The organism is Legionella antarctica (assembly GCF_011764505.1).
In the GTDB taxonomy this organism is placed as follows: domain Bacteria; phylum Pseudomonadota; class Gammaproteobacteria; order Legionellales; family Legionellaceae; genus Legionella; species Legionella antarctica.
Genome location: NZ_AP022839.1, coordinates 2,141,423 through 2,199,093 on the forward strand (window position 1 = coordinate 2,141,423; position 57,671 = coordinate 2,199,093).

Genomic DNA, 57,671 nt, shown 5'->3' on the forward strand with positions numbered 1-57,671 from the left:
GCTACCTGCATTAACTAAATTTACCTTAAGAAGGATAAAGCTTCCTGAAGGCCTGCTAAATTCTACCGCAATTCCCACGACTCCAATGATTTTGCTAATAAAAGAGCCTGATATTAATAATTAGGTAGTCTGCTAGCCATATCGTTAAATTGCTGATATATATATAAGTCTATTGAACAATGGAACTTCTCATTTTAAGGGATTGGACCAATGTATATCTTAGCTCACTGTCTCTTTCCATTAATTGCATTAATATTCTTAATTGTTGGAATTAAAAGAAGTATTATTTATTATGTAATTTCCTCCTTATGGTTAAGTCTTATCGCCGTGGTTATTCATTATCAATCTTCGGGCGGTCAACTTCTTGGAAGTTATTTTAATATTATTAATGCAACAATCTACACCGCTAATTTAATTATTTTATTTATTTCACTAATCCAGATTATTTCACATTTAAGCAGCAATAATCCTGTTTTCAAATATGTCAGCAGTTTAATCAAATCTTTTATAGTAATAGGTAGCTTATTAGTTATTTCAAATCTCTGGGTTAATGCATACTTCGTAGATAATCGAATGCCTGGAACTCCAGTCATTCAGGTGGCTCTACCCAAGAATGTAGCCTATTGTAGTTATAGATATCTATTTTATAAGGTTGCCCCCGATGGTTCTGTTTTATATCTATGTCCTAATCATTACGGCTTAATCCCCTCAATTGGACATTTATCCATTAGCCCTGATTTTATTGCAACACAACTGCCTATTCCAAATAATAAGCAAAAATTGTTACTACAACATAAAGGTTAATGATGCAAGGTAGTTGTATTATTTAACAAATTGTCCTGAAGATTTTAATTTGATATGATGTATATAAGTTACCAGATCATCTTTCATATGAGCCGATTCATTTCTTTATTTATAGTTTTTTTTTGGCTTGATGGTTATAGCATGGCCCCGAAAGTCAACTGGGATAAAGCAATTGATCGTGCGATACAGCGTTATGGCTTACGTGCAGAACCACAACTAATTTCTTTTTTTTCAAAAGCAGGAGTAAGTTACCCTCCCCGTGAAATTGCACTGCTGGCTTTTAAGTCAGAACGAAAGGTAGAGCTTTGGGCAAAAAACTCAAATCATTCCTGGAGACACATCCATAATTATCCATTAACAGGCTTTAGTGGCCGATTAGGTCCTAAGTTAAGAGTTAATGATAAGCAAATCCCTGAGGGTGTATACAAACTCATTAATTTCAATCCATTTAGTAGCATGCATTTATCAATGATGATTAATTATCCCAATAATTTTGACAGAGAAAAAGGTTATATGGATGGAAGAAGAGACTTAGGAAATAATATTTTTATTCATGGAAATAATTTATCTGTTGGATGTCTTGCTGTTGGGGATTTTGCGATAGATCAACTTTTTATATTAGCCAGACGTGTGGGACTGAATAATATTCAAGTTATTATAGCTCCGAATGATATGCGTGATAAAAAACCCGCTACTTCTTCATTTGCCCAACCCAGATGGCTTCCTGAACTATATAAACACATCACTGAATCACTTAAGCCATTTAGCAAATCCAAGTATACTGTTTGATTCTAAATATCGTAATTTTATTTAATTTGAGTATATACTCTTAGATAAAATGATAATTTATGGATGATATGGTTACCTCAAGAAAGCAATCATGGTCTCATGTAGTGATATGGGTCCGCATGTCTGGAACAAAATTAAGGAAAAATAAGAGCTATTCATCCATCATTTATAGTTAAAAATTCACTCAAATTAACCTATTTAAACCTACTCAATACCGTATGAATAGTGATTGCTACTACGAATTGTCTTAGGTCATTTTACCACAACTCTATCAGAATGACTTATCCACAAGTCCACAGGTCAGGAGAGCTTCACTTTCTCGTATAGGCCTGTGGGCCTTGTGGGTAAGTCATGACGCTCTCATTTAGGGTTTATGGTCTTTTCCGGCCATAATACACCTCTGCGGGCGTTAAATAATTAAAGGACTGGTGAAGCCTTCGGTTATTATAATACTCAAAATACTCCGTTAAGGCCAGCTCAACCTCTTCAATTGTATCAAAATCATACCGGTAGATTTTTTCTTGCTTAACACTACGCCACAATCGCTCGATAAATATATTATCTAAATAACGTCCTCGCCCATCCATGCTGATAGAAATGTGGTGAGATTTTAGCGTATTTATCCAATCTTTTGAGGTAAATTGAGAACCCTGATCCGTGTTAAAGATCTCACAACGCGAATGCAGCAAAGCGTTTCTAAGCGCCTCAATACAAAATTCAGCCTCCATAGTAGGTGAAATAGCCCATCCAATCACATAACGACTATACCAGTCCATAATAGCTACTAAATACACATGCTTTCCTTTCATGCGGATGTAGGTGATATCTGCGGCCCAAACCTGATTTGGTTTGGTGATATCCACCTCTTTTAATAAATAAGGGAACACCTCATGCTCCTTATTGGGAACGCTTGTATTTGGCTTTGGGTAAACAGTCGATAACCCCATCATTTCCATCAACTTTTTTACTCGACGTTTACCAACAGGATAGCCTACTTCTTTTGACAGCCATCTTGCCCGCTTAATTTTACCTTCACATGGATACTGCAGATAGTGCTCATCAAGTAGCGCCATAAGCGCTTCATCTTCGACAGAAATGGGCTTGGCACTATAATAATAACTTGAAACAGGCAAGTCTAATAGCAAGCATTGTTCACGAATGGTGAGCTCGGCAAGAGGATCAATCATGACGCGCTTTTCATCCAGACTAAAGTTCATGCTTTTTTTTTAGCCAAGATAGCTGCGCTTGAAGTCGACCAATTTCTTGATATAATGCCTCAACAAGCTGCTCTTGGGACTTGGCTTCTTTTTCATTAGCCCCAGAGAATAAATCGTTAATGGCTTTGATGGCCGATTGCTTCCAAGTTTTTACCTGCGTTGCGTGAACACCGTATTCACTGGTAATTTGCGCTTGTGTGAGTTTCCCCTCAATCGCAGCTAGCGTTATTTTTGCCTTCTTGGCCGCCGTATAATAAGCTCGCTTTTTAGACATTTTATTCTCCTCTTTGTATTAAGAAGAATAGCTCTTAAAAAACCTTTTTTTGTGTCCAGAAAACCGCGCCTATATTATAGACTTAAGTGAAACGGCTGAAAATGATTCTCTTTTAGCATGCTTGGTATTATTAACACGATATTATCAGAATCCTTTTTCACCTCAATCTCTTATAGCTCGATTACCTTTAGTTAATAACAGACTAACAATAGAACTGTTCGCTAGATCAGCAGCCAGGGCCTCTATAGATGCTGAGGTCAAAAAAATAAAATTGGATCAAATTGACGATTCCCAGATTCCTGCCGTTTTGATTAAAAAAGATGGAAATGCTGTTTTATTAATTTTAGATAATGAGAGGAACAGAGTTATTCTTGATCCAAAACAACCTGATACTTTATCAGATATTAAGCAGATTGCCTCTTATCTAACTGATAAAGTTATTTTTGTTGATTTACAATTTAAACATACTGAAAGATCACAGGAAACAGTAGGGAAACAGCCTAAAAATTGGTTTTGGAATGTGATCATAAAGTCCTGGCCTCTTTACTCAGAGGTTTTAGTAGCGTCACTGTTAGTTAATATTTTTGCATTAGTAATTCCACTCTTCACCATGAATGTTTACGATAGAGTTGTACCAAATCATGCAACAGATACAATGTGGGTCTTAGCTAGTGGTGTAGCACTGGTTTTCATATTTGATACCTTATTGAAAACATTAAGATCCTATTTTATTGATATTGCTAATAAGCATACTGACCTTGAGTTATCTGCTACTATATTTCAACAAGTTCTGGGCTTAAGCATGGAAACCAGACCTAAATCTGTAGGTGCTCTGGCTAATACTGTCCAGTCATTTGAATTGTTTCGTGATTTTATTACTTCCAGCACCATGACTGTCCTTGTCGACCTACCCTTTGTTTTTATATTTTTATTTGTTATTTACTTAATTGGCGGCAACCTGTTTTGGATCCCCTTTATTGTTGTTCCTCTGATATTTTTAATTGGTCTTCTACTCCAATGGCCTTTAATAAGGCTCACGAGGAAGTCATATCAATACTCAGCAGAAAAACAGGCTACTTTATTTGAGTCCTTATCTGCCATCGAAACAGTAAAGACAACAGGAGCTGAAACAATATTGCAATCCCGCTGGGAAAAAATAATTGATGAATCCTCAAAAAATTCCATGCAATTACGATTTATTTCAAATAGCAGTATGAGTATCACCAACCTTGCTCAGCAAATTGCAACCATAGCAGTCATTATTGCTGGAGTATATATGATTTCAAATAATGAATTGACAACAGGAGCATTAATAGCATGTACTATATTAACGGGTAGAGCAATGGCACCTATGGCACAAGTGTCCTCCCTATTCACTCGTTATTTTCAATCAGCTAATGCCTTGCAATCTTTAAATAAAATTATGCAACTCGAGACTGATATTAATGAAGATGCTAAATTTTTGCATCGACCCGCACTTAAAGGTGATATTGAGTTTCGACAGGTTTGTTTTAATTACCCTGGTGAAGAAATAAATGCTTTAAGTAATCTTAATTTTAAAATTAAGGTGGGTGATCGCGTAGCTATTATTGGGCGTGTTGGTTCTGGAAAATCTACTTTAGGCAAGTTACTGTTAAAATTATTTTTACCAACTGCAGGAACAATATTGCTGGATGGAACTGACTATAAACAAATTAATCCAGACGATCTGCGTCAGCAAATAGGTTATGTGCCACAGGATGTGATTCTATTTTATGGAAGTGTGAGGGATAATATCTGTGTTGGCGCACCTTTTATACGTGATACTGAACTTATAAAAGCTGCCGAAATAGCTGGGGTCACATCGTTTACAAACACTCATCCCAAAGGCTTTGATAGACAAGTTGGTGAAAAAGGTGCTGAGCTATCTGGAGGACAAAGACAAGCAGTAGCTGTGGCGCGATCTTTAATTTTGCATCCCAATGTATTACTTTTGGATGAACCTACTTCATCCATGGATGATAATAGTGAACGGCAACTTAAAGCCCGACTCCATCATTATCTAACGAATCAGCATACTCTCATTTTAATCACCCATAAAATATCAATGCTTGAATTGGTAAACAGGATAATTGTTTTAGAAGATGGTAAAATTATTGCAGACGGCACTAAAGAGGCCGTAATAAATGCACTTAAATCAGGTAGCGTAAGGAAATGATATAATGAGTAAAACTCACAAGTCTGGAGCCTTTACCCATATAATTTTATGGACTTCTGCTTTTTTTATAGTTGCAGCAATTATGTGGGCTAATTATGCAATACTTGATGAAGTCACTTCAGGCCAAGGAAAAGTAATTCCCTCAAGTGAAATACAGGTCATTCAAAATCTTGAAGGAGGAATAATTAAAAATATCTTTGTAAAAGAAGGTGAGATAGTTAAGAAAAACCAGATATTGATGCAAATTGATAATACACGGTTCATGTCTAGCTATTATGAATCCGAAAGGAAAAAAGATGCGTTGCAGCTAGAAATTATACGTATTAATGCTGAGATGACTAAAACTAATCCTGTCTTTCCTGACGAGATTCAAAAAGCTCAGCCTGATTTAGTAAAGGATCAACTGTCTTTGTATGAATCCCGCATGAGGGAGTTAAACCAATTACAAATATCTCTGAACTTAGCTCAAAAAGAACTTGATATGACCAGACCTTTGTTAAAAACCGGGTCAGTTTCTCCAGTGGAGGTTATCAGATTAGACAGGGCAGTTAACGAAATTAAAGGAAATATCGATAAATTTAATTCAGATGAATTGGACAAATTGAATAAGGCAAGAGGTGAATTATATGCACTCATCGAAGCGAATAAAGCTGACAAAGATCGTTTGACTCGTACAACAGTGAGATCCCCTGTTTATGGGATTATTAAGCAAATTAAAACAACCACCCTTGGTGGAGTACTCCAACCTGGAAACGATATTGTAGAAATTGTTCCTCTTGATGATAGCCTGTTAATTGAAGCAAAAATTCGCCCTGCTGATATCGGTTTTATACACCCGGGCCAAAAAGCAATGGTTAAAATTACAGCTTATGACTTTTCAATTTATGGTGGTCTTGAAGGATCAGTTGAGCAAATAAGTGCAGACACGATAATTGACGAAACTGATAAAAAAAATGAGAGCTTTTATATGATTAGGGTTCGCACTACTAAAAATCATTTGGGAACTGATAAAAAACCTTTGCCTATTATCCCTGGAATGTTAGCAACAGTTGACATTCTAACAGGAGAAAAGTCAGTACTTGCATACATTCTCAAGCCTATATTAAAGGCAAAGCAATCAGCCTTGAGAGAACGTTAACTGGCTATGCTGCGTTAAGTTATTATTGGGCTCTGGGCTGACAACCCAAATTTCCGCAATTCGGTCTGGAATCCCAATGCAGGATGGCAAATTTTCAGACTTGTTGCCATCTCTGCAAAAATTTCCTGAGCTGGCTATTCGTGATCTGGATGAACAACAAAGATTCCTGGAGCATTGCGAAGGTATTCATGATAATCCATTCCATAGCCAAAAATATAATGATCTTCGACTTCTAAACCAACAAAATCAGCTTTTTGAAGGCCATTAGGCACTCTTTTACGGTATTTATCTACCAGAACAGCACTATAAACTTCCTCTGCACCTAAAGCTTTTATTTCAGCAATAATTGCTGCCAAAGTAACTCCGCCATCAAGTATATCATCAACTACCAAAACTGTTCTTCCAGCTAAATTAGTTGATGGTTTTACCTTCCAGTGTATCTCACCCCCAGTAATATCCCCCCTATATCGAGTCGCGTGAACGTAATCGACTTCTAAAGGGAAATCCAGTCGATGCAATAAATTACCTAATGGAACTAACCCGCCAATCATGACGCAGATAATGACAGGGTTTCTATCTTGCAATTTCTCATGTATTTTTATTGCCATTCGATCCAGGGCTGCTTCTACCTCATTAGTAGTGAACAGACAACTTGATTTTTCATAGACTGACTTGATTTTATGAGGGATTGTCATTGATTTTTCCTTGAAGAGTTATGATAATTTTTTAACCCCATCGTTGTAAAATTTTAGTTTCAAAAATGGTTTCTAACAGATTAGGATATTGTGCATTTATAAAAAAACTAATCTTTTATCTTTCCTGTTCCTGGAAAAGGGCTGACTTTATTTCCGTAACCTATGTTATCCTTTACTTTCGCTGGTCCTTGTTTTGCTACTTCATCTATGCGGTATACTGATTGCATAGGAATAAAAGTACGCTTTACTCCGCTGAATTCCATTTTAAGTCTTTCTTCGGAGGGGTCCACCACTAGCGCGGTTTGCTCTCCAAATACCAGTTCTTCAATTTCCAAAAAACCAAACATCTCACTTTCTTTGATAGAACGTGCATATATCTCATAAATTGCCTCTTGATTGGCAAAAGTGATTCGGAATAATGTTTTTTTAGTCATTAAATAAACCTGTTTATAAATCAATGTGAAGTATACAAAAATAAAGGGGTAGTGTTCAAATATTTATTATTAGTTTGTTGCAGGTTGTAATGTAGATTTATATTTTTTAGTTATAGGTTGTAACACAGGCTCAGCCAATAATGAAGGATGCACCGCTTCGAATTTTTGAGCAATATAGCAATAGAAGCCTGAGGGAAAAGGCCACAACATTTTACCTACTTCATCAAAAAACGTAAATTTTTTTATTAATGACTTACTGTTTACAGGTGGAATATAACAAAAACTGCTTAAAGCACATTGTCTATACCCTCTTTGTAAAAATATCCTATTCACATTTAAAGGCGAACGCATTTTAATCGCACGATCATTATAACAATGTAACAAGCCACATTTCATAGCCCCGCCCCATAAACTCCAGGGATTGATACTCAATAAAATAATAAAACCCATTGGTTTTAAAATTCGGTCAATCTCATCTATCAAACTTAAACTACTACCATAAGGTTCCAAGGTTAATGGTGCTACCACACAATCCAAACTGTTTCTACTCAAAGGTATTTGATTAAAGGAACACTCCAAATTAATTGCATTACTTAAAAAAAGAGGAGCCGCAATCCATTTCCTCTTAAAATTTAGTGTACTTAACCACGGATTGTCGCCGCAGTTGCCTAACTGCAATAGAGTCTCCCCTCGTAAATAGTCATTTACGGACTTTAATTGGTTGCTAAATTCATTAGCCACAAATGAACCCAACGATGAATCAAACCATTCATCGAGGGCGCGATATTGTATTATTTGCTGTTCAATCAACAAAATAATGCCTTTTAAAATAGTTAATCCAGATTAAACTACAATACAACGAGTTTCACATCCAAACAATTTATTTCTCTTTTTTCAAAGATAAGCTTAATCATCTTAAGTTGCTATTTAATAAAAAATTACTAACCCGTATAATTAAAGCAGTTGTAGTAAAATCAAGTATATACTTAGCAAAAGGAATAAGTATTAAAATTTAATTAAGGATAGTTAATATTATTGAATATTTTAACTATGGTTATACATAATAAACACTATAGTGGACCCCAAAAATGAGACAGTGGTGTAAAATAGAAACCATTGTTAAACGGGGTACCAAGTGGCTAAAAAAAAATTTACATCTGACTTCAAAGCAAAGGTAGCAATTGAGGCATTAAAAAGTCACAAGACGACCAATGAATTGGCATCTGAATTTGAGGTGCATGCAACACAAATCAATCTGTGGAAAAAACAATTACTGGATGGAAGCAAGCAATTGTTTAGCGGCAAGCATGACAAAGACATGGACTCCATCATACAAGAACGAGATCGATTATACACGCAAATAGGCCAGCTAGCGGTTGAGTTAGACTGGCTTAAAAAAAAGACCGGTCATCTAAGTTGAGCGTGCGGGAGAAGCGAGCCATGATTGATGTCAATCACCCTACACTCAGCATCGTACGCCAATGTGCATTGGTTAATTTGTCACGCGCTAGCTACTATCGCACTGCTGGCGAAGGAATATGTACCGAGAGCCCAGAGAATCTGGCTTTGATGGTCTTGATTGATGAGGAATACATGCGCCATCCTTTCTATGGAAGCAGAAAGATGCGTTCTTATTTACGTCGCCTTGGCCATGACGTTAACCGTAAGAGAGTGCAGCGTTTGATGCGGATCATGGGTCTGGTTTCAGTGGCACCAAAGCCGAATACGAGTAAAAAGAACAAGGAACAAAAGGTTTATCCCTACTTGCTACGTGGTTTAGTGATTGATCGACCCAATCAGGTTTGGTGCACCGATATTACCTACGTTAGGATGCAAGGAGGCTTTGTATATTTGGTGGCAATAATGGACTGGTATAGCCGCAAGGTGCTCTCTTGGAAGGTATCAAACAGCATGGATGATGACTTTTGTGTAAGCGCGTTGGAGAGCGCCATCAGGCTCCACGGCAGGCCTGATATTTTTAATACGGATCAAGGCTCCCAGTTTACCAGTAAGGCGTTTACCGATGTTTTAAAAGACCATGACATCAAAATTAGCATGGACGGGAAAGGTCGATGGATGGATAATGTGTTCATTGAACGGCTATGGCGTTCAGTCAAATATGAAGATATTTACATAAAAGAATACGGAACAGTTTTAGCACTACGAAATGGTTTAAGGGTGTATTTCAAGTTTTATAACGACGAAAGACCTCATCAATCATTTGGAATATACACGCCGTCAGAGGTTTATGCTGGCCTATATGAGGCTGCAGCGTAATGGAATGCCTGTGGATATGTGGACGCGTCCTGCGGATCAGCCATCGCCCTTCGGGACATGTGGACAAGCCATGGATAACAAAAAGACGTTATCCACCGCTTGACCACACTCGATGGCTTCGCGCCCACATACCCACAGGCTCAATAACAGGTGTTTCATTAACTGCTATTGTGGTTGACTCGTGTGCTACGCACCCTCGTCAACGAAAGAAAGTAGAATTAAAGTTATATCTTAAATTAAACGGATCGCTGTCTTGACAATGGGGTCCACTGTACTTCTTCATAACGGAAATGATCTTGTTTTAAAATTCCCACTTTAAGATTCTTGGCTTTTTCAACCGTACCATTTGATGCCTGTTCTTCGCCCGCTAATATCTTCAGGAAAGTAGATTTACCTGTACCGTTAGCTCCGACAACCCCATAACGCTGGGTGGGCAACAATATCAAGTCCACATTTTGGAATAGTGATTTAGGTCCAAACTGCATACTTATACTTCTTACATCTAACATTTACCCAGCCTTATTTAAAATTTATAACTTATTAGATAATTATTTTTACCTGTTTGGCAAACTCACCTCGCTCACCCTGTTCCAGGGTAAAACTAATCCGTTGCCCTTCTTTTAATTCTTTATAGCCCTCTGTTTGTACTTCCGAAAAATGAACAAACACTTCCTTGCCTCCATCATCTGGAGTTATAAAACCATAGCCTTTAATTTTATTAAATCGATTCACTGTACCTGTGTGCATGAGTGTGTTTCCTGTCTTTAGAGCCTCGTAAAACATAAATCATCAATATTGCAATAAATTGACCAAGATGATCATATTTAATCCATTAAGTATTTATTGTTGTGCAAGTTTAACATTATTTATATAAATTAGCACGAGAATGAAGGTTAATGTTCATAACTGAGCCTATTCTTTTTAATTGACCCTACTATGGTTGATCGATTGATTACAGGAAGGTAGTATAATAAAGTGCTTATGAAAACCTATCGCCTTCATAAGCCCTAATCTTATGGTAAACCCAGGGTGAGTCAGATTTACATTACTCAGTTTGGCAGATGCACACAATGCCTAATTTTATTCATTTATTATTAAAGTGAGTATGAAGGTTGTTCTTCCTCATTCGAAGTTAATGCATCCAAAAATTCTGCTGGAACATTATATTTGCTATCTCCTAAAATTCTCATCAGATCGCTCTTATCAACTTCATTATAATCTGAAATTGCGTTTTTAAATTCCTTTTTACAATGAAATTTTTGCTGTTTATTTTTGCTACTCTCGTTGAAATAATCGGGAAACATATCTAATAGAATCTTAGCTTTATCAAAGAATTTAGTATTAAGACAATAAAACAGAATATCCAAATCACTCTCATCAAGATAAGTAAATAAATCGCTAAAGAGTATATGCTCTTGTTCCTGGATTAAAGTCAAAATGGATTTAAAATCACGGGTAGAAAGTACAGATATGGCTTTATGAATAAACGTCATATCCGCTCTATCATGTATTAGTATATTGGCTTCTTTTTTTATTAAAAGCTGTATTATTTCCCTATAAATAGCTCTGTCATTTATACCTCCATCAGCATAACCGTCGAGCGCAAGAAATAATGGACAATTGCCAGAATGATGCTGTTGACGATTAATGTTAACCTTCTGATTTGTCAACCAATCTACATTTTCTAATTGGCCAGCGTAACAGGCCAACATTAATGGCGTAAAATTATCTGCCTCGTCAAAATCCAAGATAACCTTAAACCTGCTTGTTTTTAGAAAAGGTAAGTCTAAAGCACTTTGATCAGGCATTATTTCTAACCTGGATAACCGACCATTTTGAAGAATTACATTACCTATAGTTGTTGCGTAAACAAAATCATTTTCTTTAATTTGTAACGCATCTATGTCTGCAGTCATTTCCATTAATGTATATTCTTCACAATTAATGTCTCTAATTTCTTTCGCTGAATACATGCCATCTTCAGGATTTAGAAAGAAATATTTTTTTGAGAAGTCTTCGCTATATTGATTGTAATCAATCAATAATTGCTCTCCTTCGTATAGATCCCGTGTGGTCATTACCTTTGCTACTTTACGACGGTTAAGTATGCCCTCAACAAACATGGTATTTGGTTGACTGTCGGAAAAGTTAATATAGCGTGTAAAGTTACCTTGAATTGCGCCATCAACCACTTTTGCACCGACATTCATGGTATAAGCATTATCAGCGTTGGGATTTTCCTTAAAATAAAGATCGAAATCCTTTTGAGATTCAAATACAACCCCAGTGTAAACGCCAATACAAGTGCCTGCTGGAATATATTGTTTCGCAAATAAACCTCTTCCGCCTTGTTTTTTTAATAAATTTACTGGTGTTACAGCAACGGAATCATTTTGATCCAATGGGGAGGCAATGTAATCAGCAGGTTTCATGTTATCAATACCGAGAGCGGTCAGAAACTGCTTTTTCACAAGATTTTTTTTGCTTGTTGAAGTTTGATATTTATTTTTTTCGGGATTAGAGAAAAAGAAAAGACCAATGTCTCTGGCTTTCCTTTCCTTTTGCTTGGTGTGTTTTAATTTACTTCCTTGTCGGTTCTCATGACTAAAACTGGTTTCATAATCGTCAAGTTTTGATGGAGTCTTTTTCTTTCTTTTTTCTGAATGTGGCATGTTAATTCCAAGAGTAAAAAACCGTAATTATACATTATGTTCATGATTTTTACTATAGGATCTTTTTTTAATCCTTAAAGAAAGTACATTGCGCTTAAAGGTTAAAAGCAACATTAGGAAAATTTTTTACCAAACTGACTCATACGCTTGATGTCTACCATTACTCCACTGCTCGTAATACTTTTGCTCTACAATTGCATGTGCTAACATTATTAAGAATTCTAATAGCAAAGTATAAATCTAGTGAGGTAGCTTTAGTCAAAGAAGCTAGCCGAATTAAATTCCTAATGAACAAGTTGGGGACTTTCCTAAGTTTTAATTATTTTATTTTGGACACCTATAATGGCCGTTACAATAAAAAAACCTGATGAAATTGAAAAAATGCGTGTTGCTGGCCAGCTTGCAGGTGAAGTGCTAGAAATGATTGGACCTTATGTTCAAGAGGGAGTGAGCACTGATGAGTTGAATACTATCTGTCACGATTACATTGTCAATGTTCAAAAGGCCATTCCAGCCCCTTTAAATTATAATGGCTTTCCTAAATCTATTTGTACGTCTATAAATCATGTGGTCTGTCATGGGATACCCGGAAAAAAAACTTTAAAAAATGGCGACATCATCAATATTGACGTAACCGTTATTAAAGATAAATATCATGGTGACACCAGTAAAATGTTTATTATTGGAACACCTTCCGTAAAAGCCAAACACGTCGTGCAAATTGCTCATGAATGTTTGTTTATAGGCATAGAGATGGTCAAACCAGGGGCTTTACTAGGTGATATTGGTTATGCTATTCAACAGCACGCTGAAAAAAATCGGTGTTCTGTAGTACGGGATTATTGCGGTCATGGTATTGGTCGCATATTTCATGAAGATCCCCAAGTATTGCATTATGGTGTAACTGGAACAGGTATGAGCCTGGTACCAGGGATGACCTTTACTATCGAACCCATGGTAAATACTGGCAAACATCAGACACGTTTACTACCCGATAACTGGACCGTGGTAACGAAAGATCATAGCCTTTCGGCTCAATGGGAACATACGCTCCTTGTCACTGATAATGGCGTAGAAATTTTAACCCTGCGCAATGAAGAACGATAATAATCTTCTTAAAAATACAATTAAACGGTTCAAAGAGAATCTGTGCGTAGAATTTACTCAAAAAGCTAATATCAGTAACGTCACTCGTAAATTAGCTGTTTTTATAGATACTATTTTAATTGCTTTATTTGTCAAAAATAAACTCAATCTAGGCGATAATTTTTGTTTGCTCGCTCTGGGGAGCTATGGCCGTAGAGAATTACAACTTCATTCCGATATTGATTTATTATTACTGCATACTGAGAACATTTCTATAACCCTATTGCAGCGAGCACAAAACTTTATTCGCGATTGTTGGGATGTGGGTCTGGAAGTAAGCCATCAACTAACCACTGTTCAATCCTGCGCCGAGCTTGCTGCCCAGGACTTAAGTGTTATATCCAGCATTATGGATATGTATTTATTATGTGGTCGAGGCGCTCTGATGGAGGAGTTAATCTACCAAACTCACCCTTTACATATGTGGCCAAGCCATCAATATTTTTTTGCCAAACAACTAGAGCAAAAGAAACGTTATGCAAAATATGGAGAAACTGCATACAACCTTGAGCCAAATGTTAAATTCGGGCCAGGAGGATTACGTGATTTGCAGGTTCTACTCAGTATTAGCAAGCGTCACTTTAATGCAAAAAAATTAGCTGATGGCATCAGTTATGGCTTTATTACTGATAAAGAATATGAAGAGCTAATGTATTGCCAACATTTTCTCTGGAGAGTTCGTTTTGCATTGCATATGCTTGCAGATAAACCAGAAGAACGTTTGTCCTTTGATTATCAGGTAAAACTTGCTCAGGTTTTTGGCTATACAGATGGTCCTCACTCTCTAGCCATAGAACAATTTATGAAAGACTATTTTAAAGTTATTAAACGCAATAGAGAGCTTAATGAAATGCTCTTGCAATGGTTTGATGAAACGATTGTCCATCATCAAAAACAAAAGTTAACCCATCTGGATAATGAGTTTCAGTTATCAAATAATTATATTGAAGTCCGAAATATGAGGGTATTTAGTCAGCATCCTCAAGCATTATTGACCCTATTTCTATGGATAGCAAAACGTCCTGATATCGCTGGAGTCAGAGCAAGCACCATCCGTCTAATCAGAGAGTCATTATATTTAATAAACAGACGCTTTAAAGCTTTGCCTGACACAACAGAAACTTTTATCAGTATTCTTCAAGCAGGTAATGAGCCCTACGAAGCATTACAAAGGATGAACCGTTATGGAGTTTTAGCTCACTATATTGATTGTTTTGCAACAGTAACCGGACAAATGCAATATGATTTGTTTCATGTCTATACGGTTGATCAACATACTCTATTTGTAATTCGTAACATATCTCGGTTCAAAAAAGAACAATATTCCCGGCAATTCCCATTATGCGCCAAAATAATTGCTACTTTGGATAAACCTGAAATTTTGTATTTAAGCGCTTTGTTTCATGATATTGCTAAAGGCCGAGGCGGTGATCATTCAGAATTAGGCGCATTTGAGGCCCAACAATTTGCCCACCACCACCATTTGGAAAAAAAAGATACTGAATTATTTATTTGGCTTGTTCGACATCACCTGTTAATGTCCCAGACAGCACAGCGACAAGACATTTATGATCCCAAAACTATAGAACACTTTTGCCAACTATTACCCCATCCCAGATATCTGGATTACCTTTATTTACTTACTGTAGCTGATATTTGTGGTACCAATCCTGCTCTTTGGAATGCCTGGAAAGACTCTCTTCTCAAAGAATTATATCGTGCTGCGAAACACATGCTTCATAAAGAACAAGAATTGATGGATGAAACAGCACTCATTGCTGCTCGAAAACAGTATGCTTTAACAATACTAGCCTCAGAAGGAGTTTCACCAGTAACAATTCAAAAATTATGGGATCAGTTTAAAGGGAAATATTTTCTTCATGAATCTCCTGAAGTCATCGCAAGACATACTCAAGCGATTCTCTTAGCCAAACAGTTTCCCTTGGTGATGATTATGCCTCATCACAGTCAAGGTGGAACTGAGGTGTTTATTTATATGCCCCATCGCGATGAACGATTTACAATTACTACATCGGTGTTAAGCAATCATCGTGTGACTATTCAGGAAGCAGCGATTATTACCTGTGACAACCAGTTTGATTTGGATACTTACATTATTTTAAATGAGCAAAATCAGGCTTTTTTCGATGAACAAAGATCAACACAAATCCAAAAGGATTTGTGTTTTCATTTGGCCGATAATGATCATCTGCCCCCTGTTACACGAAAAAGACTATCCAGAGCTTTAGCGCATTTCAACGTTAAAACACAAATCACCTACAACGAAGACAAACTGAATAATCACACCCGTTTGTTTTTAGTAGCCAATGACAGGCCCGGGTTACTAGCAACTGTAAGCAGAGTATTTCTCACTCTCTCCATTCATTTGCATAATGCAAAAATTGCAACCGCTGGGGAAAGAGCAGAAGATATGTTCTATATTAGCAATCAAAAAGGTCTGCCTCTCGACTCGGAAGAAAAAGAAACTCTTCGCCAAAAGCTGAGTGAGGCACTTTCGATTAGTCTTTAGATGGGCGTTGCCTCGAAGTTTTAAAGATTAGCCGGTCAAGAGTTAGCGACAATTCTTGAAAAAATCTGACAATAGTTGGGAACACTCTTGCTGCATCAATCCCTCATCAATGAGTACCTTATGATTTAAAGGATATCCCTGCAGTAAATTTAAAACTGATCCAGCAGCTCCCGCTTTAAAATCTCTGGTAGCAAATACAAGACGCTTGATGCGGGCATGAACGATAAGTCCAGCACACATTGCACAGGGTTCAAGAGTAACGTAAAGAGTTGTATTTAATAATCTATGGTTTTTAATTTTCTGTGATGCCTGCCTGATTGCGTTGAATTCGGCATGCTCAGAAGGATCGTGCTTGTTTTGAATCGTGTTTCTTCCAATACCTAGTAGTTCATTTTCTTTACTAACCAATAATGCACCCACAGGCACCTCCCCCTCCAATTGGGCAAGAAGGGCCTGCTGAAATGCTTGCTGCATCCAATATCGGTCATTCATTCCCATTCTATAGTTGCAGGTGGCTTACCTGAGATATCATAAGTTACTCGCGACACGCCATCGACTTCATTGATAATTCGATTAGATACTGTAGCTAGGAAATCCCAAGGTAGATGTGACCAATGAGCAGTCATAAAGTCAATTGTTTCTACTGCGCGCAAACAAATGACGTAATCGTAACGACGCCCATCCCCCATCACCCCAACACTTTTAACGGGTAAGAAGACAGCAAAAGCCTGGCTAACTTTATGATAAAGATCTGCAGCATGAAGTTCTTCTATAAAAATAGCATCGGCTTTACGTAAAATTTCCGCATATTCCTTTTTAACTTCAGCTAAAATCCGTACTCCTAAACCTGGCCCGGGAAATGGGTGTCTATAAACCATACTGTGGGGCAATCCCAGTTCAAGACCTACTTTTCTTACTTCATCTTTAAATAATTCACGCACTGGTTCCAACAATTTTAATTTCATTTTTTCTGGTAAACCACCCACGTTATGGTGTGATTTAATTACAACGGAAGCGCCATGCGTGCTTGTAGCTGCAGATTCAATAACATCCGGATAAATTGTGCCTTGAGCCAACCAGCTTACCCCTGAAATTTTTTGTGCTTCGTGATCGAATACTTCAATAAATGTTCGTCCAATAATCTTTCTTTTCTCTTCTGGGCAATTAATACCTTTAAGGGCATTTAAAAATTGCTCTTCAGCATTAACGGCAATGATATGAATACCCATATGTTGGCCAAACATAGTCATCACTTGTTCCGCTTCATTTAATCGAAGCAATCCAGTATCTACAAAGACACATACTAATTGCTTACCTATAGCCTTGTGCAGAAGTGCCGCAACGACTGAAGAATCAACGCCTCCTGATAAACCAAGTAAAACTTTGTCTTCACCCACTTGTGTTCTTATTTTATCAATTGCCTCATCAATAATATGGTTAGGAGTCCAGGTAGTAGATGCCTTACAAATATCCACGACAAAACGGCGTAAAATATTAAGCCCCTGTGCAGTATGAGTAACTTCGGGATGAAATTGTAATCCATACATTTGACGGCTCTCATCGGCCATCCCAGCAATAGGGGCATTACGTGTTTCACAAATAATGCTAAAACCCGGGGGTAATTGAGTCACTTTATCCCCATGACTCATCCAAACATCTAATAAAGCATGCCCCTGAGCTGATCTTCGATCTTCAATTTCAACAAAAAGTATGTTGTTTCCAAGCAATTTTACCTCAGCATACCCAAACTCTCGCTCTAAAGATGATTGAACCTCTCCTCCAAGCTGAACAGACATAGTTTGCATGCCGTAGCAAATACCTAATATCGGCAATCCCGCCGTAAATAACCATTGTGGCGCTCTGGGATTAGCCTCATGAGTAACAGTTGCAGGCCCACCAGATAGAATTACACCACAAGGCTGAAGCAGTTCAAATTGATCACGCTCCATGTTGTAGGGATAAATTTCGCAATAAACACCCATTTCTCGAACACGTCGAGCTATAAGCTGGGTATATTGGGAGCCAAAATCGAGGATAAGTAAGGGGCGTTGTTTTAAATCATTCATTGTTAATTATCCACCTGATAATTAGGTGCCTGTTTGATTATACTAACATCGTGTACGTGTGATTCCCTTATACCCGCATTAGTCACTTGCACAAATTCTGTTTTAGTATGTAATTCACCGATAGTAGCACAGCCGGTATATCCCATACAGGAACGCAAACCACCTAATAATTGGTGAACAATTGTTTGTACTGGACCCTTATAAGGTACACGGCCCTCAATTCCTTCAGGAACCAGTTTTTCAGCTCCTTGAGATATATCCTGGAAATATCGATCGCTTGAGCCTTGGTCTAAAGACATTGCCCCAATAGATCCCATGCCTCTATAGCTTTTATAAGTACGACCTTGATATAATTCAATTTCACCCGGAGACTCTTCTGTTCCTGCAAACATACCTCCTAGCATTACCGTATCAGCTCCAGCAGCCAAAGCTTTACATACGTCACCTGAAAAACGGATTCCACCATCAGCAATAATTGGAATTTTTCCTTTAAGCTCCGAGGCCACGTTTGCTATAGCACTAATTTGAGGTACCCCTACCCCGGTTACAATCCGAGTGGTACAAATTGATCCAGGACCTATCCCCACTTTAACCGCATCAGCACCTACAGCATATAAATCACGTGCAGCTGCTGCGGTTGCAATATTCCCGCCAATTACCTGAACATCAGGAAAGTGTTTCTTAATCCACTTCACCCGATTTATAACACCTTGAGAATGACCATGAGCAGTATCAACAACAAGAACATCAACTCCAGCTTCAACTAAAGCTCTTACACGTTCATCAGTTCCATCACCAACGCCGACAGCTGCACCAACGCGTAATTGTTCAGCCCCATCTTTACAGGCATATGGATTATCTTTTGCTTTTTGGATGTCTTTCACAGTAATTAAACCACGTAACTCAAAAGAATCGTTAACTACAAGTAATTTTTCAATTCGGTGTTTATGTAACAAGCTACGTACTTCTTCTCTACTGGCTCCTTCCTTTACAGTGACTAACCTCTCTTTAGGAGTCATCACTTCGCCAACAGTTAAAGACATATTTGTTTCAAAACGAATATCACGGCTGGTCACAATACCAACTAAATGAACACCATCAACTACGGGTACACCAGAAAAATTATAGCGAGTCATAACTTCAAGCAAATTCTGCACAGTGACATCAGGCGTTACTGCAATAGGATCTTTGACCATACCGCTTTCAAATTTTTTAACTCTTCTAACTTCTTCAGCCTGATCATTGATGCTCATATTTTTATGAATAATCCCTATACCACCTTCCTGGGCTAAAGAAATAGCCAATCTGGCTTCAGTTACTGTATCCATAGCAGCTGACAACAAAGGTATATTCAGATTTATTGTACGCGTTAATTTGGTTTGTAATGAAACGTCTTTAGGAAGGATAAGCGAGTGGGCTGGTACAAGTAACACATCATCAAAGGTTAGTGACTGCTGTACAATATTAAGAGACATTTTTATCTGACTCCAGTAGTTAAATTAACCGAGTAGTTTACTACAAATATAGAAAATGTTAAACACTTAAATCATAAATATTACACTTTTTTAAAATAAAAAAGTTTAATTTCAATTGAAGCTCTTGACAGCTTGAATTAGTTATTGAATAACGTGTAAACTGTTGGTTAAATATTGAGTTGAATCGAACAATAGGATGGGTTCAGCGTTGGCCAAAATAATTGTAATAACATCAGGTAAAGGTGGAGTAGGAAAAACTACTTCTTCAGCAGCTATATCTTCAGGTCTTGCTTTGCTTGGGCATAAGACTGTAGTTATTGATTTTGATATCGGGTTAAGAAATCTGGATATCATTATGGGCTGCGAAAGGCGGGTCGTATACGACTTTGTGAATGTCATAAACGGTGAGGCAAGTCTAAACCAGGCACTCATTAAAGACAAACGTGTTCCCAATCTTTGCATACTTCCCGCATCACAAACACGGGATAAGGATGCCCTTACGCTCGAAGGTGTTGAAAAAATTCTTAATGAGTTATCAAAAGATTTTGATTTTATCATTTGTGATTCACCAGCAGGGATTGAAACTGGCGCACTAATGGCAATGTACTTTGCTGATCACGCGATTGTAGTTACTAATCCTGAGGTTTCATCTGTTCGAGACTCTGATCGAATTTTGGGTATATTAGCAAGCAAAACCAAAAGAGCCATTGATAATGCAGCACCTATTCAAGAGCACTTATTATTAACACGCTACGATCCTGACCGTGTTGAGTGCGGCGAAATGCTCTCGGTAAATGATGTCAAAGAAATATTAGCTATTCCACTCATCGGAGTTATTCCCGAGTCAAAATCTGTTTTAAAAGCTTCAAATACTGGTACTCCAGTAATTCTAGATGAAGCAAGCGATGCAGGCATTGCTTATCAGGATGCTATTGCTCGTTTTCTGGGTGAAGAAAGACCAATGCGCTTCATAAGCAATGAACGTAAAGGAATATTGCGTCGCTTATTCGGAAAAAATAAGGAGGAATTGGCAATATGAGTATATTTAATTACTTACGTAGAAGAAACTCTACTGCATCAGTTGCCAAAGAGCGATTACAAATTATTATCTCTCATGAACGTTCTCAGCGCAGTACGCCGGATTATTTACCTAAACTGCAAGAAGAAATTCTTGCAGTCATAGCTAAGTACGTAAATATTACTCGCGATCAAGTAAGTGTCAACCTTGAACGAACCGGAGACAGTGCTGTATTAGAGCTTAATATTACGATGCCGGATGATATTTTAGAAGATGCATAGTAAATTAGAATATTCTTTTCGTCGACCTCCTCTTATGGCGGTATCTATCGTCATGTTTTACTGAACATGACTAAGACAGGAAAGAGATAAATGAAAAGCATGTCAACAAAAGAAAATTATTAACTATCTTGTTTTAATGAAATCCAAGCTCATTGATTTGTTCAAAACCTTAATACCTTATAAAAAATAAAAAATCCAAACTGTTTGCTTATTGATCTTATAGTGGTATTATCTTCCTTCCGCGTGAGGCATCAAGTAGTTTATTGCCTCATATACGACTTATCTTCTCAATCATGGATAATTTTGAGAACTGGTATTCACTTGATTTTTAATTAATAAAACGGGTTTGTCGTGTAGATAATAAACAAAGAGCGATATTTTTATCCCCTCCTAAAAGCGAACACGATTTGATTTATTGATTGCCTTCTTTCTCTACTTTCTAATTTAGCTTACGACCTTAAATTCGCCGTTATCTTTGTTGTATTTGAATACGATAAACTATTTTAAAATTAGCGAGGGCAATTGTATGTCAAAACGTAAATACGAGAAGTCGGAAGAAACTTCTTCCACTCATAAATTAGCTAAAGTCTCTTCTCAAGTAAACAATTATTCGGAAAATTTAATTGTTTATAACAATTGTCTTAAACTCAATCCAAAAAATGATGAAGCTTTGGTACGCAGAAGTGAAATTTACAGAAAGCAAGGAAATCAGGCTGCTGCTTTAGCTGATTTAGACCAGGCTATTATTATTAATCCTAGCAATACTCAAGCTTTTGTATTCCGAGGGGTGATCAATGGACTACAACGAAATTTTGCTGCTGCTTTAGCTGATTTAGACCAGGCTATTGTTCTTGAGCCGAATAATGTCCATGCTGTGGCAATCCGAGGTGCGACTTATAGAATGCAAGGAAACCTGGAGGCTGCATTAGATGATTTGAACAGGGCTATGGAGCTTGCTCCTAATCATCCACTTGCTTTAATAAACCGAGGTATGATTTATAAAATTCAAGGAAAGTTGGATGCCGCATTAGCTGATTTAGACCAGGATATTATTCTTAGGCCAAATAATATCAATTCGTTAGCTCACCGAGGTGAGCTTTATAGACTACAAGGAAAATTCGATGCTGCATTATCTGATTTGAACCAGGCTATTGGTATCAATCCGAACGAGATACATGCTTTAACTAATCGAGGTGAGGTTTATAGACTACAAGGAAAACTGGATGCTGCATTAGTAGATTTAAACAAGATTCTTGTTATTGATCCAAAGAAAGACTTTGTTTTATCAATCCGAGCCGATATTTATAAAATACAAGGAAACCTGGATGCTGCATTAGCTGATTTAGAGATGGCTATTTCTATTAATCCCGATAGTGCCTTATTTTTAACATTCCGAGGTGAGGTATATAGGAGACAAGGAAGCTTGGGTGCTGCATTAGTTGATTTGAACCGGGCTATTTCTATTAATCCGAATTATTCCCCTGCTTTAGCCAACAGAGGTGAAGTTTATAGAGAAAAAAGAAACCTGATTGCTGCATTAGCTGATTTGAACCGGGCTATTGAGCTTGAGCCGAATAATGTCCTTGCTTTAGCAAACCGAGGTGCGGTTTATAGAATACAACAAAGCGACCGTGATGCATTAACTGATCTGAACCGATCTATTGAGCTTGATCCAAATAATACCTTAGCTTTAGCAAACCGAGGCGCGGTTTATATTAACCTAAACTGGCTGGATGTTGCCTTACCTGATTTGAACCGGGCTATTGAGGTTGATCCGAATAATGCCCTTGCATTAGCAAACCGAGGTGAGGTATCTAGAAAACAAGGAAATTTGAGTGCAGCATTAACTGATTTAGACCGGGCTATAGAGATTGATCCGAATAATACCCTCGCATTAGCAAACCGAGGTGAGGTATCTAGAAAACAAGGAAATTTGGGCGCAGCATTAACTGATTTAGACCGGGCTATTATTCTTGATCCGAATAATGCCTTAGCTTTTGGTAGCCGAGGTGAGCTTTATTTCCGTCAAGAAAATCTGTCTGCAGCATTAACTGTACAGTGGACCCCATTGTCAAGACAGCGATCCGTTTAATTTAAGATATAACTTTAATTCTACTTTCTTTCGTTGACGAGGGTGCGTAGCACACGAGTCAACCACAATAGCAGTTAATGAAACACCTGTTATTGAGCCTGTGGGTATGTGGGCGCGAAGCCATCGAGTGTGGTCAAGCGGTGGATAACGTCTTTTTGTTATCCATGGCTTGTCCACATGTCCCGAAGGGCGATGGCTGATCCGCAGGACGCGTCCACATATCCACAGGCATTCCATTACGCTGCAGCCTCATATAGGCCAGCATAAACCTCTGACGGCGTGTATATTCCAAATGATTGATGAGGTCTTTCGTCGTTATAAAACTTGAAATACACCCTTAAACCATTTCGTAGTGCTAAAACTGTTCCGTATTCTTTTATGTAAATATCTTCATATTTGACTGAACGCCATAGCCGTTCAATGAACACATTATCCATCCATCGACCTTTCCCGTCCATGCTAATTTTGATGTCATGGTCTTTTAAAACATCGGTAAACGCCTTACTGGTAAACTGGGAGCCTTGATCCGTATTAAAAATATCAGGCCTGCCGTGGAGCCTGATGGCGCTCTCCAACGCGCTTACACAAAAGTCATCATCCATGCTGTTTGATACCTTCCAAGAGAGCACCTTGCGGCTATACCAGTCCATTATTGCCACCAAATATACAAAGCCTCCTTGCATCCTAACGTAGGTAATATCGGTGCACCAAACCTGATTGGGTCGATCAATCACTAAACCACGTAGCAAGTAGGGATAAACCTTTTGTTCCTTGTTCTTTTTACTCGTATTCGGCTTTGGTGCCACTGAAACCAGACCCATGATCCGCATCAAACGCTGCACTCTCTTACGGTTAACGTCATGGCCAAGGCGACGTAAATAAGAACGCATCTTTCTGCTTCCATAGAAAGGATGGCGCATGTATTCCTCATCAATCAAGACCATCAAAGCCAGATTCTCTGGGCTCTCGGTACATATTCCTTCGCCAGCAGTGCGATAGTAGCTAGCGCGTGACAAATTAACCAATGCACATTGGCGTACGATGCTGAGTGTAGGGTGATTGACATCAATCATGGCTCGCTTCTCCCGCACGCTCAACTTAGATGACCGGTCTTTTTTTTAAGCCAGTCTAACTCAACCGCTAGCTGGCCTATTTGCGTGTATAATCGATCTCGTTCTTGTATGATGGAGTCCATGTCTTTGTCATGCTTGCCGCTAAACAATTGCTTGCTTCCATCCAGTAATTGTTTTTTCCACAGATTGATTTGTGTTGCATGCACCTCAAATTCAGATGCCAATTCATTGGTCGTCTTGTGACTTTTTAATGCCTCAATTGCTACCTTTGCTTTGAAGTCAGATGTAAATTTTTTTTTAGCCACTTGGTACCCCGTTTAACAATGGTTTCTATTTTACACCACTGTCTCATTTTTGGGGTCCACTATACTGATTTAGAGCAAGCTGTTAAACTCAATAACCAAAATGGGGAGGTGCTTGTATGTATTGCCAGAATTTATCATCAACAGGGCAAACTTAATAATGCATTGAAAACATATGATAAAGCAAATAAACTTATTAAATCTTCAGAACTTTTAAAAGAACAGGCTGTTATTTACAAATTGTTAGGTAATGAGAAGGACGCCATTTTGTCACAACATAAAGCGCATTTACAGCAATTAGATGAAGGAAAAGTACCATCATTGCAGGCGTATGGAAAATGGACATTTTTCAAGCAGGAGACTACTGTATTTGGCACAGGAGAAATATTCCGTACCATACATCTTGAAAGGATCAGAGAGCTTTTGCTATCCAATGATATTAATCCGGTTACTATTGTGACGATGCGGGAGAAACTGAATCAATCTCCTGCCTTTAACCACTTACCATCAATTTTTTCACAACTTGATCGGATTGATCTACAAACAAGAAACCAACACGTACGCAACTTTTCAGACAATACGAGCAAAACAACACCTTGATTTTACGGGGCTTTGTTGGCTCACCCATCATAGCCCATGGTAATATAACAAAAACTACTTGTTATCAAATAATTGTTAATCTTTGAGCGTGAAAAAAAATAATTAATTGGCAACTTTTATGTCAGATTTATCAGAATTAATCCAGCTTATATCTGTTAACTCAAATTCGGTCCGTTAGTTGGTACGTCTTCATCTGCTTTTTCACTTGCTTTTTCTTTTTCTAATTCACTTTTAATTGATTTGAACAATCTTTCTGTAGAAGAACTCAATGAAAATAAGTTACTAAAAAAACCGGGTGAACGCTTCTCAAATAAAGCTTGGCTCTTTTCAGCTTCATACTTCATAATCGATCCTAAAAGTTGTGTGGCAGTAAGGGTATTTTGACCTGCAATATCGTTATACATTGTTTTTATAGCATCGAACTTAGCTCGAGTTTTAGGATCTTCTGGATTGGATAAAGGAATCTCCTCCATTCTTTTATATAGTTTGCTTAATATACGATGCTGCTGGTCACTTGATTCTTTAAAAACATTGGGTGGGGGTGGAAAAATATAAAAACTTTCTTTATCAGGTTGACCCGCTATTAACAGTGTCTTATATTTAGGACTGACAAAAAAATATTTGGAAACATCGGTTGCAAAACCAAGAACAACCTCCACGATATTTAAAGCGGAGGTACGACAGGTATTAGATATGTGTATTTCCTGAACCTCTTTTGAAATTTTCTCAACCTTAGCCTGATCTGAAACAGTAAAGTTACAATCTTTCAGTGCCTTGAGCTCAAATCTAACCTCGTCATTATCTGCCTCTTCACTAACTGGAACATAGCACTTAATTGCCTCATCCTCCATAATTTTTTTGTCCGTAACTTCTTCATTAGGATGATTTTTACGATAAACTCTGAGAATACCTGCACTTATATCAGGATTTACTAACTGTTTTTTTTCAATCTCAGCAGTAAGTTCTAAAAATTGTTTAAATTGCTCATAATTAATAGCATAAGCCTGGTAATTAATAACTGCTACACTATCTTTACTGCGCCATAATCCTTCATCAGTAATTCTGGATAAGGTTCCGAAACTGATCGCCTTCCCAGTCATCAATACTGTTTTACCAAAATCAGGATCAATGTCATTAGTTTTACCGACCCTAGCCAATAGTTTTGGTGACCCATTATGCATTACTCCCAGCATCATAAAACTATGTATGTCTTGTTTCACTATGGAAACAAAGTACTCATCCTTCTTGCTCATTGTTATAGAATCGGTCATGACAACTCCAGCAATTGTTTTTTATATGTACTATTATTTTAATAGTAGAACATTAATTGCTAGTGAGATGTACTATGGGTAAAAAAATACTTTTCGTATTTTCCGGAACTGGCGACAAAGCTAAAGATGTGAAATGGTCTTATGATCAGCAAACCTTTAAGGATGATGTAGTAAGAGTATATTTCAATGGCTGCCAAGACTTTTCTATTGGAGGTAAAACTCCAGGCGTAGGATACCTTTCGCCCAACCTGGATGTTGTTTCTTCGAAATTACGTGATTGCTTCAATATTAAAGGTGAATTGTCATTTTCTAAATTAAAAAGAAAATTTGGTAATTCCATTATTATTGAGGGTGTTAATTCTGATGATGCGCCAGTAGACTCTATTAATTTAGCTGGTTTTAGTCGAGGGGCAGTAACTACTTTTGCTGCAGCGCGTCATCTAGATGATTTGAACATACCTATAGCTCTCTTTGCCGAGGACCCAGTACCTGGTAATAGCAAACAAAATGCAAAAAAGAAAGGCACCGAATTTTATAAAAATCACGATTTACGTGATTGCAAAAATTTACATCAGGCCGATGTTATTTTAGGTGTATATAAAAAAAATGTTGATCCCCTACATAATAAATTTTATAGACAAATGGCTCCTTTATTTAGTGAGCAGTGTAACGCATCAATTTCTACATTACCAAAAACCTATCATCTTAAATTCAGTCTGAAAAGTTTAAATCACAAAGTTGATTATCTTGAGAAATCAGGACTTATTGATGTGATATGGGTCCGCATGTCTGGAACAAAATTAAGGAAAAATAAGAGCTATTCATCCATCATTTATAGTTAAAAATTCACTCAAATTAACCTATTTAAACCTACTCAATACCGTATGAATAGTGATTGCTACTACGAATTGTCTTAGGTCATTTTACCACAACTCTATCAGAATGACTTATCCACAAGTCCACAGGTCAGGAGAGCTTCACTTTCTCGTATAGGCCTGTGGGCCTTGTGGGTAAGTCATGACGCTCTCATTTAGGGTTTATGGTCTTTTCCGGCCATAATACACCTCTGCGGGCGTTAAATAATTAAAGGACTGGTGAAGCCTTCGGTTATTATAATACTCAAAATACTCCGTTAAGGCCAGCTCAACCTCTTCAATTGTATCAAAATCATACCGGTAGATTTTTTCTTGCTTAACACTACGCCACAATCGCTCGATAAATATATTATCTAAATAACGTCCTCGCCCATCCATGCTGATAGAAATGTGGTGAGATTTTAGCGTATTTATCCAATCTTTTGAGGTAAATTGAGAACCCTGATCCGTGTTAAAGATCTCACAACGCGAATGCAGCAAAGCGTTTCTAAGCGCCTCAATACAAAATTCAGCCTCCATAGTAGGTGAAATAGCCCATCCAATCACATAACGACTATACCAGTCCATAATAGCTACTAAATACACATGCTTTCCTTTCATGCGGATGTAGGTGATATCTGCGGCCCAAACCTGATTTGGTTTGGTGATATCCACCTCTTTTAATAAATAAGGGAACACCTCATGCTCCTTATTGGGAACGCTTGTATTTGGCTTTGGGTAAACAGTCGATAACCCCATCATTTCCATCAACTTTTTTACTCGACGTTTACCAACAGGATAGCCTACTTCTTTTGACAGCCATCTTGCCCGCTTAATTTTACCTTCACATGGATACTGCAGATAGTGCTCATCAAGTAGCGCCATAAGCGCTTCATCTTCGACAGAAATGGGCTTGGCACTATAATAATAACTTGAAACAGGCAAGTCTAATAGCAAGCATTGTTCACGAATGGTGAGCTCGGCAAGAGGATCAATCATGACGCGCTTTTCATCCAGACTAAAGTTCATGCTTTTTTTTTAGCCAAGATAGCTGCGCTTGAAGTCGACCAATTTCTTGATATAATGCCTCAACAAGCTGCTCTTGGGACTTGGCTTCTTTTTCATTAGCCCCAGAGAATAAATCGTTAATGGCTTTGATGGCCGATTGCTTCCAAGTTTTTACCTGCGTTGCGTGAACACCGTATTCACTGGTAATTTGCGCTTGTGTGAGTTTCCCCTCAATCGCAGCTAGCGTTATTTTTGCCTTCTTGGCCGCCGTATAATAAGCTCGCTTTTTAGACATTTTATTCTCCTCTTTGTATTAAGAAGAATAGCTCTTAAAAAACCTTTTTTTGTGTCCAGAAAACCGCGCCTATATTAATGATCCAAAGTATTATCCTGAAGAAAAAGACTCTATGTTTTTCGTGCCAAAGATATTACAACAAAAATTCCATGTTGGTGTTAATGGACGAGTAAAACTATCAGATCGATATAAGAATCTATTATACTATCATATCAATATAAAGGGACGAGAAGTTGAACGTAGAGCAAGTATCAAATTGGGTCAAAGTTTATATGCATTGGATCTTGTACCAAATTTTACTTCTAAGGATGAGCTTTATAAAAAAATAAGCACTGATAATTCTGATAATGGCAAAGCATTAAGAGAGTTCATAGTCGAATTTGAAAATATTAATCAATATATTTTTAGAAAAATTGATGATGAGAACATCAAAAAAGCAATGGATAAATTTAGAGTCGCAGTTTATGAACAATTACATTCATTTCCTATTGAAGCTGCTACTCTCAGCCAAAAACAAGAATTTCACAACCATATTTTAAATAGTTTAAAAAGGGTTAAAGAAGAAATCCCAAGTAAATACTATTCTGAGCTTAAAAAACATATGGGTACTTTTTTGAAAGAGAATGTGATTTTTCATCCTGGATTATCAACATATCTGGATGAAACACAAACATATCAGACTAAACCCAAAAACATGAAGGATAGTTCTAAGGCAATAGTTGCTATTAGAGATGCAACAAATGCAGATGAAATAGCTGAGCTTCTATACCAAATGTCAGAAAGTTCAAGAGAAGCAGCATCAGAGATCATCATCTCAAATTTACTTCCACTGATCACAAATGCAAACCAATTAGGAACTATTATCCGTTTTATTCCCCCCTTAAAAATTGAAGCGATGTTAAGAAAACCGGGAATAATCTCACTACTGGAAAATATGGATGACCTCAATGGAGTGATGAGTATGATGTTTACAGCAGATCAGCGAAAAATGGTCTTTAATGCCACGAAGAATTTTATCAAGGATATGAAACCCAACTTTGCCCAATTGGGGGAGTGCATACAATACTTGTCGAATGATCAAATTAAAGCACTCTTGAAAACAATCTCGTTTAGTACTATCCAATCAGATTCAAGTGAAGACATGATTAGACTTTTTGAAAAATTAAGTACGAACCAATTTAATAAAATATTGCCAATTGTAGATAAAAAAATAGCAGAATACTTGGGAAAAAGAATTGGATACGACGATGGAAAAGGGCTGCATGATTTTCTAAAAACTAAAGCGAGTGATGCCGATGCCCTGAAGGCATTCAAAACAATCTTTCCAGATGTCTCAAAAATTATAAGCACCCAAAAAAATTATAAATCTCAGTTAACCTCTTTAACTACTGAGCCGAGTCTTGATGATAATTCGGAGCTTAAAATTTAATAGAGAGGTTCCTATTATCAACCAGGGCTTGTTGACCATTTATCTTTTACAACCCTATCACCCTACCTACTGCAGCTTGTTTGACATCCAGAGGAAATACGAAAAAAAACAGAAAAATTGCTCGCCAAGATCTCTAACTGGATCCCGCGAACAAGTCGCGGGATGTCGAAATACCAATTGTCGGCAGATCACAGATGTTTTTACCATCTCTAGATCATAGTATTTTATACTATCTCTGTTTCTACATCATCTTTAGCTATCATTTTACTTCTGGATTTTACTTCATTTAATGAAGAGGGACGACGTAGCTCGTCATCAGCAAAATCATCTACTTTAATAATTTCTTGCCTCGCTATCTCAGCTTCTTCCAATTGTTTGGCTTCGACTGGGGTTAATATCTCACAATGTAACGCTTCTTTAATCTGATCAAGGAAAGTCAGAGATTTTAATACATGATCTTTCGCTGCTTTCATGACCTTTTTCTCTAATTCCTCTGCAGCACATACTTTATGGAATGCTTCTTCTAGCCGGCCTAATGGGCAATTTTCACCTGCTTCATGGTATACCAGACGGGTTAGGCGATTTCGAGTTTCATTAGGTTCAATTAAAATTCTTGCTAGTTTATGTCCTAAGTGGTCATCAGGTTTATTTCTTCTATTTCCTAAAGGTTTTAAAATTAAATGCAAAGCTATTCTAGCCCAGCGTGCAGGGAAATTAATAATAACACCGTGCATGGCTGTTTCACACTCATGTAATAATTGTTGGCAAGAGTACTGAACTAATGGCAAATCGGCTTGTGGCTCCCCATCCTCATAAAAACGTTTCAGTACTGCTGACGCCATATATAAACAACTTAGCATATCGCCTAGACGGGCTGATAATTTCTCTTTACGCTTCAAATTCCCGCCTATAACAGCCATAGAAAAATCAGCAAGAAATGCCAAATTAGTACTGTATTTATGTATCAATTGGTAATATCTTTTCACGCTACTCGGGGGGGCTTTGGTCATCCATGCATCAGTCCATGCAAATATTAAAGACTTAGTGAAATTAGCTATAACAAATCCTACATGTCCAAAAAACACCTTATCAAACTCTGTTAAATCATTGTTTCTTACACTTTCAAGCTCTTTAAAAACATAGGGATGGCAACGAACTGCACCTTGACCAAAAATAATCAAACTACGCGTTAGAATATTAGCCCCTTCTACGGTAATCGCAATTGGAGTGCCTTGATAACCTCTGCCTAGATAGTTATTGGGACCAAGACAAATCCCTTTTCCACCATGAATATCCATACCATCACAGGCAAGCTGTCGAGCACGTTCGGTGGTATGATATTTTAATATTGCCCCGGCAACAGAAGGTTTTGCTCCATGATCTATTGCAGCCGCAGCCATAGTTAGAGATGCATCAATTATATATGTAGACGCTGCTATTCGAGCCAATGGCTCTTCAATACCTTCAAATTTACCAATAGATTGATTAAATTGCTTGCGGATTCTTGCATAGGCTCCTGATGCTAAAGCAATGACTTGAGCCCCACCGCTTGCACTTGAAGGTAAGGAGATAGCTCTGCCTGCACTTAGGCATTCCATTAGCATGCTCCAGCCATGACCCGCCATTTCTTGTCCACCAATTAAATAATCCATAGGAACAAATACATCTTTACCCTGGGTAGGACCATTCAGAAATCCAATATTTAAGGGGAAATGCCTACGCCCTTTTGTAACACCCTGTGTATCTGCTGGAATAAGTGCACAAGTGATGCCTATATCCTCACCTTTTCCTAATAAATTATCAGGGTCAAACATTCTGAATGCCAATCCTATAACTGTAGCTACAGGACATAAGGTGATGTAACGTTTATTCCAGTTTAGACGCACTCCAAGAACCTGCTCACCATTAAATTCCTGACGACATACAATCCCTTCATCTGGAATTGAAGCTGCATCAGAACCAGCATTTGGTCCTGTTAAAGCGAAACAGGGAACTTCACGACCGTCTGCCAATCGAGGTAAATAATAGTTTTTTTGTGCTTCTGTGCCGTATTTAAGCAACAATTCACCTGGGCCTAATGAGTTAGGTACGCAAATAGTAGTGGCTGCAGTAATTGATAGACCATAAATTTTAACAAGAATTGACATTTGAGCAGTAGCTGAGAATTCCAAACCACCATATTGTTTAGGAATAATCATCCCTAAAAAACGATTTTCTTTAATAAATTTCCATACTTCCGGAGGTAGATCAGTGTGATTATGAGTAATATCCCAATCATCAATCATGGCACAAAGCTCTTGGACTGGACCATCCATAAACGCCTTTTCTTCCTGCGTTAAAGACACAGCTGGTGCTTTTCTTAACAATGAAAAATTTGGAGCACCACTAAATAAGTCCCCTTCCCAGCTGACAGTTCCCGCCTCTAATGCCTCTCGTTCAGTAGAGGACATTGCAGGCATTGCTTTAGTTACTATTTTAAAAAGATGCTTTGATAATAATTCTCTTCTTAAGGATTTTATGGAACTTAAAACTAAAAGAATGGCTATGGACCATAAAAGGATCTCAGTGAATAATCCTGGATTGCCATAGTTCATAACCAAGGCCGCAAACATCGAAAAACAAATTGCCCATACTGAAATTGAAGCTTGCCGGGTTAATAAAATCCCTGTAGCTACTATTGTTGCAAGTATTAAAATAGCGTGTAACACAGCCCTTCTCCTTAGTTATCTGCAGCCTGATTTAAAAAATCAGATATTTTATTAAATTATAGTGCATCCACAGCAGCTATTATCATTTTTGAAACAGATTCTGGGTCCTCCATTGGGAATAAATGTGTTCCCTTGATTTTAAGACATTTTATTTTAAAATGATTTTTCATATACCGAACATCCATTCTATCAACCACAGAGCTTTTGTCACCATATATCAACACAGAAGGAGTTAATAATTTCCCTTTATATTGGGGAATAACATGTGGGATGGTACGATATATTTGATATTCAATATGCCTGTCAAAACGAAGATGATACCCATCTTCTTTGCACTCCAAGCCATAAGTGATGTAATCATTTAAACATTCATCAGTAAAGGTTTTGAATAAGTCACGAGTTCTTAAGTAACGGAGCAGTTGATCGTGATTTTGCCAATACTCTCGTCTTCCCCTGGTTCTAAATGCTGGGGTGATGCGATCTATAATACCCAACGATTTAGCCAGTTTCACCATATTGGATTTTAAAGGTCCAATAAGAGGAGAATCCAGCATAATCACTCCTTTGAACAATTGAGGCTCCTCTATTGCTGCCAATAAACTTAATACGCCACCTAAAGAATGTCCTAAACCTATTACTGGCTGTCTCGCTTGTCTTTTAATACTGGCAATAAGTTCTTTTACTAGGTTATGCCAATTTTCACTTACAGGAAAAAGAGGGTTATGACCAATTCTGTCTATATAACAATAATCAAATCGCTCTTCCAAATGATCTAACATTTGTTTATAGCAAAGAGAGGGAAATCCATTACCGTGAGCAAAATGGATTAGCTCCTTCATAGAATAACCATCTTATTACTTTCTGCTTTTAATGAGTAAATAGCAAAACCAAAATACAGAGCCATTATAACCAATATAACAAAGCCCAATCCCGGGAACATTGCATCAAACGTTAACATCATTATCAATACCAAAAGCATGGGAGTAGTAGCCACCATAAACATCCGGCTGGATTGGGTAAAAGAAATTTTAAATGAAAAAAAGATACTTGAAAAAACCTGACCCAAAAATGCAAGAACTAAAAAAATCACCACAAACATAGAATAGAATATAGCGACTACTATAGGGTAAATTAGTAACTCAGAAGCATATTTTAATCCTGCCATGTTGTTCTCATCGACTATTTTTTTACCACTAAATGCAAAATTAGACCCTTTACCAAACGATTGGGTTAAAGGAACACCTGGATTAATTTCTGTTGAGCTTGAAGCAAATAATTTGGGGGTTGGTATTTTAAAATCAATTTTATCTTTAGTAATGAGAATATTAAGATTCGGATATTTCGGACCAAACTTATCTATTGTTCCACTCGTATCAACAATTAAAACCACCTGATTTTTTTTATTTTTAACAAGGTAGGGCATTGGTTTATCTAATGATGCCTCGCCATTTTGTACGTAAATAGTAGGCAATAGTAGAAGTGGCTCAATAATTTGCTCGTTAAATGACTGATTTAAATTACTGCTCATTCTCACTGCAAATGGAATAGACAATACTGCAACAGCTAACAGAAGATAAATTAACCCAAGACCACGCCAACGCTTACCCACATCAACATACAAACGCCTTGAGTAAAAAGACATATAAAGTGCCTCCCAATAACGATAGACGGGAGCATCAATTAGCTTTAATTTATTTTTTGCTTTAGCCACGCCATTCTCCAATTCGTTTACCTGTTTTCTGATGAAATACATGCACTTTTAATTTCGGTAATTCAACATGTATTTTTCCATTTGCCAAAGGTCGATCCGCAGGAACACGCAAACTAAGACATTCGTCATTTTTAATACACTTACCCTGGATCAGCTTATCAGCTCCCATATCATCAATAAATTCAATCCGAAGTTCAATACCTTGTTGGTTATCCTCCGAGCAGAGCTGAACATGTTCGGGTCTGATGGCTAAAACTAAATGGGTTTTATCTGCCATGTGTTCAGTCCACTCAGGAGCAGGAAAATGAACGCCCAAACTGGATTGAATAATATTAGTATTCTTATCAAATACTCCCTTAAGAAAATTAATTGGATAATGACCTGTAAATCCCGCTACAAAAAGTGTCGCCGGGTTTTGATATAGATCTTGGGGTGTTCCAATTTGTTCAACAAGCCCCTGATTAAGCACCAATACCCGTTCTGCCATAGTCATCGCTTCTGTTTGATCATGGGTTACATACAGGCTGGTTGTATTAAATTGTTGGTGTAGTTTCTTAATTTCATGGCGCATTTCTGTTCGCAATTGGGCATCTAAATTGGATAATGGCTCATCAAATAAAAAAACTGCAGGAGAGCGCACTATAGCTCTTCCCATAGCAACTCTTTGTTTTTGCCCCCCCGAAAGTGCTTGAGGTTTTCTCTCCAAATAAGGTGTTAATTGAAGTAATTTAGCCGCATCAGCAACTCGCCGATGAATCTCTTTAACACTAAAACGTCTCATTTTTAATGCATAAGCCATATTATCAAAAACAGTCATATGAGGATAAAGAGCATAATTTTGAAAGACCATAGCCATGTCTCTTTTCGCAGCAGGAACTTCATTGACGCATTGATTATTAATCTTTATTGTTCCAGAGCTGATTTCATCTAACCCCGCAATTAATCTTAATAAAGTAGATTTACCACAGCCAGAAGGACCAACCACTACCATGAACTCACCTTTTTTAATACTTAAACTTAATTTATTCAAAATGGTTGTTGGTCCAACATGTTTTGATACGTCTATTAAATCAACAGTTGCCATGCTTATTTTAATCCTTTTTCAAACCATCGTTGCATCACCATAACCACCATACAGGGAGGAATTAGAGCAATCAATGCAACGGTCATAATATAATGCCATTGAGGAACCTGATCAGCGACACCTGCTAAATATCGGATGCCCATTACTATAGTTGTCATTTTAGTTTCTGTTGTAATAACCAACGGCCATAAATACTGATTCCACCCATACACGAATAAGATGACAAATAAAGCAGCAATCTGTGTTTGGGATAAAGGCAAAACAATGTCGAAAAAAAAGCGTATAGGACCGGCCCCATCGAGCTTTGCTGCATCGACTAAATCCTTGGGGATGGTTTTAAAAAACTGCCGAAATAGAAAAGTTCCTGTAGCTGAAGCAAGCAGCGGCAAAGTTAATCCAGAAAATGTATTTAGTAGTCCAAAGGAGGCAACCACCTGAAAAGTAGGAACGATTCTAACTTCAACGGGTAACATCATCGTTGCAAATACAAATGCAAAACACCACTTTTTAAAAGGGAAATCAAAATAAACCAAAGCAAAGGCTGAGCCTAATGCAAGGATAATTTTACCAAGGGCAATAGCCAAGGCCATCAAAAGGCTGTTCAATAACATATAGGTAATTGGTTCCCCCCCCGTTACTGCTAAACCCTCAATTAATACAGTTTTCATATTTTTTAAAAAAGAGGAGCCTGGAACTAATGGAATATGCGATTGCATCATTACTGCCCCCTCATTACTCGCAGCAACTATCGCTAAATATAAAGGCAATAACATGAGCATAATAAAAAAAATTAAAAGTCCATGTGAGAGTATGCAACGAAACAGTTTCATTCGTAATGAACCTTTTTTTCTAGAAAGCGAAATTGCAACAAAGAGACTATCCCAACTATGGCCATTAATAAAACTGATTGAGCAGATGAGCTTCCTATGTCCATTCCTACAAATCCATCTTCATAAACCTTATAAATCAAATTAGTAGTACTGTTACCTGGACCACCATGGGTCATTACTTGAATAATACCGAAGGTATCAAAAAAACCATAGATGAGATTCATTATTAAAAGAAAAAACGTGGTGGGGGATAATAGAGGCATAATTATTTGCCAGAAACGTTGACCTGGTGAAGCACCATCAATAATGGCTGCGTCAATTAAACTTTGGGGTACGGCTTTAAGCGCAGCGAAGTAAAATAAAAAGTTATAGCTAAACTGTTGCCAGCTCGCTGTTAAAATAACCACCAACATCGCTTGATTTGCATTATTTACATAATCAAAATGAATGCCTAAAGACTGTAATGCCTGAGTCATCCAGCCTAATGCTGGATGGCACAAAAATCGCCAAAGTATCGCTGCCACAGCCGGGGCTATCGCATAAGGCCATATCAACAAAGATTTATAAATTCCCTGGCTTTTACTCCGATGACTTACCAGATGAGCCATAATCAGTCCCAGACTCATAGTAATTAAAGTAACGCTGATAGCGATAATAAAAGTAACCCAAACTGCTTTGACGTAGGCGGGATCAAGAAATAAATCAAAAAAATTGGTAAATCCGGCAAAGTGCTGATGCAATCCAAAAGCGTCTGAATAAAAAAAAGATTGCTTTAAGGCACTGCAGGCAGGCCAAATAAAAAACACAACTGTTATTATAAGTTGAGGAAGTATAAAGAGCCAAGCATAGAAATTTTGGTGATTAAATTTAGCCATTAGCCAACCATAGAGCGATTTAATGATGTATTTGCTTAGCACTTACGAGTCGTTCAATTTTTATTCAAAAAATTCAAATTCAAACAGTTTGAAATGCTTTATTAAAATTTTTTGCGTCTTCCCTGGCAGGCTCGTAAACTCTAGCACTACATCACTTAAAATAAGATTATATAGCGATTTTCAATAACTATGCGAGCGCTAAAAGCGTTAATGTAGTATAACATTATATAAGAGATAGCCTTCGCGTAACAGCTCTATTTTTTAACTTCACTTTGGCAAATTGAATTGAAGCAAGAATGCAACGTCTCAATGAGTCAGGCAATTTTTCATCCTGAACACAACGAATAATCTTTACTTTCAGGAACTATACCAGTTTCAGGAGATCGATCACGATGTTTGAGATGACGTTCCCAGAAAATTCCTTTTTCCTCTGGTTATTGAGAAATTACGTGAATCAATGTAACTATTTATAGATGTAATGACCTTGTCTCTGTATTTAGGATAACAGGAGGAACAAATTTTGCGATACATACACATAGAAAACCCAGGCCCAAACAATCAACTGATTATTTCAGAGGGGCCAAAGCCAAAATACAGCGATTCGCAAATATTGGTACAAGTCCGAGCTACTGCACTAAACAGAGCTGATTTGATGCAACGGTCTGGTAAATACCCTCCCCCATCCGGTGAGTCTGATATACCAGGTCTTGAAGTGGCAGGAGACGTGGTAGCAGTGGGTAAGAAAGTCAGTCAGTTTAAACCAGGGGATAGAGTATACGGCCTCGTTGGCAGTGGAGGCTATGCTGAGTATTGTCCTGTAAATGAAACGCTGGCTCATCTCATTCCGCAGAGTTGGGATTACACTCTTGCGGCGGCTTTGCCCGAGGCATTGACCACAGTTTATGCTACCCTTTTTGATCTGGGAGCACTTAAACCAGGGCAAATATTGTTAATTCATGGCGCTGGAAGTGGTATCGCTTCACTGGCAATTCAGATGGCGAAACTTACTCAAGCAAAAGTGATTACTACTGTGGGTGATAATCGCAAAATTGAAAAAGCTTTGGCTCTTGGGGCTGATCAGGTAATCAATTATAAAGAAAGTGATTTTGAAGACTTAGTCGAGGAACAAAGTATTAATCTGATTCTTGACTTTATTGGTGGAGATTATTTTAATAAACACCTTCACCTTCTAAAATCACAAGGGAAACTAATCCAAATTGCCTGTCTCAAAGGAAGTACTGTTGAATGCAATCTGGCCTTGATCATGCGTAAAAGACTGCAAATTATAGGATTTGTCCTGAGACCCCAAAGCATAGAAGACAAAACCAGATTATGGGACTTAGCCCATAAAGACTGGTTTAATGCTTTATCTCAAGGAAATCTCGCTCCCGCCCTTGATAGTGAGTTTAAATTCGAGAAAATGGAGCAAGCTCATCAATACATGCACTCAAGTGAGCATTTTGGGAAAATTGTTGTCCATATAAGTTAAGAGTAGCCATGGTTCAACGCAGACTAAACATGGTTATTAAGTTGAGTACCATGAATATAAGTAGTCCCTAGCAGGTGCACTAGGGAATTTTTTGAAAGTGCCTACTCTTTTATTTTCAACTTTAACTTTAAGGATCGCTCCAATAGCTGGGTATAAATAGGTTTATTTCGAGCTAATTGCATCACAGTAGTTGATGTAATACAGGTGATCATCAGAGGTAAGATTAATAAATAATTTTGGGTCATTTCCACTACTAAAATCACGCCCGTAATTGGAGAACGTACTGTCGCTGCAAATAAAGCACCCATACCGGCAACAGCAAACATACCGGGTTGGATTGAAAAATCCATAGTCATCCAATGCAACACATGGAATGCAGCCAAACCCAGCAAAGTACCCAAAGCCAGCATAGGAGCAAAAATCCCTCCTGGCACACTTGTCGAATAAGATAGCATCGTGGTAAAAAATCTAATGATCAGTAAAAAACATAAAACATGAACGCTGGGTGACATGCTCAAAGCCTGATTAATGATACCGTAACCACCGCCAACTGTTGGAGGATATAAGTATGCCAGATAGCCAATCAATAGCCCAACAAGTAACACATAGGCTAAATGATGTTTTGAATCCAGTTCATCTAACTGTTTCAGAGTCCACATCAGTGTCAGATTAAACAACAGGCCAACCAGTCCAACAACAATACCAAAGATAAAAAATAGCCAGAGAGATGACAAACTGGGTAAATCGAATAATTGCATTTGAATGGAGGGTTGTGAACCAACACAAAGATTAAGGGTTATAGTGGCTGTCACACAAGTAATAACAACCATTTTAAAATTAGTAAATGAATAATTAAACTGATTGCGCATTTCCTCCATAACAAATAATACTCCGGCTAAGGGAGCATTAAATGCTGCAGCCAGACCAGCTGCGGAACCTGCGGCAATTAACGTATCGCATCGGTGGCGTGCAAGGTTAAAGACTTCTCCTAACATAGCCCCTAAATTACCACCCATCTGTATTGTCGGCCCCTCTCTACCCATAACCATTTTACCGGATATGGCTAAAACGCCAGAAAAAAACTTTACTGGAATTAAACGTCGCCAAAAAATGGGTCTGATGTGGAGCAACGTACCCTCAATTTCAGGAACACCGCTGCCCGCAGCTTCTGGAGCGATAAAGTGCACTGAAAGCCAGGATACTAAAACCATAAGCATTGTTAAAATCGCAGAAACCAATCCCACTGGCCAACCATGATCCTGAACAAAGCTTAGAAAAGAACTCAATAATAGATCAAGCTCTGCAATAGCCAATTGAAATAACGAAGCTATTAAACCGGTTAATACACCCAATATCACAGATAAAGCATAAAGTATCAGGACTTTTTTATTCATTTTACCATTCCCATCAAATTAGTAATAATTTTTAGCCCGGCCTGATTGATTAGAGACAGTATGGTTTCAGGATGAAATTGAACAGCATGTATGGGTAATTGCTGATGTGAAATAGCCATCACAACGCCATCCTCACTAATAGCTGTGACGGTTAATTCTTTGGGTACCGCTTCCAATCTGGCATAAAGAGAGTGATAACGCCCGGCCTTAAATGTTTTTCCTAACCCAGCGAATAGTACTTCACTGTGCAATACATTCACCATCGAAGGTTTTCCATGCATTGGGTAATCAAGTACATCTAAAACTCCACCGAAATATTCGACAATACCCTGTAAACCCAGACACACCCCAAATAAAGGAATACCTTGTTTGATTACTGCACCAATGGTTTCAGCTAATCTAAAATCACTGGGTTTACCAGGACCGGGCGATAAAACGACTAAATCATACTGATCTTCTTTTAAATAATTTAATGCCTTATCAAAACGAATGGTAGTAACATCAGCACCGGTTTGGCGAATATAATTCGCCAAAGTATGCACAAAAGAATCTTGATGATCGATAAGTAACACTTTTTTACCCTTACCTGTTAAGGGTAAATCAGCGGTACCTGATGAAATTTCGGGTTCATTTTTTCGGAGCATATCTAGAAAAGCAGAAGCTTTTAATCGTGTTTCTTGCTCTTCAGCTTCAGGAATTGAATCATAAAGTAAAGTCGCACCCACACGAATTTCAGCGATACCTTTCTCTATACGTACTGTTCTTAAAACTAGTCCTGTATTTAAATTACCATCAAAACCAAACCATCCCACGGCTCCAGCATACCATCTACGTGGTGATTTTTCATGCTGCTCTATAAAGTTCATTGCCCAGATTTTAGGAGCGCCGGTAACAGTGACTACCCACATATGGGTTAAAAAAGCATCAACCGCATCAAAGCCTGCTCTTAAAATGCCCTCCACGTGGTCGACAGTATGGATCAAACGTGAGTACATCTCAATTTGCCGCCTTCCTATTACCTTAACACTACCTGCCTCACAGACCCGGGACTTGTCATTCCTATCCACATCAGTACACATAGTTAACTCGGACTCTTCTTTGGATGAGTCAAGTAAGGTTTGAATATTAAAAGCATCCTCTATGGCATCAGCACCACGCTTAATCGTTCCTGAAATAGGACAAGTCTCCACTCGGTTTCCCTGTACCCTTACATACATTTCCGGTGAGGCGCCAACCAAATACTCTCCCTCTCCTAAATTAATAAAAAATCCATATGGCGATGGATTAAGTCGACGCATTTGACTGAATAACTCTGAGGGTTGTTCGGTATAATGAGTGTAGAAAGTCTGACTTGGTACTACTTCGAATAAATCGCCGCAGGCAAATCGTTGTTTCGCTTTGTTCACAATGTCCGCGTATTCACCCAGAGCATGATCGCAACTTTTATCGGGTTGCTCAGGGGATTGATAAGGGTAATAAATTCCATTTCTTCCCAGCGACTGAGTTGATTTACCTTGATACTGAAAATCGTATCGTCTGACAAAAGCTTCTTCTTTACGGTGATCCACAATAAAAATCTCATCGGGTAAATAAAGAACCATATCCCTTTGCGACAGATCTCGCTCCTGGTGCCGTGGTAAATCTTCAAACTGATGAATTAAATCAAAACCAAAGGCACCATATAAACCCAAATGGGTATCTTCTTCTGATTTAAAAAAAGCAAGTAATAATCGAATAATACTAAATACTGATGGCTGATGACTTCTGTCTTCTTCACTAAAAATTTGTTTTGATGCTTTAATCTTAATCTGGCAAAATACATCCGAGTTGTCCAGTATTTCTAACTCATCCTGGGCTGCCAATACAGGATGAATAAAACCTAATAAAACCTCACCCCGTTGATTTAAGGCTTCCAAATTAATAATATTCTGCTTACAAATAATGGCCAAGGGAGGATTATAAAATCCCAAATCCCAACAGGTGTAACGTCCTGGATATTCAAAGCTGGAGGCAAAAATTGCCCCTCGTTGCGAGTTGATCCGCTCCAGAAGAAACTCAATACCCTGTTGGTAATCCAAAGACTCCTGAGCTAACTCAACATGAACTCCACCTTGCGTTTTATACTGCTGCAACATAGATAATACACTCTAAATAATTAATCAGAACTTTAATCATTCTACTGAAAAACCAATCTAGTGCAATGTACTACTTCATTTTTAACGTGATCTCGATATAATGAGTCACTTTCAATCGGGATGCCACTATGACTCTTTCTGAAAAAGACTTAGAAAAAATTGCGCGTTTGGCTTATTTGGATACTGAATCTTCAGATTTTTCACGACTAACACAAGAAATCAGCTCCATCATGGATTTTGTGGATCAATTACGCTCAGTGAATACTAATAACGTAGAGCCTCTTTTTCATCCCTTCGCCTTACATCAACGTCTGCGAACAGATGACGTAACAGAGGAGGATTGTATTGCTGAACTGGAGGCAATGGCACCCATGTTTGAAGACAACCTGTATTTAGTGCCTAAAGTGATCGAGTCGGATAAATAATTATGGAACAATTTTCACTGACTCAATTAACCCAGGCTCTGCGCCAAGGCAAGATCTCCAGTACTGAATTAACCCAACATTATATTAATATAATCAATGCCAATAGCGATCTCAATGCCTTTATCAGCTTAGATGCAGAATATGCCTTGATCCAGGCACAACAAGCAGATGCAGAGCTAAAAAAAGGCCAGGGTAAGGTGCTCACTGGAATTCCCATGGCACTTAAAGACCTGTTTTGTACTACAAAAATGAGAACGACCTGTGGCTCCAAAATGTTGGCTGATTTTTACGCCCCTTATGACGCAACCCTGGCTATCAAATTAAAAGAAAAAGGAGCGATCCTTCTTGGTAAGACCAATATGGATGAATTTGCCATGGGTTCTGCCAATGAAAATAGTTATTTTGGTCCAGTAAAAAACCCCTGGGATAAAGAACGAGTCCCGGGTGGCTCTTCAGGAGGCTCAGCAGCGGCTGTTGCAGCAGGATTAGTTCCCTTTGCTATCGGTTCTGATACCGGCGGTTCCATACGCCAACCCGCTGCTTTTTGTGGCATTAGCGGCATTAAACCGACATATGGTCTGGTATCGCGTTATGGGATGGTGGCTTATGCATCAAGCCTGGATCAAGCAGGCCCCTTAGCCAAAAGTGCTGAAGATCTTGCCCTTATTCTTCAAGCTATGGCCGGTTTTGACCAACTCGACTCTACCTCTGTAGACGCTTCAATCCCTGATTATTGTGCCGAACTTAATAAACCTCTAAATAAATTACGTGTCGGTTTACCTGACTGTTTCTTTCAACCTCACGTAGATCAAGGGATACAAAAAGCAATTCGTGATGCAGTGAAAATATTTGAAAGTCTAGGTGCTGAAGTTATTGAGATGGAATTAACACTTCAACCGCTATGGGTACCTTGTTACTATGTCATTGCCTGCGCTGAAGCCTCTTCCAATCTGTCTCGTTATGATGGGTTACGATTTGGCCATCGCAGCTCTAATGCAGCTAATTTAACAGAATTAATCACCAGTTCCCGAAGTGAAGGCTTTGGTATTGAAGTCAAACGCAGAATTCTTACCGGAACACATGTTTTATCGGCTGGCTACTTTGATGCGTATTATCTTCAGGCTCAGAAAATCAGACGCCTGATTCAAGCCGAGTTGGCAGAAAAACTCAATTCAGTAGACGTTATTTTAGGTCCAACAACCCCAACCACTGCCTTTAAACTGGGGGAAAAAATAGCCGATCCCATCCAAAATTATTTAGCTGATGTATTTACCGTAGCTGCTAATCTGGCTGGTTTACCTGCCCTGTCAATACCTGCAGGATATGATAATAACCTACCCATAGGACTGCAACTAATGGGTAAGCATTTTAGTGAGGGGCGTTTGCTCAATATAGCTCATCATTACCAATTACATACCAGCTGGCACTTGACCAGTCCAAACGAATAAGGGTGATTTTATGGAGTGGGATACCGTCATTGGCCTTGAAGTACATGCCCAATTAAAAACAAAATCCAAACTTTTTTCAGGAGCATCGACAGCCTATGGTGCTTCTCCCAACACACAAACTTGTTTTATAGATGCCGGTTTACCTGGTGTACTACCCCTATTAAACCAGCAGGCAATCGTAATGGCCATTCAATTAGGTTTGGCCATTCATGCGGATATTAATGACTTATCTATATTTGAAAGGAAAAACTATTTTTATCCGGATTTACCTAAAGGCTACCAAATCAGTCAATTTCAACAGCCCATAGTGAGTAATGGTCGATTAAAAATTCTACTGGAGAATGGCAGCGAAAAAACGGTTGAAATCCTTCGCGCTCATCTAGAGGAGGATGCAGGAAAGTCCTTGCATGAATTACACTCTGATTACACAGGAATCGATCTCAATCGAGCAGGAACCCCGCTACTTGAGATAGTCACTACTCCTTGTCTGTATTCAGCGGAAGAAGCAATTAAATACCTAAAAGCTCTCCATCAGTTAGTAAGGTTCCTGGGAATTTGTGATGGGAACATGCAAGAAGGGTCTTTTCGTTGTGATGTTAACCTTTCATTAAAACCAAAAGGTTCCTCTGTGTTAGGAACCAGAACAGAGCTTAAAAATCTGAACTCTTTTCGCTATATAGAAAAGGCTATTGCCTTTGAACAGTCAAGACACGAGGATCTTCTGGAGGGTGGTAAGCCAATTATCCAGGAAACCCGCCTTTATAATCCGGACAACGACTCCACTCATCCCATGCGTACTAAAGAAAATGAAAATGATTATCGCTACTTTCCTGATCCTGATTTATTGCCCATCCAGGTCACTCGATTTCAAATAGCGGAGATAAAAAATAGACTACCTGATTTACCTGAAAAAATTTACGGTGAATTAAAAAATACTCCTTTATTAAACGATGAAGACATTAATTTTATTCTGTCCTCACCGACAGCTTATCAATTTTACAAAGAAGTAAAGTCAGCCAGCCAGGCTTCTGATAAACTAATTATCAACTGGTTAAAAGGTCAATATATCGCTGCTTTAAATGAGCATAATTTATCATTTGACGCACCACCCATATCCGCAAAAACTATGGCTAACCTTTTGAATAAAGTTCAAGACAACACTATTTCCTCCAATATTGCCAAAACTATTTTTACTATGCTTTGGAATGGTGAGAACGATGTAGAGGCCATTATTCAACGCGAAGGGTACCAACAAATAGATAATAGTTCTGCTTTGGAAGAGATGATTAAGACAGTAATTCAACAGTATCCTGAGCAAGCCGCAGAATACAAAGCGGGTAAAGAAAAACTGCTGGCTTTTTTTGTGGGCCAGATTATGAAGCAAACCAAGGGGCAAGCGAACCCGGAGCAAATAAATAAATTGTTAAAAAATCATCTGATTTAATCATTACCCTCAACATTTTTTGGGAAATCCTTGCATATAACAACAGGCTGTGTTTTACAGCCTGGCTAATTTTGCTGGCAAAAATTTTTCAAATGGAGGTGTTCCAAGAATAGAAGAGTCGGTCGATAAGCCGGGTTCTGTCGTGAGCAACCATTCATCTGGGACATACGTCACCGCATGCCTCAAGCGACCTACCCGAATCCCGTACGGGCCGCACGTTATGACTTTACAGTCAGATGGATTCCTATTTGGTCTTGCTCCGGGTGGGGTTTTCCCTGCCACGACTGTTGCCAGTCGCGCGGTGCGCTCTTACCGCACCATTTCACCCTTACCCGATTGTTACAAGAACAAACGGGCGGTATATTTTCTGTGGCACTTTCCGTAGGTTCACACCTCCCAGGAGTTACCTGGCACCCTGCCCTATGGAGCCCGGACTTTCCTCCCTTTATTCTGAAATAAAGAGCGATTGCCTGACCGACTCTGGAATTGATAGTATCAGAGTGACCAGCTAAAGACCACAAATAACATTTAAATTTTGGAAATTTGAGGAAGAATCCAGTTTAAAACAATCTCTAAATTAGAAATCACGGGTACCGATAAACTCATCATCAAAATAACGCTTCAGTTTAGTACGTAACGTACCACGGCTTACACCAAGAACTCGAGCAGCTTTTGATTGATTATAACGAGTTAATTCCATAACAGTACGAAATAAAGGCGCTTCTACTTCTTCAACAATTAATTGATATAAATTCAGATTGGCATCTTTATTACCAACACTGGTTAAATATCCTTTAACTGCATTAATCACTTGATGCGAAAGTGCCTCGTTACCTTGCACCGCTTCTTGCATTACTGCATTCATTTTAATCTCCTAGTACAAATTAATGAATATTTCTTAGGCTCAGTAAACAACCCGCACCGAACTCCATGTCCGATATAATATCAAATATTCCAAAGAGTGTAAACATTGTTTCAATGATATTCATTTATTAAGGGAAGATTAAGGAAAATTATTGTATCATTTTCGAGGGAATTGTAAAAATAATTGTATGATTTTTTTAACTATTTTGACCAAATTATGATAAAGTTTTAAAATAATTTAAATTTTGGTTACACAGTCAAATATTTACCCAATAATGTGAGAACTCTTGCCTTCCAAACGGATAATTCATTTTTAGATTGTACCAAAGACTAATTATTACGATTGATATACCTGACTCATTACGAGATAATCCAGCAAACTTAAACTTTTCTGAGCTATAATGAGCAATTCAACTAAAGAAATAATGGCTTTAATTGCAACTGATTACGCCCTTTACTCTCAAAAGCACCATGACAAGCACCCATCAAATCAATTTGTAGATGAAATGTGCATAGTCCGTGCTGAAATTTTGCTTTTAACATGCAATAGAATAAAGGAGCATCAAAAAAAACTTTCTCAAAAAGGCATAGAAAAAAGTAAATCTAAGCTATCACCCGCAGAAGCAACCCTGACTTATAAAATTGCACCTACCCCGGAATATGCCCAATTTTTTAGAGCTCCATGGAAGCATAAATCGGAACAAGCCGATGACGAGTTACAATCCATCTCTGTCACCGAACATTCAGAATCGATTGAAGTCAATGTGCATATTAAATTTAAATCTTAGTTGGTAGGTGGACAATCAGGAACCATCAGTTGAGCTGATAGTATTCACTATTTAGAGAGCATCCATCAACTCAAGTTATAACGGAACGATCCATACCTTTCAGGTACAACCTAATTGACATCAGCCAACAGTAAAGCTTTCACCACAACCACATTGACCCGTTTGATTGGGATTATTAAAAATGAACTTATAGTTAAATCCTTGTTTAACATAATCGACCTGCATATCCTTAAGAAATGGATAGCTTGCCTTATCAATGCACACGATATAATCCCCGGATAAAGGCACGATCATATCCCCTTCCAAAGGCTTTGTTACATAATCGACAACATATGAAAATCCCGAACACCCTGTTTTCTTAACAGACAAACGAACACCCCTATGTTCTGAATTTTTAGCCAGATATGAAATCAGGTGTTGTTTCGCTGATTCACTGAAACTAATTTCAGGTTTTTCTGTAGTATGTTGTATCACGACACTCATGATTTATAATCCTCTAATTTCTTTTTCATTAAAGTCAAAACCTCTTTATAAACATCCTCAACCTGTAGCGCAACGGGATACTGGTGAGTCGGTATTTCTAATTCTTTAATCAATGTCTGATAAGTTATTGACATAACACTGTCTAATTCCCTGCCCTGTGATTGACGACACAACCATTCAAGGGCTGCAATCACATAGGGATTTCCTATTGCTCGAAAACGAGCCTTACTAATTAATGACCTTTTAGTGCACTGCAAGTACAAGTCTATTCTTGTAGCGCTCAGATTGTTTTGACTGCTTCTAAAATGTACCGTTAATGGGGAAGCTAAATCAATGATTCCAACATGTTGAGGCAGAAAAAAACAATCCTCTACTATTTCATTATACATCTTTATTATACATCATAGTGGTGAAATTTCTTGCAATCGTTTTATTTGTTTACACATTATAGCAATCGCTTGGTGAATATGCTTCTCTTCGGTAAAACGCCCTATTGCTAACCGGACTGCATTCTGCGCTAAATCATCCGACAGGCCTAATGATTTTAGTACATAGGAAGGTTGTATACTTGCAGAAGAGCAAGCCGAAGTTGTCGACAAAGCTAATTCTCTCAAAGCCAGCAATAAAGAATCTCCATCGAGTCCTGCAAAGCTCATATTGAGATTTCCCGCAACTCTCTTGTGTTGATGTCCGTTCAGCTGGATCCCGGGTAAGTGTCGAATACCCTCCCATAATTGATTTCGATAATTTAAAATGCGAGCCTGTTCTTCCTGCCGCGTGCTTTCTGCCAAGGTAAAAGCCATACCCATACCTACAATTTGATGAGTGGCCAGAGTCCCTGAACGAAAGCCTCCTTCATGACCACCACCAAAAGTTTGAGCTTGTAAACGAATTCGCGGTTTATGGCGTATGTACAATGCACCTATACCTTTAGGACCGTAATTTTTATGCCCGGAAAATGACATTAAATCTACAGAAAGTTGCTGCAGATCAATCTCGACTTTTCCAGCACTTTGCGCTGCATCCACATGAAAAATGATCCCCTTATCACGTAATAGTTCGCCTAGAGCAGCAATATTCTGGATGACACCAATTTCATTATTAACATGCATAATGGATACTAAAATTGTATCCTGACGTAGTGCCTGTTCTAATTTTTCAATATCCAGCAAACCATCAGGTTGGGGATCAAGATAAGTAACTTCATAGCCTTCTTTTTCCAATTGGTAAAAACTATCCAATACCGCTTTATGCTCAGTACTCATAGTTACTAAATGCCTTCCTTTATTCTTATAAAAATGAGCAGCACCTATAATGGCCAAATTATCCGATTCAGTAGCACCGGAAGTAAAGACGATATCCTGTATTGATGCATTAATTGAGTCAGCAATTTGGCCGCGCGCTTGTTCAACTGCCAAAGCAGCTTCTTTGCCATAAATATGCGTTGTCGATGCAGGATTGCCAAAATGTCCCTCAGGCCCTAAATATTTAATCATCTGCTCCACCACTCGTGGATCAACCGGTGTTGTAGCCATATAATCAAAATAAATCGGCTTATTGATCATCCTAATCACTCCTGTGCTTTTTACTTGCCCACTCCAATGATTTTTGGACCTGACTCAACATTCCCCGTAAAATACTGACTTCCATTTTTTCTAAATTAGTTCGGTTAAATAACCGTCTGACACGTTGCATTAAGCGCCGTGGGTTTGCAGTCTTCAAAAATTGAATCTCAATAAATACCTCTTTCAGATGATCATAAAACTGTTCTATCTCATCTGCAGTAGCATATTCACCTACCCGCTTTGTAACTTCTGCCTGAGGTGATAACAAGTTCATCCGCAACTCATATGCAACAATTTGTACTGCCTGGGATAAATTAAGTGAGCTGTAATCAGGGTTACTCGGTATGTGTATGTGATAATGACATTTTAGAAGTTCTTCATTAGTCAGGCCAGCATGCTCTCGACCAAATACAATGGCTACCTGGGTATTATCTGATTGTTCACTAACCAACTTTGCACATGAGGAGGGTATTAATCCTGGTAACGATAAATCACGAGGCCTTGCACTGGTAGCCAGTATTAACTGACATCCTGTTAACGCTTCCTCCAAAGTACGAGTCACTACTGCATGTTCCAGAATATCATCAGCGCCAGCTGCCATTTCTTTGGCTTTATAGTCAGGAAAAGATTTTGGCGTAACCAAATAGAGTGAATTTACACCCATGGTTTTCATCGCTCTTGCTGTAGAACCAATATTGCCCGGATGAGAAGTGGCAACTAATACGATACGAATTGAGCTTAGCTTCATAAAAAAACTTATAATTAATACAATATCCAACTATATCACAGCATTTATTGATTGGACTTCTCTCTGAATAAAAAAAATGTGGTAGAATCGCTGATTTTTTAAATAAAGAGTATATCCATGGAACCACTTTTAAACATTGCAGTGAGCGCCGCAAGACAGGCAGGCGAAATAATTATCCGTCACATGGAGCAAGTGGACCGTCTAAAAATCACCGCTAAAAACAGCCATGATTATTTTAGTGAAGTGGATATCAAAGCAGAGCAGGCGATCATCAATTGCATTCACAAGGCATATCCAGAGCATGGAATTCTCGCTGAGGAAAGCGGGGTTCATCCTGGTGATGGAGAATCAATATGGATTATTGATCCTCTTGATGGAACCTCTAATTATCTACATGGTTTTCCTTTTTTCTCGGTATCCATCGCTTTAAAAATAAAAAATAGAATTGAACATGGCGTAATTTACGATCCGCTTCGCCATGAGTGTTTTGCTGCCAGTAGAGGGCGAGGAGCCCGTTTAAATGACAGAAGAATTCGCGTTTCAAAACAAACTCAGCTTAGCGCTTCTCTTTTGGGTACGGGTGTTCCTTTCCGGGACATGGCTTTAGCCCAAAGATACTTACCTACTTTTGAAGCCCTATTGGGCAAATGTGCCGGAGTGAGAAGAACAGGATCAGCGGCACTGGATTTAGCCTATGTTGCAAGCGGTCGGCTGGATGGATTTTGGGAGTTTGGCCTTCGTCCCTGGGATATAGCAGCAGGTTCTTTGTTAATCCGGGAAGCTGGAGGACTCATCAGTGACTTGCAAGGAGGAGATGATTTCCTTAAACACGGCGACACAGTTGCCGGAACGCCAAAAGTATTTAAGTCGCTCTTGCAAACCCTTTCTCCTGCTCTGAAATAGTATTCTTTTGTTAGCAGGGGCTGAGTTTCCTGCTAATGAATCCTATGAATGTTTCTTACCGCTCCTCTATTTCTTCAACTATGAGCTAGAATCAGAGGAGTCCGTGCATTTTAGATCTAATGCCAGATTATTATTCAACTGCTACACTGTATTAATTAAGCGAACCTATTGAGCTTACTATTTATTTTCCTATTTTTATTTAAACACATAGGATTATTTGGGGAAACATCCAATGAGAAAGAATACTCTGCTTTTATTTTTATTATTGGGTATGTATCACTATCCAATTTATGCAGGGAACTTCACACTTGAGAGTCCCGCCTTTAAAATGAACACAATGATTCCATCGCAATATACCTGTAATGGCGATGAGCAGTCACCGCCTTTGACCTGGAATAATGCTCCGCCTAATACACAGTCATTTACTCTTGTTGTTGAAGATCCTGATGCCTCCGCTGGTGTATGGACACACTGGGTTTTGTTTAATATACCCCCTGCCGTGACCGAGCTGGTCGTTGGTAGTTCTGTTCCAGAAGGGTCATCCCATGGTCAAAACAGTTGGGGTAGCCCCAACTATCGCGGCCCATGTCCACCTTTAGGAGCACACCGTTACGTGTTCAAATTATATGCCCTGGATACTCTATTAAGCCTTGATAACGGCGCAACAAAGGATACAGTACTGCAAGCAATGACTGGACATGTTATTGGCAGCGCAGAGTTGGTAGGACTTTATCAAAAATACAATTAATCAAGAAAAGGCATTTTAAATACCCTGATAGGTACCAATTCAAGTTTCATTTCTAATAAATGACATAAAAGCAGAATAATTGGATAAAACAAGCAATATAATCACCAATTATGTTATTTATACGACCTTTTAATGTTTTTTAATACATAAAGAATTATAATGTAATAATATGACTGCGTTTTAATCATTTTTAGGCAGTATGTTGGAGCGTTATATGACTAAACGAGTAATCTTAAGTTTTGAGCGTACTGATCCAGATGACACAATTGCGTTCAAACAACGGATTCAACTTCGAGAAGCGAGCAAAGGTGTAGAAATCGCTCTAGACGATATAGTCGTTCTTTATCCCGCAGATATATCCCAAGATCAGTACATGACATGGAGCGGAACTGAGCCTTCTGAGGAAGATAAACAAGTACTACAATCTTTAAAAGGCGGCGACAAAATCTATCTTTGGGGGCATGGATCGCCTAACTCTGGATATATACCTGGCGCATTTTATACAGAAATTGCTGATTATCTGGCAAAAGGGCTCAATAAGGATAATTTTTCGCCGAGCAAAGGAGCATTAGACGTTTCTGTTGAGATATGTACAGGTGCTAGAGGTGGCCAACACGGTAAAAATAGTTTCGCAGCATTAATTCATTCTTATCTTGGTAAAATAGGGATTCATTCTACTGTTACTGGACGTTTAAACATTTTATGGATAGATCAGGAGACTCTTCGAACTGAAGGTACAAAAACTATAGATCGAGCCTATTATGCATTATCGCAAATTGGTATTCCAATTTCAGCAGAACGATACAAACATCAAGACGCACGTTCTAAGGTCACCTACATGTGGGATCCCAATGAATATGAGCATCAGATTCGTATTGATTCTTATCGAAAAGGCTTAAAAGACGCTTTTATTGTCTTAAAAGGGCAAATATTAACTAAGGTAAATGCCCCCGAAAGTACTGTACTGGACTTTGGAAAACTTCATAAGAAATTACTAACAGTCGAGTTACTCCTTGCTAATGATAATGAAGCCCTTGATACCAAGCTGTTAGAATCAGGAACCAAAGAGCTATATGATTATTGTGAGCAAATAATTGGATTTGACCAAAAAACGTTAACTGATTTAGGATTTGAACGTTTTAACATGGCAATGAAAAGAAAAGCACATGCAGATGGGTTCGTGCGAGAAAATACAGGACTGCTCAAATCAGATCCTAAACGCCCCATTGAAGAAAACACCTTCGCTGAATTGATTTCTGACCTTCCCCAGTTTAAAAAACTGGATGAAATAGTCTCTCAAGTTAAAGAAAAAGAAAACGTTCCAGAAGCGGTATTTGATGTTGTAGGATCCAGAGAAAAAAAAGGAGAAAGTAATTACTATGCTAATTTTTTTACAGTAGCACGAAAACACTTACTGGTACAAAATGATGGAACTATGAATATTTCGGATAATCTTACCAAACCAATGCTCCTTGTTAATAAAATGTTGGAAACGGTATTCTTAGATGAAACAAAAACTTTAAAACAAAAAGAAGTCGTATTTAAAAAACTAAAAAAAGAATTAGACAGTTACTATACTCCCTCTTTGTTTAATAAATTTAAATCAATGGTCCGTGGAATCCTATTTGGGCTGGTAGTTGGGTTTAAAGAAAGACATGAAGCAAGTTTTCTAGAAGCGATACCTAATTTGTTTTTCTCTGCCTACAGTCAAGGCCATTACTCAGTAAGTACTTATATTTACTCGTGTGGTGAGGTAGAAAAAGTTGTAAATATTTGTAGTGCTGCCCTAAAAAATTCAGCACCAGAGAATACTCAAGAAATACATGTATCTTCATTACCCTCTTTTTTTAATAATGCTGGAGTAGCAAAGGATCATAACGCAATTGAAACGCACAACGAAAATGAAATAGAACCAAACAAAGGTGGCAAGCCCTAGAGTGATGACATATCGCAGCCGAAACCATCACTCACGAACGTGTACTCTGTGTTTATGATTATCTAAATCCTGGTTTAACTCCTAAACTCTGAGGTAGTCCATCAGCCAAAGCCGTGCCCAGATTTTTTGTGACTCGCTCAAAGATATTTTGTTTACGAGTATAATCAACAAGACTGTCTATTTTAATTGTTTCACGGGCCAACTGACCACTACTTGAAAAACCATCAATTAACCCTAGGGCTAACGCCTGTTCACCAACCCAAAAAAGTCCGGAAAAGGTATCATTGTCTATATGCAATCGTCTTCCTCTTCCTTCTTTAACTCGTTTGATGAACTGTTGATGGATTAAATCAAGCATGACCTGCAGTTTTTGCTGCTGCTGACTATTGGGAGGAGAGAACGCATCAAGAAATCCCTTATTGACCCCGGCGGTTTGCAATCTTCGTGTTACCCCAACTTTACTCATCAAATCAACAAAACCAAAGCCGTTATAAACAACCCCTATAGAGCCTACCATACTGGAGGGACTGGCATATATTTCATCCGCAGCAGCGGCAACGTAATAAGCAGCTGAAGTACATAAATCCATACAAACAGCATAAGTTTTTACTTCAGGATAGGTTTTTTTAAAATATCTAAGGGTGCTGTACATATATTCAGCTTGTACAGGGCTACCACCAGGACTGTTAATTCGAATTATTAATGCTTTTAACCCTGTGTTTTTATAGGCACTATTTACACCTTGGGCAAAATCATCAGCATTTGCACCTTTATGTTCAAAAATTTCACCACTAACATCGATTAAGCCGACATGGGGCTTTGAGTTAGTACCAGTGTCTTCATTTCCTACAAAAAAAAGATAAATGCATGCATAAAGGATGACCAACAACAAAATAATTCGTGTTACCCAACGCCATCGGCTCTTTCGTTTCTGCTCTTTCATATAGTCAATAATAATTTGATTAAGCAAAGCTTGAGAATCCGTATTAGAATTAGGAGGTACTTCATTATTCATGATGATCACTTGAAATAAAAAAAACAACCCTCATTTTACGGCAGGTAGAAAAGAATTAACACCCTATAATCATTAATAAGGCTAAAGCTATGAGAATGGATAAACTGACCTCAAAATTTCAAATGGCACTCGCTGATGCACAATCCCTGGCGCTCGGCAGAGATAACGGGTTTATTGAGCCTGAACATTTAATGAAAGCCTTATTAGATCAGCAAGGTGGGAGTTGCAGACCATTACTGAGTAAAGCTGGAGTAAATATTCCACTTTTAAGATCGCTTATCGACCAATCTTTGGAAAAGCTTCCTAAAGTATCCGGTACGGGCGGTGACATCCACATTTCTAATGCCCTGAATCGCACTCTAAATCTCACCGATAAATTATCTCAGCAGAGAAAAGATAATTTTATTTCTAGTGAATTATTCGTTTTAGCAGCAATTAGCGAGGATGGTTCTCTTGCTAAAATGTTAAAACAAAGCGGCGGAGATACCAAGGCCATAGAAAAAGCAATCGAGGAACTGAGGGGTGGAGAAACGGTTAACGATGCTAATGCCGAAGAGCAACGACAAGCCCTTGAAAAATATACCCTGGATTTAACTGAACGGGCAGAGCAAGGTAAACTGGATCCGGTTATTGGTCGTGATGATGAAATACGACGCACCATTCAAGTGCTGCAAAGACGAACTAAAAATAATCCCGTTTTAATTGGTGAACCTGGGGTAGGCAAAACAGCGATTGTTGAAGGTTTAGCCCAAAGAATTATTAACGGAGAAGTTCCTGAAGGACTAAAAAATAAACGTTTGCTTTCTTTGGATATGGGTGCCCTTATTGCAGGAGCAAAATTCCGTGGTGAGTTTGAAGAGCGATTAAAAGCTGTTCTTAACGATTTGGCAAAACAAGAAGGTCAGGTTATTTTATTTATAGATGAAATACATACCATGGTTGGCGCAGGCAAAGCTGAAGGAGCGATGGATGCTGGCAATATGCTCAAACCCGCTCTGGCTCGCGGTGAATTACATTGCATTGGAGCCACCACTCTCGATGAATACCGAAAATATATTGAAAAAGATGCTGCTCTTGAACGACGTTTTCAAAAGGTTTTAGTCAATGAACCTAATGTTGAAGATACCATAGCCATCCTCCGGGGTTTGAAAGAACGCTACGAAGTACACCACGGGGTAGAAATTACCGATCCTGCAATTGTAGCTGCTGCTACTTTGTCGCATCGATACATTAGTGACAGACAACTACCAGACAAAGCCATAGATTTAATCGATGAAGCAGGCAGCTTAATTCGTATGGAAATTGATTCTAAACCAGAAAGTATGGATAAACTGGAGCGTCGATTAATTCAATTAAAAATAGAGCGAGAGGCTCTTAAGAAAGAAAGTGATGACGCCTCCAAGAAAAGACTTCTGGATTTACAACACAGCATTGATGAACTGGAGCAAAACTATTCTGATTTGGAAGAAATATGGAAGGCAGAAAAAGCAACCATGCATGGCTCTACCCAGATTAAAGAAGCATTAGAACAAGCAAAGCAGGAGATGGAAACGGCCAGAAGAGCCGGAGATTTAAGTCGCATGTCTGAATTACAATATGGTCGTATTCCCGAACTAGAAAAAAGGCTGGCTCATGTTGCTTCAGAAGATGTGGTAGAAAATAAACTGGTACGCAATAAAGTAACCGAAGATGAAATTGCAGAAGTGGTTTCCAAATGGACTGGGATTCCTGTTTCAAAAATGATGGAGGGCGAAAAAGAAAAACTGCTTAAAATGGAAGAAGCCCTGCATAACCGGCTCATTGGCCAAAATGAAGCCGTAGATGCTGTTTCAAACGCCATCAGACGTTCAAGAGCCGGATTATCTGACCCTAACCGCCCTATTGGTTCGTTCCTTTTTCTGGGGCCTACCGGAGTTGGGAAAACCGAGTTATGTAAAGCACTGGCTTCATTTCTTTTTGATACTGAAGAAGCAATGGTGCGCATCGATATGTCTGAGTTTATGGAAAAGCATTCCGTTGCCCGATTAATTGGGGCACCTCCTGGTTATGTTGGTTATGAAGAAGGCGGATATTTAACTGAAGCAATAAGGCGTAGACCCTATTCCGTCATTTTACTCGATGAAGTAGAAAAGGCTCATTCAGATGTCTTTAATATACTTCTCCAGGTAATGGATGACGGACGGCTAACTGACGGTCAAGGACGTACTGTAGATTTTCGCAATACCGTTATTGTAATGACCTCAAATCTGGGATCGCAGCTTATTCAGGAAATGGGCAGCAAATTCAAATACAATCAAATTAAAGACGCTGTTATGGAGTTAGTTGGTCAGCATTTCAGGCCAGAATTCATTAACCGTATCGATGAAACAGTTGTATTCCATTCTTTAGCAAAAGAACAAATTGCAAAAATAGCAGCGATCCAAATAGCGTATTTGCATCACCGTTTAAAACAACAAGATATCAATCTTGTGGTGACTCCGGAAGCTCTGGATCATTTGGCAGAAGCAGGATTTGACCCCGTTTATGGAGCAAGACCTTTAAAACGGACCATTCAACAGAAATTGGAGAACCCATTGGCCCAAGCTTTATTAACCGGAAAATTTAAATCAGGTGAAACAGTAAAAGTAACTTATAAAAATGAAGTATTGGAATTTAACAATCATTAAGCTGATAATTTAATATAAACTATTAAAAATCAGCCAGGAGCTTTAAAATTTATTGCTGCTCAAGAGTTTGATAAACGATCCCGTTGCGTGAAGCAAAGCATAACGGGATCGTTTGTTTGAGATCGTAGGGAATTACCTCGGTTCGCTCATAAAAATAACCTGATCAGCAGATTTTTTCGGTCTTAATTCATGCAGTATTTTGCTGCAGTCCATCTCACCAGAATACTATAGAAGACATAGGCTAACCCTTACCGGCTATATGTAAGGAGAATAAATTGTTGTTGAAGTCAAAAATTCTCGCAGCACATCCAATTTATCACCAATGATCATAGGCATAATATTATCGCTGACCGTACAAGCAGGCTGCCAGGTATTTTCAATGGTGATCTGTGCCGAATTCATATGAGGAGCCACATACTTAAACAAACAACCTATCTGATTTTTTTTCATAGCCTTGATGTGAGCTTCTGATTTT

The 57,671-nt window shown here is 38.3% G+C and carries 51 protein-coding genes, 1 other RNA gene and 2 pseudogenes (2 of these 54 running past the window's edge); 23 read left to right on the forward strand and 31 right to left on the reverse strand.

From position 1 onward, the window contains the following. The 3 genes from HRS36_RS10205 to HRS36_RS10215 all read left to right on the forward strand — a co-directional run. A protein-coding gene (locus HRS36_RS10205) for a VTT domain-containing protein (protein ID WP_173237230.1) crosses the window boundary here: on the forward strand, nucleotides 1–124 show its end. The gene continues 1,919 nt to the left of window position 1, outside the view; the window shows 124 of its 2,043 coding nt (coding positions 1,920–2,043); its start codon lies off the left edge, out of view; it ends in the stop codon at nucleotides 122–124. An 86-nt stretch (nucleotides 125–210) separates the two neighbouring features. Beyond that, complete coding sequence (locus HRS36_RS10210; protein WP_173237231.1) at nucleotides 211–804, forward strand: type I secretion system protein LssZ; 594 nt, start codon at nucleotides 211–213, stop codon at nucleotides 802–804. A gap of 87 nt (nucleotides 805–891) precedes the next feature. Further along, nucleotides 892–1,593: a L,D-transpeptidase family protein gene (locus HRS36_RS10215; protein ID WP_173237232.1), complete on the forward strand. Its 702-nt coding sequence runs from the start codon at nucleotides 892–894 to the stop codon at nucleotides 1,591–1,593. Nucleotides 1,594–1,964: 371 nt separating this feature from the next. On the opposite strand, the gene HRS36_RS10220 is transcribed toward HRS36_RS10215, so the two are convergent. Then, entirely contained in the window at nucleotides 1,965–2,810 is an 846-nt protein-coding gene (locus tag HRS36_RS10220; RefSeq protein WP_173235473.1) for an IS3 family transposase, read from the reverse strand. After that, nucleotides 2,800–3,084: a transposase gene (locus HRS36_RS10225; RefSeq protein ID WP_173235475.1), complete on the reverse strand. Its 285-nt coding sequence runs from the start codon at nucleotides 3,082–3,084 to the stop codon at nucleotides 2,800–2,802. Before HRS36_RS10225 ends, HRS36_RS10220 begins: the two co-directional genes overlap by 11 nt. Before the next feature lie 49 nt (nucleotides 3,085–3,133). Here HRS36_RS10225 and HRS36_RS10230 point away from each other — a divergent pair, with 49 nt between their 5' ends. Both HRS36_RS10230 and HRS36_RS10235 read left to right on the forward strand, forming a co-directional pair. Next, entirely contained in the window at nucleotides 3,134–5,281 is a 2,148-nt protein-coding gene (locus HRS36_RS10230; protein ID WP_173237233.1) for a type I secretion system permease/ATPase, read from the forward strand. A gap of 4 nt (nucleotides 5,282–5,285) precedes the next feature. Then, nucleotides 5,286–6,419 carry an HlyD family type I secretion periplasmic adaptor subunit gene (locus HRS36_RS10235; RefSeq protein WP_173237234.1) on the forward strand — a complete coding sequence of 378 codons (1,134 nt, stop codon included), beginning with the start codon at nucleotides 5,286–5,288 and terminating at the stop codon, nucleotides 6,417–6,419. Between the two features lie 134 nt (nucleotides 6,420–6,553). Here the strand turns inward: HRS36_RS10235 and HRS36_RS10240 are convergent, their stop codons facing one another. From HRS36_RS10240 to HRS36_RS10250, 3 genes are all read right to left on the reverse strand, one after another. Next, nucleotides 6,554–7,114: a hypoxanthine-guanine phosphoribosyltransferase gene (locus tag HRS36_RS10240; RefSeq protein WP_173237235.1), complete on the reverse strand. Its 561-nt coding sequence runs from the start codon at nucleotides 7,112–7,114 to the stop codon at nucleotides 6,554–6,556. A 107-nt stretch (nucleotides 7,115–7,221) separates the two neighbouring features. Further along, nucleotides 7,222–7,548: a DUF1820 family protein gene (locus HRS36_RS10245; RefSeq protein ID WP_173237236.1), complete on the reverse strand. Its 327-nt coding sequence runs from the start codon at nucleotides 7,546–7,548 to the stop codon at nucleotides 7,222–7,224. A 69-nt stretch (nucleotides 7,549–7,617) separates the two neighbouring features. Further along, nucleotides 7,618–8,361, reverse strand: coding sequence for a methyltransferase domain-containing protein (locus HRS36_RS10250; protein ID WP_173237237.1), 744 nt, complete (start codon nucleotides 8,359–8,361; stop codon nucleotides 7,618–7,620). Nucleotides 8,362–8,683: 322 nt separating this feature from the next. Between HRS36_RS10250 and HRS36_RS10255 the strand changes: the two are divergent. Then, nucleotides 8,684–9,825, forward strand: a pseudogene (locus HRS36_RS10255) (IS3 family transposase). A 236-nt stretch (nucleotides 9,826–10,061) separates the two neighbouring features. Here the strand turns inward: HRS36_RS10255 and HRS36_RS10260 are convergent. From HRS36_RS10260 to ankI, 3 genes are all read right to left on the reverse strand, one after another. After that, nucleotides 10,062–10,334: an ATP-binding cassette domain-containing protein gene (locus HRS36_RS10260; protein ID WP_226905449.1), complete on the reverse strand. Its 273-nt coding sequence runs from the start codon at nucleotides 10,332–10,334 to the stop codon at nucleotides 10,062–10,064. A gap of 31 nt (nucleotides 10,335–10,365) precedes the next feature. Beyond that, entirely contained in the window at nucleotides 10,366–10,572 is a 207-nt protein-coding gene (locus HRS36_RS10265) for a cold-shock protein (RefSeq protein WP_173237238.1), read from the reverse strand. Nucleotides 10,573–10,919: 347 nt separating this feature from the next. After that, nucleotides 10,920–12,497, reverse strand: coding sequence for a Dot/Icm T4SS effector AnkI/LegAS4 (ankI, locus tag HRS36_RS10270; protein WP_173237239.1), 1,578 nt, complete (start codon nucleotides 12,495–12,497; stop codon nucleotides 10,920–10,922). Nucleotides 12,498–12,839: 342 nt separating this feature from the next. On the opposite strand from ankI, the gene map reads away from it, so the two are divergent. Both map and glnD read left to right on the forward strand, forming a co-directional pair. Then, a complete protein-coding gene (gene map / locus HRS36_RS10275; protein WP_173237240.1) occupies nucleotides 12,840–13,604 on the forward strand; it encodes a type I methionyl aminopeptidase in 765 nt (254 codons plus the stop codon). After that, on the forward strand, nucleotides 13,591–16,173 hold the full coding sequence (gene glnD / locus HRS36_RS10280) for a [protein-PII] uridylyltransferase (protein WP_173237241.1): 2,583 nt from the start codon (nucleotides 13,591–13,593) through the stop codon (nucleotides 16,171–16,173). The genes map and glnD overlap by 14 nt, the downstream gene beginning before the upstream one ends. Nucleotides 16,174–16,215: 42 nt before the next feature. Here glnD and tadA read toward each other — a convergent pair whose 3' ends face one another. The 3 genes from tadA to guaB are packed head-to-tail and all read right to left on the reverse strand — an operon-like array spanning nucleotide 16,216 to nucleotide 19,714. Next, nucleotides 16,216–16,665 (reverse strand): tRNA adenosine(34) deaminase TadA, encoded by a 450-nt coding sequence (gene tadA / locus HRS36_RS10285; RefSeq protein ID WP_173237242.1) that lies wholly within the window; start codon nucleotides 16,663–16,665, stop codon nucleotides 16,216–16,218. Further along, nucleotides 16,662–18,239, reverse strand: coding sequence for a glutamine-hydrolyzing GMP synthase (guaA, locus tag HRS36_RS10290; RefSeq protein WP_173237243.1), 1,578 nt, complete (start codon nucleotides 18,237–18,239; stop codon nucleotides 16,662–16,664). Before guaA ends, tadA begins: the two co-directional genes overlap by 4 nt. A 2-nt stretch (nucleotides 18,240–18,241) precedes the next feature. Next, nucleotides 18,242–19,714, reverse strand: a complete 1,473-nt coding sequence (guaB, locus tag HRS36_RS10295) for an IMP dehydrogenase (protein ID WP_173237244.1) — start codon at nucleotides 19,712–19,714, stop codon at nucleotides 18,242–18,244. A gap of 208 nt (nucleotides 19,715–19,922) precedes the next feature. Here guaB and minD point away from each other — a divergent pair, with 208 nt between their 5' ends. The 3 genes from minD (at nucleotide 19,923) to HRS36_RS10310 (ending at nucleotide 23,105) form a co-directional block, all read left to right on the forward strand. Next, nucleotides 19,923–20,753 (forward strand): septum site-determining protein MinD, encoded by an 831-nt coding sequence (minD, locus tag HRS36_RS10300; protein ID WP_173237245.1) that lies wholly within the window; start codon nucleotides 19,923–19,925, stop codon nucleotides 20,751–20,753. Then, entirely contained in the window at nucleotides 20,750–21,013 is a 264-nt protein-coding gene (gene minE / locus HRS36_RS10305) for a cell division topological specificity factor MinE (protein WP_173237246.1), read from the forward strand. The genes minD and minE overlap by 4 nt, the downstream gene beginning before the upstream one ends. 526 nt (nucleotides 21,014–21,539) lie before the next feature. Next, entirely contained in the window at nucleotides 21,540–23,105 is a 1,566-nt protein-coding gene (locus HRS36_RS10310) for a tetratricopeptide repeat protein (protein WP_173237247.1), read from the forward strand. A 236-nt stretch (nucleotides 23,106–23,341) separates the two neighbouring features. On the opposite strand, the pseudogene HRS36_RS10315 reads toward HRS36_RS10310, so the two are convergent. Next, a pseudogene (locus tag HRS36_RS10315) lies at nucleotides 23,342–24,483 on the reverse strand (IS3 family transposase). Between the two features lie 18 nt (nucleotides 24,484–24,501). On the opposite strand from HRS36_RS10315, the gene HRS36_RS10320 reads away from it, so the two are divergent. Next, on the forward strand, nucleotides 24,502–25,080 hold the full coding sequence (locus HRS36_RS10320) for a tetratricopeptide repeat protein (protein ID WP_173237248.1): 579 nt from the start codon (nucleotides 24,502–24,504) through the stop codon (nucleotides 25,078–25,080). Nucleotides 25,081–25,235: 155 nt separating this feature from the next. Here HRS36_RS10320 and HRS36_RS10325 read toward each other — a convergent pair whose 3' ends face one another. Further along, nucleotides 25,236–26,351: a hypothetical protein gene (locus tag HRS36_RS10325; RefSeq protein ID WP_173237249.1), complete on the reverse strand. Its 1,116-nt coding sequence runs from the start codon at nucleotides 26,349–26,351 to the stop codon at nucleotides 25,236–25,238. Between the two features lie 74 nt (nucleotides 26,352–26,425). On the opposite strand from HRS36_RS10325, the gene HRS36_RS10330 reads away from it, so the two are divergent. Continuing rightward, complete coding sequence (locus HRS36_RS10330; protein ID WP_173237250.1) at nucleotides 26,426–27,193, forward strand: hypothetical protein; 768 nt, start codon at nucleotides 26,426–26,428, stop codon at nucleotides 27,191–27,193. Nucleotides 27,194–27,388: 195 nt separating this feature from the next. Here HRS36_RS10330 and HRS36_RS10335 read toward each other — a convergent pair whose 3' ends face one another. Both HRS36_RS10335 and HRS36_RS10340 read right to left on the reverse strand, forming a co-directional pair. Further along, nucleotides 27,389–28,234, reverse strand: coding sequence for an IS3 family transposase (locus HRS36_RS10335; RefSeq protein ID WP_173235473.1), 846 nt, complete (start codon nucleotides 28,232–28,234; stop codon nucleotides 27,389–27,391). Further along, nucleotides 28,224–28,508, reverse strand: a complete 285-nt coding sequence (locus HRS36_RS10340) for a transposase (protein ID WP_173235475.1) — start codon at nucleotides 28,506–28,508, stop codon at nucleotides 28,224–28,226. Before HRS36_RS10340 ends, HRS36_RS10335 begins: the two co-directional genes overlap by 11 nt. 49 nt (nucleotides 28,509–28,557) lie before the next feature. Between HRS36_RS10340 and HRS36_RS10345 the strand changes: the two genes are divergently transcribed. Then, the gene (locus tag HRS36_RS10345) at nucleotides 28,558–29,937 is read left to right on the forward strand and encodes a hypothetical protein (protein WP_173237251.1); all 1,380 of its coding nucleotides are present in this window, start codon (nucleotides 28,558–28,560) and stop codon (nucleotides 29,935–29,937) included. A 224-nt stretch (nucleotides 29,938–30,161) separates the two neighbouring features. On the opposite strand, the gene HRS36_RS10350 is transcribed toward HRS36_RS10345, so the two are convergent. From HRS36_RS10350 to HRS36_RS10375, 6 genes are read right to left on the reverse strand one after another with little or no spacing between them, the layout of a single operon-like run. Beyond that, nucleotides 30,162–32,645, reverse strand: a complete 2,484-nt coding sequence (locus HRS36_RS10350; RefSeq protein ID WP_173237252.1) for an acyl-CoA dehydrogenase — start codon at nucleotides 32,643–32,645, stop codon at nucleotides 30,162–30,164. A 56-nt stretch (nucleotides 32,646–32,701) separates the two neighbouring features. Then, nucleotides 32,702–33,484: an alpha/beta fold hydrolase gene (locus tag HRS36_RS10355; protein ID WP_173237253.1), complete on the reverse strand. Its 783-nt coding sequence runs from the start codon at nucleotides 33,482–33,484 to the stop codon at nucleotides 32,702–32,704. After that, a complete protein-coding gene (locus HRS36_RS10360) occupies nucleotides 33,481–34,356 on the reverse strand; it encodes a DUF1189 family protein (protein ID WP_226905450.1) in 876 nt (291 codons plus the stop codon). The genes HRS36_RS10355 and HRS36_RS10360 overlap by 4 nt, the downstream gene beginning before the upstream one ends. Then, nucleotides 34,349–35,440 carry an ABC transporter ATP-binding protein gene (locus tag HRS36_RS10365; RefSeq protein WP_173237255.1) on the reverse strand — a complete coding sequence of 364 codons (1,092 nt, stop codon included), beginning with the start codon at nucleotides 35,438–35,440 and terminating at the stop codon, nucleotides 34,349–34,351. Before HRS36_RS10365 ends, HRS36_RS10360 begins: the two co-directional genes overlap by 8 nt. A 2-nt stretch (nucleotides 35,441–35,442) precedes the next feature. After that, the gene (ugpE, locus tag HRS36_RS10370) at nucleotides 35,443–36,270 is read right to left on the reverse strand and encodes a sn-glycerol-3-phosphate ABC transporter permease UgpE (RefSeq protein WP_173237256.1); all 828 of its coding nucleotides are present in this window, start codon (nucleotides 36,268–36,270) and stop codon (nucleotides 35,443–35,445) included. Continuing rightward, nucleotides 36,267–37,145, reverse strand: a complete 879-nt coding sequence (locus tag HRS36_RS10375) for an ABC transporter permease subunit (protein ID WP_173237257.1) — start codon at nucleotides 37,143–37,145, stop codon at nucleotides 36,267–36,269. Before HRS36_RS10375 ends, ugpE begins: the two co-directional genes overlap by 4 nt. A 520-nt stretch (nucleotides 37,146–37,665) precedes the next feature. On the opposite strand from HRS36_RS10375, the gene HRS36_RS10380 reads away from it, so the two are divergent. Then, on the forward strand, nucleotides 37,666–38,634 hold the full coding sequence (locus HRS36_RS10380; protein WP_173237258.1) for an NAD(P)H-quinone oxidoreductase: 969 nt from the start codon (nucleotides 37,666–37,668) through the stop codon (nucleotides 38,632–38,634). A gap of 101 nt (nucleotides 38,635–38,735) precedes the next feature. Here HRS36_RS10380 and clcA read toward each other — a convergent pair whose 3' ends face one another. Further along, nucleotides 38,736–40,028, reverse strand: a complete 1,293-nt coding sequence (gene clcA / locus HRS36_RS10385; RefSeq protein WP_173237259.1) for a H(+)/Cl(-) exchange transporter ClcA — start codon at nucleotides 40,026–40,028, stop codon at nucleotides 38,736–38,738. Next, a complete protein-coding gene (locus HRS36_RS10390) occupies nucleotides 40,025–42,163 on the reverse strand; it encodes an anthranilate synthase component I (RefSeq protein ID WP_173237260.1) in 2,139 nt (712 codons plus the stop codon). Before HRS36_RS10390 ends, clcA begins: the two co-directional genes overlap by 4 nt. 128 nt (nucleotides 42,164–42,291) lie before the next feature. Between HRS36_RS10390 and gatC the strand changes: the two genes are divergently transcribed. The 3 genes from gatC to gatB are packed head-to-tail and all read left to right on the forward strand — an operon-like array spanning nucleotide 42,292 to nucleotide 45,480. Continuing rightward, nucleotides 42,292–42,588: an Asp-tRNA(Asn)/Glu-tRNA(Gln) amidotransferase subunit GatC gene (gene gatC / locus HRS36_RS10395; protein WP_173237261.1), complete on the forward strand. Its 297-nt coding sequence runs from the start codon at nucleotides 42,292–42,294 to the stop codon at nucleotides 42,586–42,588. A 2-nt stretch (nucleotides 42,589–42,590) separates the two neighbouring features. Next, nucleotides 42,591–44,036 carry an Asp-tRNA(Asn)/Glu-tRNA(Gln) amidotransferase subunit GatA gene (gene gatA / locus HRS36_RS10400; RefSeq protein WP_173237262.1) on the forward strand — a complete coding sequence of 482 codons (1,446 nt, stop codon included), beginning with the start codon at nucleotides 42,591–42,593 and terminating at the stop codon, nucleotides 44,034–44,036. Nucleotides 44,037–44,046: 10 nt separating this feature from the next. Then, a complete protein-coding gene (gatB, locus tag HRS36_RS10405) occupies nucleotides 44,047–45,480 on the forward strand; it encodes an Asp-tRNA(Asn)/Glu-tRNA(Gln) amidotransferase subunit GatB (protein WP_173237263.1) in 1,434 nt (477 codons plus the stop codon). A gap of 110 nt (nucleotides 45,481–45,590) precedes the next feature. On the opposite strand, the gene rnpB is transcribed toward gatB, so the two are convergent. Further along, nucleotides 45,591–45,962: RNase P RNA component class A (rnpB, locus tag HRS36_RS10410), an RNA gene on the reverse strand. 95 nt (nucleotides 45,963–46,057) lie between these two features. Continuing rightward, nucleotides 46,058–46,345 carry a helix-turn-helix domain-containing protein gene (locus HRS36_RS10415; RefSeq protein WP_173237264.1) on the reverse strand — a complete coding sequence of 96 codons (288 nt, stop codon included), beginning with the start codon at nucleotides 46,343–46,345 and terminating at the stop codon, nucleotides 46,058–46,060. Between the two features lie 400 nt (nucleotides 46,346–46,745). On the opposite strand from HRS36_RS10415, the gene HRS36_RS10420 reads away from it, so the two are divergent. After that, nucleotides 46,746–47,132 carry a hypothetical protein gene (locus tag HRS36_RS10420; protein WP_173237265.1) on the forward strand — a complete coding sequence of 129 codons (387 nt, stop codon included), beginning with the start codon at nucleotides 46,746–46,748 and terminating at the stop codon, nucleotides 47,130–47,132. A gap of 120 nt (nucleotides 47,133–47,252) precedes the next feature. On the opposite strand, the gene HRS36_RS10425 is transcribed toward HRS36_RS10420, so the two are convergent. The 4 genes from HRS36_RS10425 to trmJ are packed head-to-tail and all read right to left on the reverse strand — an operon-like array spanning nucleotide 47,253 to nucleotide 49,928. Beyond that, nucleotides 47,253–47,615: a HesB/IscA family protein gene (locus HRS36_RS10425; protein ID WP_173237266.1), complete on the reverse strand. Its 363-nt coding sequence runs from the start codon at nucleotides 47,613–47,615 to the stop codon at nucleotides 47,253–47,255. Next, the gene (locus tag HRS36_RS10430) at nucleotides 47,612–48,004 is read right to left on the reverse strand and encodes an iron-sulfur cluster assembly scaffold protein (protein ID WP_173237267.1); all 393 of its coding nucleotides are present in this window, start codon (nucleotides 48,002–48,004) and stop codon (nucleotides 47,612–47,614) included. Before HRS36_RS10430 ends, HRS36_RS10425 begins: the two co-directional genes overlap by 4 nt. 12 nt (nucleotides 48,005–48,016) lie before the next feature. Then, entirely contained in the window at nucleotides 48,017–49,180 is a 1,164-nt protein-coding gene (locus tag HRS36_RS10435; RefSeq protein ID WP_173237268.1) for an IscS subfamily cysteine desulfurase, read from the reverse strand. A 1-nt stretch (nucleotide 49,181) separates the two neighbouring features. Next, a complete protein-coding gene (gene trmJ / locus HRS36_RS10440; protein WP_173237269.1) occupies nucleotides 49,182–49,928 on the reverse strand; it encodes a tRNA (cytosine(32)/uridine(32)-2'-O)-methyltransferase TrmJ in 747 nt (248 codons plus the stop codon). Nucleotides 49,929–50,045: 117 nt separating this feature from the next. Between trmJ and HRS36_RS10445 the strand changes: the two genes are divergently transcribed. The 3 genes from HRS36_RS10445 (at nucleotide 50,046) to HRS36_RS10455 (ending at nucleotide 53,515) form a co-directional block, all read left to right on the forward strand. Continuing rightward, nucleotides 50,046–50,831, forward strand: coding sequence for an inositol monophosphatase family protein (locus tag HRS36_RS10445; RefSeq protein WP_173237270.1), 786 nt, complete (start codon nucleotides 50,046–50,048; stop codon nucleotides 50,829–50,831). Between the two features lie 232 nt (nucleotides 50,832–51,063). Continuing rightward, nucleotides 51,064–51,579, forward strand: a complete 516-nt coding sequence (locus HRS36_RS10450) for a YbhB/YbcL family Raf kinase inhibitor-like protein (RefSeq protein ID WP_173237271.1) — start codon at nucleotides 51,064–51,066, stop codon at nucleotides 51,577–51,579. A gap of 214 nt (nucleotides 51,580–51,793) precedes the next feature. Continuing rightward, a complete protein-coding gene (locus HRS36_RS10455) occupies nucleotides 51,794–53,515 on the forward strand; it encodes a hypothetical protein (protein ID WP_173237272.1) in 1,722 nt (573 codons plus the stop codon). A gap of 58 nt (nucleotides 53,516–53,573) precedes the next feature. Here HRS36_RS10455 and HRS36_RS10460 read toward each other — a convergent pair whose 3' ends face one another. Then, the gene (locus HRS36_RS10460; RefSeq protein ID WP_173237273.1) at nucleotides 53,574–54,530 is read right to left on the reverse strand and encodes a S49 family peptidase; all 957 of its coding nucleotides are present in this window, start codon (nucleotides 54,528–54,530) and stop codon (nucleotides 53,574–53,576) included. Nucleotides 54,531–54,619: 89 nt separating this feature from the next. Here HRS36_RS10460 and clpB point away from each other — a divergent pair, with 89 nt between their 5' ends. Next, a complete protein-coding gene (gene clpB, locus HRS36_RS10465) occupies nucleotides 54,620–57,196 on the forward strand; it encodes an ATP-dependent chaperone ClpB (RefSeq protein ID WP_173237274.1) in 2,577 nt (858 codons plus the stop codon). A 255-nt stretch (nucleotides 57,197–57,451) separates the two neighbouring features. On the opposite strand, the gene HRS36_RS10470 is transcribed toward clpB, so the two are convergent. Then, on the reverse strand, nucleotides 57,452–57,671 hold the 3' portion of the coding sequence (locus tag HRS36_RS10470) for a uridine kinase family protein (RefSeq protein ID WP_173237275.1). The gene runs 485 nt beyond the window's last position; the window shows 220 of its 705 coding nt (coding positions 486–705); its start codon lies off the right edge, out of view; its stop codon occupies nucleotides 57,452–57,454.

Excerpts from the sequence above, each read along its gene's own strand:
- HRS36_RS10210 (WP_173237231.1), top strand. The coding sequence starts at position 211 with ATGTATATCTTAGCTCACTGTCTCTTTCCATTAATTGCATTAATATTC.
- HRS36_RS10215 (WP_173237232.1), top strand. The coding sequence starts at position 892 with ATGAGCCGATTCATTTCTTTATTTATAGTTTTTTTTTGGCTTGATGGT.
- HRS36_RS10220 (WP_173235473.1), bottom strand. The coding sequence starts at position 2,810 with ATGAACTTTAGTCTGGATGAAAAGCGCGTCATGATTGATCCTCTTGCC.
- HRS36_RS10225 (WP_173235475.1), bottom strand. The coding sequence starts at position 3,084 with ATGTCTAAAAAGCGAGCTTATTATACGGCGGCCAAGAAGGCAAAAATA.
- HRS36_RS10235 (WP_173237234.1), top strand. The coding sequence starts at position 5,286 with ATGAGTAAAACTCACAAGTCTGGAGCCTTTACCCATATAATTTTATGG.
- HRS36_RS10240 (WP_173237235.1), bottom strand. The coding sequence starts at position 7,114 with ATGACAATCCCTCATAAAATCAAGTCAGTCTATGAAAAATCAAGTTGT.
- HRS36_RS10245 (WP_173237236.1), bottom strand. The coding sequence starts at position 7,548 with ATGACTAAAAAAACATTATTCCGAATCACTTTTGCCAATCAAGAGGCA.
- HRS36_RS10260 (WP_226905449.1), bottom strand. The coding sequence starts at position 10,334 with ATGTTAGATGTAAGAAGTATAAGTATGCAGTTTGGACCTAAATCACTA.
- HRS36_RS10265 (WP_173237238.1), bottom strand. The coding sequence starts at position 10,572 with ATGCACACAGGTACAGTGAATCGATTTAATAAAATTAAAGGCTATGGT.
- ankI (WP_173237239.1), bottom strand. The coding sequence starts at position 12,497 with ATGCCACATTCAGAAAAAAGAAAGAAAAAGACTCCATCAAAACTTGAC.
- map (WP_173237240.1), top strand. The coding sequence starts at position 12,840 with ATGGCCGTTACAATAAAAAAACCTGATGAAATTGAAAAAATGCGTGTT.
- glnD (WP_173237241.1), top strand. The coding sequence starts at position 13,591 with ATGAAGAACGATAATAATCTTCTTAAAAATACAATTAAACGGTTCAAA.
- tadA (WP_173237242.1), bottom strand. The coding sequence starts at position 16,665 with ATGAATGACCGATATTGGATGCAGCAAGCATTTCAGCAGGCCCTTCTT.
- guaA (WP_173237243.1), bottom strand. The coding sequence starts at position 18,239 with ATGAATGATTTAAAACAACGCCCCTTACTTATCCTCGATTTTGGCTCC.
- guaB (WP_173237244.1), bottom strand. The coding sequence starts at position 19,714 with ATGTCTCTTAATATTGTACAGCAGTCACTAACCTTTGATGATGTGTTA.
- minE (WP_173237246.1), top strand. The coding sequence starts at position 20,750 with ATGAGTATATTTAATTACTTACGTAGAAGAAACTCTACTGCATCAGTT.
- HRS36_RS10310 (WP_173237247.1), top strand. The coding sequence starts at position 21,540 with ATGTCAAAACGTAAATACGAGAAGTCGGAAGAAACTTCTTCCACTCAT.
- HRS36_RS10320 (WP_173237248.1), top strand. The coding sequence starts at position 24,502 with ATGGTTTCTATTTTACACCACTGTCTCATTTTTGGGGTCCACTATACT.
- HRS36_RS10325 (WP_173237249.1), bottom strand. The coding sequence starts at position 26,351 with ATGACCGATTCTATAACAATGAGCAAGAAGGATGAGTACTTTGTTTCC.
- HRS36_RS10330 (WP_173237250.1), top strand. The coding sequence starts at position 26,426 with ATGGGTAAAAAAATACTTTTCGTATTTTCCGGAACTGGCGACAAAGCT.
- HRS36_RS10335 (WP_173235473.1), bottom strand. The coding sequence starts at position 28,234 with ATGAACTTTAGTCTGGATGAAAAGCGCGTCATGATTGATCCTCTTGCC.
- HRS36_RS10340 (WP_173235475.1), bottom strand. The coding sequence starts at position 28,508 with ATGTCTAAAAAGCGAGCTTATTATACGGCGGCCAAGAAGGCAAAAATA.
- HRS36_RS10355 (WP_173237253.1), bottom strand. The coding sequence starts at position 33,484 with ATGAAGGAGCTAATCCATTTTGCTCACGGTAATGGATTTCCCTCTCTT.
- HRS36_RS10365 (WP_173237255.1), bottom strand. The coding sequence starts at position 35,440 with ATGGCAACTGTTGATTTAATAGACGTATCAAAACATGTTGGACCAACA.
- ugpE (WP_173237256.1), bottom strand. The coding sequence starts at position 36,270 with ATGAAACTGTTTCGTTGCATACTCTCACATGGACTTTTAATTTTTTTT.
- HRS36_RS10375 (WP_173237257.1), bottom strand. The coding sequence starts at position 37,145 with ATGGCTAAATTTAATCACCAAAATTTCTATGCTTGGCTCTTTATACTT.
- clcA (WP_173237259.1), bottom strand. The coding sequence starts at position 40,028 with ATGAATAAAAAAGTCCTGATACTTTATGCTTTATCTGTGATATTGGGT.
- HRS36_RS10390 (WP_173237260.1), bottom strand. The coding sequence starts at position 42,163 with ATGTTGCAGCAGTATAAAACGCAAGGTGGAGTTCATGTTGAGTTAGCT.
- gatC (WP_173237261.1), top strand. The coding sequence starts at position 42,292 with ATGACTCTTTCTGAAAAAGACTTAGAAAAAATTGCGCGTTTGGCTTAT.
- gatA (WP_173237262.1), top strand. The coding sequence starts at position 42,591 with ATGGAACAATTTTCACTGACTCAATTAACCCAGGCTCTGCGCCAAGGC.
- gatB (WP_173237263.1), top strand. The coding sequence starts at position 44,047 with ATGGAGTGGGATACCGTCATTGGCCTTGAAGTACATGCCCAATTAAAA.
- HRS36_RS10415 (WP_173237264.1), bottom strand. The coding sequence starts at position 46,345 with ATGAATGCAGTAATGCAAGAAGCGGTGCAAGGTAACGAGGCACTTTCG.
- HRS36_RS10420 (WP_173237265.1), top strand. The coding sequence starts at position 46,746 with ATGAGCAATTCAACTAAAGAAATAATGGCTTTAATTGCAACTGATTAC.
- HRS36_RS10425 (WP_173237266.1), bottom strand. The coding sequence starts at position 47,615 with ATGAGTGTCGTGATACAACATACTACAGAAAAACCTGAAATTAGTTTC.
- HRS36_RS10430 (WP_173237267.1), bottom strand. The coding sequence starts at position 48,004 with ATGTATAATGAAATAGTAGAGGATTGTTTTTTTCTGCCTCAACATGTT.
- HRS36_RS10435 (WP_173237268.1), bottom strand. The coding sequence starts at position 49,180 with ATGATCAATAAGCCGATTTATTTTGATTATATGGCTACAACACCGGTT.
- trmJ (WP_173237269.1), bottom strand. The coding sequence starts at position 49,928 with ATGAAGCTAAGCTCAATTCGTATCGTATTAGTTGCCACTTCTCATCCG.
- HRS36_RS10445 (WP_173237270.1), top strand. The coding sequence starts at position 50,046 with ATGGAACCACTTTTAAACATTGCAGTGAGCGCCGCAAGACAGGCAGGC.
- HRS36_RS10450 (WP_173237271.1), top strand. The coding sequence starts at position 51,064 with ATGAGAAAGAATACTCTGCTTTTATTTTTATTATTGGGTATGTATCAC.
- HRS36_RS10455 (WP_173237272.1), top strand. The coding sequence starts at position 51,794 with ATGACTAAACGAGTAATCTTAAGTTTTGAGCGTACTGATCCAGATGAC.
- HRS36_RS10460 (WP_173237273.1), bottom strand. The coding sequence starts at position 54,530 with ATGAATAATGAAGTACCTCCTAATTCTAATACGGATTCTCAAGCTTTG.
- clpB (WP_173237274.1), top strand. The coding sequence starts at position 54,620 with ATGAGAATGGATAAACTGACCTCAAAATTTCAAATGGCACTCGCTGAT.